We start from the raw sequence: 56,295 nt of genomic DNA, 5'->3' as shown, positions 1-56,295 counted from the left end.
GCTTGGAGCCGTCAATCAGTACTGGGTGCATTTCCGGCTGTTGGAAGACTGGGGATACGCCAAGCTGGCAAAGAAGGAACGCGCCGAATCGATCGAGGAGATGCACCATGCCGACCGGCTCGTGGCCCGCATCATCTTCCTGGAAGGGCACCCCAATCTGCAGTCCGTGGCGCCGCTCCGCATCGGGCAGAACGTCAAGGAAGTGCTCGAATCCGATCTTGCCGGCGAATATGACGCACGCACCGCCTACAAGCGGTCGCGCGAGATTTGCGAAGAAGCAGGCGACTACGTGTCGATGAAACTGTTCGAGGAATTGCTGTCCGACGAGGAAGGTCACATCGACTTCCTCGAGACGCAACTCGACCTGCTTGCCTCGATCGGCGAGGAAAAATACGGCCAGCTCAACGCCGCATCGGCGGACGAATCGGATTAAGGACATGCGGGAATGCGGCGCCACCTAGTATTCTTGCGCCGCTTGCGGCGGGCCGCGAATTACGGCCTGCCGTCCCTCCAAAGCCCGCGATATGGATTGCTTCGCGGGCTTTCGCTTGCCGTTCTGGCGTCGCTTGCCGCCTCGGCGCTGGCCGGCCCGCCTGAGCCGGCGGGCCTCGCCACCAGCCGCGCCGATCTGACGCCGAAGGATCTGACGCGCGTCATCGCCGTCACCAAGCCGACCACTGATTTTTCCAAGCCCGAGCAGTTCGAGCTGATGCAGGGCGGCGCCGGCACGTCGCGCAAGGACGTCAACCGCGACGCCTTCTCGCAATCCTCCGCCAACATCACCTTCGAGGAAGAAGGCACGTTCAAGCTCGGCAACGCCCTGTTCCGCAAGAACTGGGTGTCCTCGCCCTCCTCGACGCAGGCCTCGGACGGGCTTGGCCCGCTGTTCAACGAACGGGCCTGCCAGAATTGCCATCTGAAGGACGGTCGCGGCCGTCCGCCGGAAGGAGACGCGGGCACCACCTCGATGTTCCTGCGGCTGGCCCGCGATGCGAGCAATGAGGCGGAGAAAGCCGCGCTCGCCGACCGCAAGGTGCTCAATTTCCCCGATCCGGTCTACGGCTCGCAACTGCAGGAACTGGCGGTGCCGGGCCTCAAGGGCGAAGGCAGGATGCATGTCGACTACAGGGAACGCAAGGTGACGCTCGGCGACGGCAGCGTCGTTTCGCTGCGCAAACCCAGCTATTCGGTCGATGGCCTGGCATACGGGCCGCTCGATCCGCGCACAACATTGTCGCCGCGTCTCACGCCGCCGATGATCGGCCTCGGCCTGATCGAGCAGATAGCACCGGCCGACATCCTTGCCCATGCCGATCCGGACGACCGCAACAATGACGGCATTTCGGGCAAGCCCAACATCGTGCGTGACAGCCGGAGCAGCGAGCCGACGCTTGGCCGCTTTGGCTGGAAGGCGCAGAAGCCGTCGATCCGCGAGCAGGCGGCGGGCGCATTCTCGGGCGACATTGGCATCTCGACGTCCGAAATGCCGAAAAGCGAGGGCGACTGCACCACTGCCGAAAAGGCATGTCTTGCCATGCCGAACGGTGTGCAGAAGCGCCTGGGTCCGGTCGAGGCGGCGCCGCCGGTCATGGACCTCGTCACCTTCTACTCGCAAAACCTGGCCGTGCCGGCGCGGCGCGATCTCGACACAGGGCAAGTACTCGCCGGCAAGAAGCTGTTCTACGACATGGGCTGCATTTCCTGCCACACGCCGAAATTCGTCACCCGTCGCGACGCGCCGAACAAGGCGCAGGCTTTCCAGCTGATCTGGCCCTATTCCGACTTCCTGCTGCACGACATGGGGCCGGATTTGGCCGACGGACAGGCCGTGGGCGAGGCGACGGGCAGCGAATGGCGCACCCCGCCTCTATGGGGCATCGGCCTGACCAAAACGGTCAACGGCAACAATTTTTTCCTGCATGACGGTCGCGCGCGCACCTTGGCGGAGGCGATCCTCTGGCATGGCGGCGAGGCACGGAAGGCGCGCGATCGCTTTGCCGCCGCCGATGCGGCCGACCGCGATGCACTGGTCAAATTCCTGGAGTCGCTCTGATGGTGAAACGCTTTTTGCGTGCTCTTGTTCTACCGTTGGCTCTGCTCGGTGCCCACCCGGCGTCGGCGGCGGTGAAGGCTTCCGAAATCATCCAGCGATCGGTCGACGGCTTCGTTCGACCGGCCTATGCCAGCCTCCACCAGCACGCTGCTACCTTGACCAGATCGATGCGCAATCTGTGCGCCGCGCCCTCGCAAAAGGACCTCGATGCGGCGCGCGCCGAGTTCTCAGCCACGGTCGATGCCTGGTCGGTCGCCGAGATCATCGGTTTCGGGCCGATCAAGGAGAACAACCGGCTGGAACGCATGCTTTACTGGCCGGACCGCAAGAGCATCGGCCTGAAGCAGGTGCAGGCGGCATTGGCCGGGAAGGATCCGACCGCCACCGATCCGGTGCAACTGGCCGGCAAGAGCGTCGCCATGCAAGGGCTCGGCGCCCTGGAATTCGTGCTTTACGGCGACGGCGCGGAAACGCTCGCCGGCAAGGACGATCCCTATCGTTGCGCCTATGGCGCGGCTGTCGCCGGCAACATCGAAACGATTGCCGGCGATGTCAGCGACGCCTGGAACAAGCCGGACGGATTTGCAGCACTCTGGGCCAATCCCGGGCCGCAAAATGCGCTCTATCGCGACGGCACAGAGGCAGTGACCGAACTGGTCGGCGTCTTCATCAATGAGCTGGAAATGGTCCGCGACGTGCGGCTGAAAGGGTTTTTCGGCGGCAGCCCGGAAGCCGACAAGCCGAAACAGGCGATCTACTGGCGCTCCGGGAACACGACGCGTTCGCTGGCCGGAAATCTGTCGGGGATGGACGCGCTGTTCCAGGCCTCGCGGCTTGGCGACGCGTTGCCGCCCGAAGCGCGCTGGATGGCGGAATCGATCCACATCCAGCTCGTCAACGGGGCCGCCGACGCCACGGCCGTCAAAGGCCCGATCGCCGAGGCGCTTGCCGACCCTGCGCAACGCCAGAAGCTCGACCATTTTTCGCTGGTGACATCCAGCCTGACGACCCTGGTAGGCGCCAGGCTGACCGCCGAGTTCGGCTTGACGGCCGGCTTCTCCTCGCTGGACGGAGACTGAGCGATGCGCACGCCTTTGATCGACCGCCGCGATTTCCTCAAGGCCGCCGGCGCGGGTTTTATCGCGGCAATGGCGCCTAAGGCCTGGGCAAATACGCTTGGCACGGATGCAGTCTTTGCCACCGCCTTCGTCAAGCGCGACGGCAGCTATGGCGCGGCCATCCTGTCCGAAGCGGGCAAGCTGCTGCATGCGATCGACCTGCCCGACCGCGGCCATGATGTCACCTTCGATCCGGTGTCGAAGCGCTCGGTGGTTTTCGCCAGGCAGCCCGGCACCTTTGCCGTGGTCTTCGACCACGCCGGCCGTGCCGCGCCGCTGACCATTGCCAGCATCCCCGGCCGGCATTTCTTCGGCCATGGCGTGTTTTCGACCGACGGTGCGCTGCTCTATGCCACCGAGAACGATTTCGACAATGCCGCCGGCGTCGTCGGCATCTACGATGCGCGCGAAAAATTCAAGCGCATCAGTGAGTTCCCGACCTACGGCATGGGGCCGCACGAGCTTTTGCTGCTGGGCGATGGCCGCACCATCGCCGTCGCCAATGGCGGCATCGAGACCCATCCGGACTATGGCCGCGCCGAGCTCAACATCGCGACGATGAAGCCGTCCTATGTGCTGGTCGACAGGATCACCGGCGATCTCATCGAGAAGCACGAACTGCCGCCCGCATTGCACCAACTGTCGATCCGCCACATGGATGCCGACCAATCCGGCACGATCTGGTTCGGTTGCCAGTACCGGGGGCCGGGCACCGACCATCCGCTGCTGGTCGGGCGCGCCGCGCGCGGCAAGGAATTGCAATTGCTCGACATGCCGCAGGACGTGCTCTCGGGCTTCAGGAACTATATCGGCTCGGTCGCTGCGAACCCCGCCGCCGGCACCGTCGCCGTGTCCTCGCCTGAAGGCAATTCACTGACCGTCATCGACACAGCCAGCGGTCGCATCCTTGCCACCAGCGCATTGGTCGAGGTCTGTGGCGTGGCGCCGGATGGAAAGGGCTTCATGGCAACGACGGGCACGGGCGAAATCGTCGAGGCGGGCGGTGCGACACGCTCCGAACCGGACTATGTCTGGGACAACCACATGTTGCGCATCGAGCAGGTCGCATAGCGCTCCTGGTTTCCTGAAGGTTATGTTCGTCGAACGTTACCTTCAAGCGAGGTCGAAGCGAAGCCGTCAAACGATTTATGCATTATCCCCTTGCGGGGACGGGCCATGGCAGGCAGAGGGGAACCACTGTTTTTCGAACCCATGCTCCAACCGGCCGCTTCATGAAGTTGCTTGCCATCGACTGTGCCGCCAATCTTTGCGCCGCCTGCGTCTATGACGCGGCGGCCGGCAAAGAGCTTGGCCGTTCAGTGCTCGATCTCGGCAAGGGCCATGCCGAGCATCTGATGGCTGTCATCGACGAAGCCCTGAAAGCCGGTGGAACCAGCTATGCCGGCCTTGGCGCCATCGCGGTCTCGGTCGGCCCAGGTTCCTTCACCGGCCTGCGCGTCGGCGTGTCGGCAGCGCGCGGCCTGGCGCTGGCGCTGAAAATCCCGGCGATCGGGGTGACGACGCTGGAAGCGCTGGCGGCGGAGGCGGTGACGACATTTTCCGGCCGCGCGACGCTTGCCGCCCTTGATGCCGGGCGCGAGGAAATCCACGCGGCATTTTACGACGAAGGCTCGGTTCTGCGTTATGGTCCGGCGGTAACCACGCTTCCGCAGGCCGTCACCATGGCGGTTGACAGTTTGCCGGTTCTTGCCGGCACGGCGGCAACGCAGATCGCCGCATCGGCCGGCCGGGCCTTCGACATCGGCCCGACAAGCGCCACCGCCGACATCGCCGTCTATGCCCGGCTGGCTGCTACCAAGGGCGAAGGCGAAAAGCCGAAACCGCTCTATTTGCGCGGCGCCGACGCCAAGCCGCAAGCGGGCTTCATCCTATCAAGGCAGAAAAACTGATGCGCATTCCTTTCCTCCAGCCGCGCCGCAGGGACTACGCGCTTCAGCCGCTGACGATTGCCGACAGCCCGGCCGTTTCCGAACTGCATCGCGAGGATTTCGTGCGGCCCTGGACAGATGGTGAGTTCGCCGCGCTGCTCGAGCAGGACACGGTGTTCGGCTACGCTGCCCGCGAGACCGGACAGGGCGGCAAGCCGCCGGTCGGCTTCGTGCTGGCGCGGTTGGCGGCCGGCGAAGGCGAGATCCTCACTGTCGCGGTGGCGCGCTCCCACCGCCGCCAGGGGCTCGGCTGGCAATTGATGGATGCCGTACTGCGCGAGCTGCATGCGCAGCGCGCCGAAGCGTTGTTCCTCGAGGTCGACGAGACCAACGTCGCCGCCATCGCGCTCTACCGGCGGCTGGGCTTCCGCCAGGTCGGCAAGCGCGCCAATTACTACAGATCGCCGGAGCACGGCCCCACCGGCGCGCTTGTCATGCGCCGCGATCTTCGCTAGCGCAGGCCCGAAAGTGGACGCACGTCATTCTATCTAGAAGCCGGGGCAGGGCCAGGACCGCATGATCGGAAAAATCAGGATTTTCCTGGCGCTTGGCCTCGTCATCGCCGGCTCATTGATCCTCGTGCCATTGCAGATGCTGTCGATGAAAACCGGCTGGTGGCCGGAAACCTTCATCCTCAAGATCTGGCACAGAATGATCGTCAGGGCACTGGGTATGCGCATCCACGTCAGGGGTGCGCTGTCCGACAAGCGTCCGCTGCTGGTTGCGTCCAACCACATCTCCTGGACCGACATCATGGTGCTCGGCTCCATGGTCGACGTGAAGTTCATCGCCAGGGCTGACATGGAAGGGTGGCCGCTGATCGGCATGCTGTCCAAACTGCAGCGCACCGTCTTCATCGAGCGCGAGCGCAAGCGCTCGTCGGGCGACCAGGCGAGCGAGATCGCCAACCGCATGGCCAAGGGCGACGCCATGGTGCTGTTTGCCGAAGGCTCGACCGGCGACGGCAACGTGGTCCTGCCGTTCAAGAGCACGCTATTCGGCGCCGCTTCGATGGCGATCTCCGAGGGCGCGGCGGAACAGGTCTTCATCCAGCCGGTGGCGATCGTCTATACGCGCCTGCACGGCGTGCCGCTCGGCCGCCGGCACCGGCCGATCGCCGCCTGGATCGGCGATGAGGATCTGATGCCGCACCTCAAGATGCTGATGGCGCAAGGCGGTCTCGACGTCGAGGTGCATTTCGGCGATCCCGTTGCCTTTTCCAAGGGCTCCAACCGCAAGGAAACGGCAAGGCTGATGGAAAGTCAGGTGCGTGACATGATGCGGGCGGCGCTCGCCGATCCGCGCCCGAGCCGGTGAGCCCAAACAGTACCCAGCCAGAATCGTCTGTTTTTTGTCACGGAAAGGCGTTAGAAGCCGCCGGATGGACTTGAACACGATCACGATAGAGCGGGACGACGTCGGCATTGCGGCCGAGGTCGTAGAATCCGCCCCTGCCAAAAAGGTCTTCGTCAAGACCTATGGCTGCCAGATGAACGTCTACGATTCGCAGCGCATGACCGATGCGCTGGCGGTTGACGGCTATGTGGCGACCGATGCCATCGGCGAGGCCGATCTGGTGCTGCTCAACACGTGCCATATTCGTGAAAAGGCGGCGGAAAAGGTCTATTCCGAGCTCGGTCGCATCCGCGAGATGAAGGCCGAACGGGCTCAGGCCGGGCGCGAGATGCTGATCGGCGTTGCCGGCTGCGTGGCGCAGGCCGAGGGGGCCGAGATCATCCGCCGCTCGCCGGCCGTCGATCTGGTCATCGGTCCGCAGACCTACCACCGTCTACCCGATGTCCTGGCACGGGTGCGCGGCGGCGAAAAGATCGTCGAGACCGACTACGCCATCGAGGACAAATTCGATCATTTGCCGCAGCCCAGGCGCGCCGAGATCATCAAGCGCGGCGTCACCGCCTTCCTCACCGTGCAGGAGGGTTGCGACAAATTCTGCACCTTCTGTGTCGTGCCCTATACGCGCGGCTCGGAGGTTTCACGGCCGGTGGCGCAGATCGTCGCCGAGGCCGAACGGCTGGCGGCGGCCGGTGTGCGCGAGGTGACGCTGCTTGGTCAGAACGTCAATGCCTGGCATGGCCAGGGCGAAAATGGCGCTGAATGGGGCCTGGGCCGGCTGCTGTTCAGGCTGGCCGAGATTCCCGGCCTGGCGCGGCTGCGCTACACCACCAGCCATCCGCGCGACATGGACGACGAGTTGATCGAAGCTCACCGCGACCTGCCTGCGCTGATGCCCTATTTGCATCTGCCGGTGCAATCGGGCTCGGATCGCGTCCTCAAGGCAATGAACCGCCGGCATACGGCAAAGGACTATCTGGCGCTGCTCGACCGTATTCGTGCCGCGCGGCCGGATATCGCGCTTTCCGGCGATTTCATCGTCGGCTTCCCCGGCGAGACGGACGCGGATTTCGGGGCGACGATGGAACTGGTGCGCCAGGTGAATTATGCCTCGGCCTTCTCGTTCAAATATTCGCCGCGCCCCGGCACGCCGGGCGCCGAGATGGCCGACCATGTGCCGGAAGCGGTCAAGGACGAGCGCCTGCGGCGGCTGCAGGCGCTGCTCTTGAAGCAGCAGCAGGATTTCGGCTTGAGCCTGGTCGGCAGGGTCATTGACACGCTGATCGAGAAGCCGGGCCGCCAGGCGGGCCAGAAGGTCGGCCGCTCGCCTTGGTTGCAGCCGGTTATTGTTGATGAAAAGGCCGGCGAAATCGGTGACATTATCCAGGTACGAATCACGAAGACGGGCTACAATAGCCTGTTCGCCGAATTGGCCTGAGGGGTCTCGGCAGATGAGGAGAGACGGTTGAGCGCTGCGGAAGTGAAGAACCTGCCCCAGGATCCACCTTCAGGGGCCTCTGATATGGCGCACATCGTTCTGACTTTCGACAACAACAAGCTTGCCAGCGCCCTTTACGGCCAGTTCGACGAGAACCTGGCCAGGCTCGAGCAGAAGCTCGGCGTCGATATCCGCTCGCGCGGCAACCAGTTGACCATCAAGGGTTCCGCCTCGGCCGCCGAGCAGGCACGGCGCGCCCTGGACAATCTCTACGGCATTCTCCAGAAAGGCGTCGACATCGGCCAGTCGGATGTCGATGGCGCCGTGCGCATGGCGATCGCCGCTGACGATCAGCTGACGCTGCCGACCCTGGAGCGCAAGGGCAAGGTCTCCGCGGCCCAGATATCGACGCGCAAGAAGACGATCTACGCCCGTTCGCTCAACCAGGACGCCTATATGCGCGCGCTGGAGCGGTCCGAGCTTGTCTTCGGCATCGGCCCGGCCGGCACCGGCAAGACCTTCCTGGCGGTGGCGCATGCGGCGATGCTGCTCGAACGCGGCATGGTCGAACGCATCGTGCTGTCGCGTCCCGCGGTCGAGGCCGGCGAACGGCTTGGCTTCCTGCCTGGCGACATGAAAGAGAAGGTCGATCCGTATTTGCGGCCGCTCTATGACGCGCTTTACGACATGATGCCGGCTGACAAGGTCGAGCGCGCGATCGCCGCCGAGGTGATCGAGATCGCGCCGCTGGCCTTCATGCGTGGCCGCACGCTGGCGCACGCCGCCGTCATCCTCGACGAGGCGCAGAACACCACGCCGATGCAGATGAAGATGTTCCTGACCCGCCTCGGCGAGAATTCGCGCATGATCGTGACCGGCGATCCGACCCAGATCGACCTGCCCTCGAACACCAAATCGGGCCTGGTCGAAGCGTTGCGCATCCTCGACGGCGTGCCGGGCGCGGTAACCGTGCGCTTCGGCGACGGCGACGTCGTTCGCCATCCGCTGGTGGCGGAAATCGTCAGGGCCTATGACCGGGACGCCAAGCTGGCGCGTGGCCTGGGCGCCGAGAGCTGATGTGACGATGCGGCCTCATGGCTGAAGACAGAAAGTCCGGCGACGGGAATTTTTCGGTTCCCGTCGACATCGATATATCGATCGAAGCGGGAGACTGGCCCGGTGAGGCCGCGCTGACGCGGCTGGTCGATCGCGCCGTGCTGGCCGCCTTTGCCGAAACCGGCGCGGCCGGGCGTTCCGAACTCAGCATCGTTTTTTCCGACGACGCCCATATCCGCGGCCTCAACGCCAGTTGGCGCGGCAAGGACAAACCGACCAACGTGCTGTCTTTTCCGGCTTTTCCTTTCGTGAAGGGCGGTCCGCTGCCGCCGATGCTGGGCGACATCGTGCTGGCCGCCGAGACAGTCGCCCGCGAAGCGGCCCTGGAAGACAAGCCCCTGGACAACCATATCACCCATCTCGTCATCCACGGCCTGCTGCACTTGCTGGGCTACGATCACGAGGCCGATACCGAAGCCGAGGAGATGGAAGCAATCGAGCGCTCGGCACTTGCGAGGCTTGCCATTCCCGATCCCTACGCGTAACTAAAAAGACCAATTGACCGGACGACGATGAACGACAAACCAGAAACTGCCGCCCGCCCCGACGCCGGCAGTGCGACCAAGCCTTCCGAAACGGCGGAAGAGGGCTCGAGTCCGAGTACCACGACCGGCAGCATCGCCAGCGAGCCATCGCCTGCCGGTCCTTCCCTGTTCGATCGCATGCTCGGCCTGTTCAGGCAGCGCAACGGCACCAGCCTGCGCGAGGAAATTGCCGGCGCGCTCGCCGAAACGACGAGCGATGCGGAATCCTTCTCGCCCGGCGAGCGGGCTATGCTCAACAACATCCTGCGCTTGCGCGAAGTGCGCGTCGAGGATGTCATGGTGCCGCGCGCCGACATCGAGGCGGTCGAGATCACCACCACGCTCGGCGATCTTCTGGGGCTGTTCGAACAGTCCGGCCATTCCCGCATGCCGGTCTATTCCGAGACGCTCGACGATCCGCGCGGCATGGTCCATATCCGCGACGTGCTGGCCCATATCACCAAGATCGCCCGCGTCAAAAAGGGCAGGACGCCCAGAAAGACGCCGGTCGCGACGGTTCTCGATCTCGCCAAGGTCGATCTCGCGCGCACCATCGGCGATCTGAACCTGATCCGCCCCGTGCTGTTCGTGCCGCCGTCCATGCTCGCCTCCGATCTCATGGCGCGCATGCAGACGACGCGCACCCAGATGGCGCTGGTCATCGACGAATATGGCGGTACCGACGGCCTCGCTTCGCTGGAGGACATCGTCGAGATGGTCGTCGGCGACATCGAGGACGAGCATGATGACGACGAGCCGATGATCACCCAGACCGGTGAGGGCGTGTTCGTCGTCGATGGCAAGGCCGAGATCGATGAGGTCACCAAGATGATCGGCGAGGATTTTTCTGCCGGCGAGCATGGCGAATATGTCGACACCATCGGCGGCATGATCTTCAATACGCTTGGCCGCGTTCCGGCGCGCGGCGAGGTGGTGCAGGCCATATCCGGCTTCGAATTCCATGTGCTGGATGCCGATCCGCGCCGGGTCAAGCGCGTGCGCATCGTGGAGACCCAGAAGGGCGAGCGGCGCCGGCGCGCCGCCCGCGCCGAACAAGCCTAAGAATCGGCCGCCGTGACAGTTGATGACCCGTTCAGGCATTCGGTCCTTGGTTCGGGGATTTTCTACAAGGACCCGCGGGCTGCATTGGTCTGGCTTGAAATGGCCTTCGGCTTCGAGCCGAGCACGATTGTCAGCGACGCCGATGGCAGGCTCGTCCATTCGGAGATGCGGTTCGGCGATGGCTATATCGTCGTGGATTCCGAATGGGCCGACCACGTCGCCAGCCCGGCTTCGCTCGGCGGCAAGAACACGCAGTCGGTCTATGTACGCCTGAAGGACGAGATAGACGCCCATTGCGAGCATGCGCGAACGGTGGGAGCGGAGATCGTCCAGGAACCCACCGACCAGTTCTACGGCGAACGGCAATACCGGGCGCGCGACCCCGAAGGCCATGTCTGGACCTTCACGCAGACCATACGCTCCGTTCCACGCGAGGAGGCTGAGCGGTTGAGTGGCCTGCGGATCGAGGGCTGGCACCGATAGCGCAGCGATCAGGTCGTGCTTATCCGGGTTTGGTGACCAGGCCGCGGCCTGATAAATCTTGCTCCCTGATTCGCGCGACTCGGGAAAGTGTACATGGAGCGCCATGCCGGCCGGATAATTCTGCTTTGGGGTTGGCGGCGCGCACTGGTGGCGTTCCTTGCCGGGGCGCTGGCGGTTCTGGCCCAGGCGCCTTACGATTTCTTCGCCGTCTGTTTCGTTTCGTTTCCGCTGTTGGTCTGGCTGCTCGACGGCGCGACCGGCGAAGCTTCCGATGGCTGGCTGAGGCGTTTGCGGCCGGCTTTCGCCATCGGCTGGTGGTTCGGCTTCGGCTATTTCCTTGCTGGCCTGTGGTGGATCGGCCAGGCACTTCTGGTCGAGGCCGACAGCTTCGCCTGGGCGCTTCCCTTCGCCGTCGTCGGAATTCCGCTGGCGCTTGCCTTCTTCTACGGCTTCGCGACGGTGGTTGCCCGGTTGCTGTGGAGCAACGACATCGGCCGCATCGCCGCCCTTGCCTTCGGTTTTGCCCTGGCGGAGTGGCTGCGCGGCTTCCTGTTCACCGGTTTTCCCTGGAATGCAATCGGCTACGCCGCGATGCCGGTGCCCTTGCTGATGCAGAGCGTGTCGGTGACAGGCATGGTCGGCATGAACGCGCTGGCGGTCTTCGTCTTCGCACTGCCGGCCTTGCTTGCGGCGCGCCGGCATGTCCGCCTGGGTGCTGTGCTGCTCGTCCTTCTCGTCGCGGCTGATGTCGGCTTCGGCTATGTCAGGCTTGCCGCTCCGGAGAAGCCGGCCGAGCGGAGCCTTAATGTCCGTATCGTGCAACCGGCCGTCGACCTTTCGGAGAAGTGGGACGTTTCGGTGCGCGACCGCATCTTCGCCACCATGATGGGGCTCTCGGCCAAGACGCCCGAGCCTGGCCATGACAAGCCGCAATTGATCCTGTGGCCGGAAACCTCCGTGCCGTTTCTTTTCACCGAACGTCCCGATGCGCTGACGGCGCTGGGAGATATGCTCGGCGACGGCCAGTTGCTGATCGCCGGCATCGTCCGGGAGGAGGGCGGCTCGGCGTCCAATGCCGACGCGCGGTACTATAATTCGGTGGTGGCCATCGACGACAAGGGCGAAATCGCCGATGCCGTCGACAAGGTTCACCTGGTGCCGTTTGGGGAATATCTGCCGTTCGCCGGATTGCTCGGCCGCTTCGGGCTCGAGCAGCTGGTCGCAGGGCCGACGAATTTCGCGGCCGGCAACGAACGGCATCCGATTGCGCTCCCCGGCGGCATCCGTGCGCTTCCGTTCATTTGCTATGAAGTTATCTTTCCCGATCTGGTAGCGGTTGACGCTACGTCAGCCGAGCTTATTGTGAACCTCACGAACGATGCGTGGTTCGGGGACACGCCTGGCCCCTACCAGCATTTCAGACAGGCGCAGGTTCGTGCGGTGGAGAACGGGGTGCCCCTCTTGCGCGCAGCCAATACCGGCATTTCCGCGGTGGTCGATCCGCGTGGACGCATCGTCGACGCGCTGGCGATCGACGCCCGCGGGGCCATCGATGTCCGCGTACCGATTTCCAATCAAGCCATCATCTCCTCCGGCCAAAGACGCATTAACGGAATGCTGATCATGTTGCTGCTTGCCCTTGCGGCAGGCGCATTGAATGTAAGGCAAAGGCTACGGGTGAATTGACAGTCGACACATTAGAAACTCATACTGTAAGCGCCTGAAATTTCTCGAAGCCGGTAGGTCGTAGTGTTGGGGCACTGGCCGCCGGCCTCGTTTGGGCAGGAAAAAAATAGAAAAAGCCGGAAAAATTCGGCGAGGAAAAATAATGACAGAAGAGAACAAGAAGAAACCGAATCCTATCGACATCCATGTCGGAAGTCGTGTCAGGCTTCGGCGCAACATGTTGGGAATGAGTCAGGAGAAGCTGGGCGAGAACCTCGGCATTACCTTTCAGCAGATACAGAAATACGAAAAGGGGACCAATCGCGTCGGCGCCAGCCGCTTGCAGGCAATCGCCTCGATTCTCGGTGTGCCCGTCGCCTTCTTTTTCGAGGATGCGCCAGGCCAGGAGGTCGTGGGTAACCGCGGGTTTGCCGAAGACACATCGATGGCTTTTGCCGTCGAATTCTGCGGCAGCCCGGAAGGGCTCCAGCTCAACCGGGCCTTCGTCAAGATCGCCGACGTAAAGGTTCGCCGCAAGATCATCGAACTGGTGAAAGCCCTTTCCGTCGATGAAGTCGATTGATCTGGGAAGTCGATTGATCTGGCAGGCTGCTGAAAGGGTCGAAAAAGAAGGGGCGGCGTAGCCGGGCATGCAAATTCTCGTGGTCGCGTGCATTGTGGAATTGGCGTTCCATGGACACGGCGGGACGGGGATCGATTTTGCTCGACACGCGTCCCCAAAAGCCCTTTTTCTTGCAGCCTGCAAAAAGTAGGGACGATGGCGGCGCCTTGCCGCCATCTAGGGATACGGACATAAAGATAGTAGGATATGAAGATAATAGCATCGAAATTCACGCCGGAGCGGCGACGCCGCTTGACGAGCGGCTGCTGGCACCGCTAACACGTGGCGCGCCAGGATCGGCAGCCTGCCGATATTTTTTCGAGAGGGGACACCCGTGACGCGGCAGAACTACTTCTTTACCTCGGAATCTGTAGCCGAGGGTCATCCCGACAAGGTTTGTGATCGTATCTCCGACGAGATCGTCGATCTGGTCTATCGCGAGGCCAGGAAAACCGGCATGGATCCCTGGAAGGTCCGCGTCGCCTGCGAAACGCTGGCGACCACGAACCGCGTCGTGATCGCCGGCGAGGTGCGCGTCCCCGAGACGCTGCTGAAGAAGGACAAGGAAGGCAACATCCTGAAGGATGCCGCCGGCCATCCGATCGTCAATCCGGCGAAGTTCAAATCGGTCGCCCGCAAGGCCATCCGCGAAATCGGTTACGAACAGGCCGGCTTCCACTGGAAGACGGCAAAGATCGACGTTCTGCTGCACGGCCAGTCGCCGGATATCGGCCAGGGCGTCGACAATGCCTCCGACCGCCAGGGCGAGGAAGGGGCCGGCGACCAGGGCATCATGTTTGGCTATGCCTGCCGTGAGACGCCCGACCTGATGCCGGCGCCGATCTACTACAGCCACAGGATACTCGAACTGCTGGCCGCCGCGCGCCATGAGGGCAATGGCGAGGCCGGCCGGCTTGGCCCGGATGCCAAGAGCCAGGTCACGGTCCGCTATATCGACGGCAAGGCTGCCGAGGCAACGCAGATCGTGCTGTCGACCCAGCATCTCGATGCGACATGGGATTCCAAGAAGGTCCGCAAGGTCGTGGAACCCTATATCCGCGAGGCGCTTGGCGAGTTGAAGATCGCCGACAATTGCAACTGGTACATCAATCCGACGGGCAAGTTCGTCATCGGCGGGCCTGACGGCGACGCCGGTCTGACTGGCCGCAAGATCATCGTCGACACCTACGGCGGTGCCGCGCCCCATGGCGGCGGTGCTTTCTCCGGCAAGGACACCACCAAGGTCGACCGCTCCGCCGCCTATGCGGCGCGCTACCTCGCCAAGAACGTCGTGGCGGCCAAGCTCGCCGACCGCTGCACCATCCAGCTTTCCTACGCCATCGGTGTCGCCCAGCCGCTGTCGGTCTATGTCGACCTGCACGGCACCGGCAAGGTCGATGAGGCAAGGCTCGAACTGGCGCTGCGCAGCGTAATGGACCTGTCGCCGTCCGGCATCCGTCGCCACCTCGATCTCAACAAGCCGATTTACGCCAAGACGTCGTCCTACGGCCATTTCGGCCGCAAGGCCGGCCGTGACGGGTCGTTCTCCTGGGAGAAGACCGATCTGGCCAAGGCGCTCAAGGACGCAGTCGCCGACCCGGTCGCCGCCTAACCGCGGCGCCCATGGATCCGAAAGACCGGGATCCGAAAGACCGGCCAAGCCGTGCGACCGAAGCGTTTTTCGGCCGCCGGCGCGGCAAGACCATCCGCCCGCAGCAGCAGGCGGCACTGGAAACCGGTTTCAGGACATACAGGCTTGAGCTGACGGCGGCACCGCCGGCCGATTTGCGCAGCCTGTTCGTAGCCGATGTTGGCGCCATCCACCTCGAAATCGGTTTCGGCGGCGGCGAGCATCTGCTGCATCGCGCGACGGCGGCTCCGGCGACAGGCTTTATCGGCGTTGAGCCTTTCGTCAACGGCATGGCCAAGATGATGATGGCGGTCAGGGAACGGCCGCTCGCCAATCTTCGGGTCTACGACGACGACGCCACGCGCCTGCTCGACTGGCTGCCGCAAGCTTCGCTCGACGGCATCGATCTGCTCTATCCCGATCCTTGGCCGAAGAAGAAACACTGGAAGCGGCGCTTCGTCAGTCCGCTCAATCTCGACCGTTTCGCGCGCGTCCTGCAGCCAGGCGGAAAGTTCCGTTTTGCTTCCGATATCGATAGCTACGTGAACTGGACGCTGCTCAACTGCCGGGCGCATAATGCGTTCGCCTGGCAGGCCGGCGAGGCGGTCGACTGGCATCGGCCTTACGAGGGTTGGCCGGGGACGCGCTACGAGGCAAAAGCCATCCGCGAGCGCCGGCGGCCGGCCTATCTCACTTTCGTTCGAAAATAGCGCATTTTCGGAAGTATCACCGTCACGGCGTGACGCTCAGATAGGCCAAGGCACCACGCCAGCAGGCAAGCCGCTTTAGAAACGGCCGATCTTGTCGAAGGCGGCCGGATCCATGCCGAGCTTGCGCAGATCGTTGGCGCGCGGCTTGCGGCCAGCTTCGACGGCCCTCGACGCGGCAACGGCGCTGCCGAATGTGGTGAAGATGTCGCCAATGGCGGAAAACAGTTTACGGCTGCCCATGATATCAAACCTTTCGCGCGCCACCGCGCGCTCTTGTGCAATGCAACATAGATAGGCGTGACATGTCTTCAGTCACAGCCGTGTTACTGCATGGTGGCCATGCGTCAGGCGCAAGGCTGGCAGTCTCCTCCCCCGCCCCTATTCGCCAAAGATCAAACCGGACAACTCACGTGCTACCAAACCGGACAACTCATCTGCTTACGACACACACCGCACGGCAGACTTGAAACGCGGGCCGGGATCGTCTATATCAGCCTCAAATTCTTGGTCGGTATGACGAAGAGTGGGTCCACCCGGTCCCGCTCTTTTTTATTACCCGCCGGCCAGTCACGGAAAAGATAGCGACAGGATCGAATGACCGCAGCGGCAAGCCAGGCCGACGACCGTATCATCCGCGAAAGCGGCATCGATGCGCGTATCGCGCTGATCGTGCAGCCGGTGCTGCGCGGCATCGGTTTCCGCCTGGTGCGGGTGCATCTGTCGGGCCAGAACGGGCTCACACTGCAGATCATGGCCGAACGCGAGGACGGCACCATGACCGTCGAGGATTGCGAAGAGGTCAGCCGCGCCGTGTCGCCGGCGCTCGATGTCGATGATCCGATCGAAAAGGCGTATCATCTCGAAGTGTCGTCGCCCGGCATCGACCGGCCGCTGGTGCGCAAGTCGGATTTCGTCACCTGGACCGGTCATCTGGTGAAAATGGAGACCTCGGTCCTGGTCGCCGACCGCAAGCGCTTCAAGGGCAAGATCACCGAGGCCGGTGAAGACGACGTGCTGATCGAGCGCGATAAGGCCGCCTATGGCGAAGAGCCGACGGTGCGCGTGCCTTACGACGCGATTGCCGATGCGCGTTTGGTGCTGACCGACGATCTCATCCGCGATGCCCTGTCGAAGGACAACAGGGCGCGCAAGGAAGCCAGGAAACGCCGCGGCGAACCCGAAGATGACGCGCCAGACGGCGTGGAAGCGGACGCCACGGAAGAAACCGAACAGGAAATGTGATTGGGCTGCCGGCGCAAAGGCTCGGCAACAAGCTCGGGAGAAAAGAAATGGTTGTAAGCGCCAACAGGCTTGAACTGCTGCAGATCGCCGACGCGGTCGCGCGTGAAAAGTCGATCGACAAGTCGATCGTCATCGCCGCCATGGCCGATGCGATCCAGAAGGCGGCGCGTTCGCGCTACGGCCAGGAGACCAACATCCGCGCCGACATCAACGCCAACACCGGCGAGATGAAGCTGCAGCGGTTGATGGAAGTGGTCGAGAAGGTCGACGATTACGCCACCCAGATCGCCATTTCCTCGGCGCGTGAGCGCAATCCCGACGCCCAGCTCGGCGACTTCATCGCCGAACAGCTGCCGCCGATGGATTTCGGCCGCATCGCCGCCCAGTCGGCCAAGCAGGTCATCGTGCAGAAGGTGCGCGAGGCCGAGCGCGACCGCCAGTATGACGAATACAAGGACCGCATCGGCGAGATCGTCAACGGCACGGTCAAGCGCGTCGAATACGGCAACGTCATCGTCGATCTCGGCCGCGGCGAGGCGATCATCCGCCGCGACGAGCTGATCCCGCGCGAGAACTACAAATATGGCGACCGCGTCCGTGCCTATGTCTATGACGTGCGCCGTGAGCAGCGCGGTCCGCAGATATTCCTGTCGCGCACCCATCCGCAGTTCATGGCCAAGCTGTTCACCATGGAAGTGCCGGAGATCTACGACGGCATCATCGAGATCAAATCGGTGGCCCGCGATCCGGGTTCGCGCGCCAAGATCGCCGTCATCTCGCGTGACTCATCGATCGATCCGGTCGGCGCCTGCGTCGGCATGCGCGGTTCCCGTGTCCAGGCGGTGGTCGGCGAGTTGCAGGGCGAGAAGATCGATATCATTCCGTGGTCGCCTTCCGCTGCCTCCTTCATCGTCAACGCACTGCAGCCGGCCGAAGTCGCCAAGGTGGTGCTCGACGAGGACGCCGAGCGCATCGAGGTCGTGGTGCCAGACGACCAGCTGTCGCTGGCCATCGGCCGCCGCGGCCAGAACGTGCGGCTTGCCTCGCAGCTCACCGGCTGGGATATCGACATCCTGACCGAGCAGGAAGAGAGCGAGCGTCGCCAGAAGGAATTCGTCGAACGCTCGTCGCTGTTCATGGAAGCCCTCGACGTCGACGAGATGGTCGGCCAGGTGCTGGCCTCCGAAGGCTTCACCAGCGTCGAGGAAGTTGCCTATGTCGATGCCGGCGAGATCGCTTCGATCGACGGCTTCGATGAGGACACCGCTTCGGAAATCCAGACCCGCGCCCGCGAATATCTGGAAAAGATCGAGGCCGAGCACGACGACAAGCGCAAGGCGCTCGGTGTCGAGGACGAACTGCGCGAGATCCCCGGCGTCACCACCGCCATGATGGTGACGCTCGGCGAGGACGGCGTGAAGACAATCGAGGATTTCGCCGGCTATGCGGCCGACGACCTGACCGGCTGGAAGGAACGCAAGGACGGCGAGACGAAGGTGTTCCCCGGCGTGCTCGCCAATCACGGCGTGTCGCGGGCCGATGCCGAGCAGATGGTTCTGGCTGCCCGCCTCAAGGCTGGCTGGATCACCGAGGACGAGGTTGCGGCCCAGGAAGCGCCGGCTGACGAAGCCGTTGGTGCGTGAGGTGAAACCGCATCGCACACAACCCGCCCTTGGACGAGATGAACGATCGCACCTGCATCGTTACGCGCAGACAGGCCGAACCGGATGAACTGATCCGCTTCGTCGTCGGCCCGGATTCGGCCGTCGTTCCGGACATCAAGAAAAACCTGCCCGGCCGCGGTTGCTGGGTGACGGCCGACCGCCTACATATCGACAAGGCGGCTGCGAAAAACCTGTTTGCCCGCGCCTTCAAGGCGCAGGTGGCCGTGCCGGCCGACCTCGGTGGCATGGTTGACGGGCTGCTTTCCAGATCCGCTCTGGGTATGCTGGGCCTTGCTCGCAAGGCAGGCGCGATCGCGCTCGGTGCCACCAAGGTCGAGAGCGCGGTACGCGGCGGCCTGGCGCTTTTCGTGCTCCACGCAGCCGAGGCGTCCGACGATGGCGTGCGCAAGATCAGCCAGGCGCGGCGGGCAACCGTCCATCTCGGCGGTCCCGCCATCCTTGCCTACAAACTTTTCTCCGAGGCCGAGTTGAGCTTGGCATTGGGGGGCACAAATGTGATACATGCTGCCGTTCTCGCGGGAGACGCGGGCAGGGCGGTCCAGAAGCGCATGGTTGCGCTCGACCGGTATCGGGGCGGTTCCCCGGACGATCTGGCAATGCTTGCGGCCGTTGCTGACGAAGATGATGCCGCAGAGGATATGGAATGAGCGATACGAAATCGGGCGACGACAAGACGTTGAGTGTTACGCCGAAGAAGACTTTGACGCTGAAGCGCCCCGGTACTGAACAGGGCACAGTGCGCCAGAACTTCTCGCACGGCCGCACCAAGTCGGTCGTCGTCGAGACCAAGAAGCGCAAGTTCTCGCTGCCCGGCGACAAGCCGGAGCCGGCTGCTGCTCCTGTGTCCGTCTTCACGCCGAAGCCGCCGGTCGCGGCAGCGCCCGTCGTGCAGGAAGCGCCCAAGGCGCCGCCGCCTCCGCCGCCGGTCGAACGCAGCGGCATGGTGCTGAACGAATTGTCGCGCAACGAGATGGAAGCGCGCCGCCGGGCCCTGGAAGGGTCGAAGGTGCGTGACGTCGAGGATCGCCAGCGCGCTGTCGAAGAGGCCAAGCGCCGCGCCGAGGATGAAGAGCGCCGCAAGCGCGAGCGCGAGGAATCCGCGCGCCGTCAGGCTGAGGAAGAGGCGCGGTTGCAGACCGAGGCCGAGTCCCGTCGCCGTGCCGAGGAAGAGGCGCGCCGCCGCGCCCCGCTGGCCGCCGAACTGGCGACCGCCGACGACGACGAGGACGTCAAGCCGAAGCGCGCCGGCGCCGGTGCTCCGGTCCGCCGTCTGGTCACGCCCGAAGTGGCGCGTCCGGCCAAGCCGACCAAGGGCGAGGAAGACCGCCGCCGTGGCAAGCTGACGCTCAACACCGCGCTTTCCGACGAGGATGCGCGCGCCCGTTCGCTGTCGTCGATGCGTCGCCGTCAGGAGAAATTCAAGCGCGCGATGCACAACGAACCGCGCGAGAAAGTCATGCGCGAAGTGATCCTGCCCGAAACCATCACCATCCAGGAACTGGCGCAGCGCATGTCCGAGCGCGCCGTCGACGTGGTCAAGTTCTTCATGAAGCAGGGCCAGATCCTGAAGCCGGGCGACGTCATCGACGCCGACACGGCCGAACTGGTCGCCACTGAATTCGGCCATACGGTTCGCCGCGTCGCCGAGTCCGACATCGAGGAAGGCCTGTTCAACATCGCCGACCGTCCCGAAGACCTCGAGTCGCGTCCGCCGGTGGTGACGATCATGGGCCATGTCGACCACGGCAAGACCTCGTTGCTCGACGCCATCCGCAACGCAAATGTCGTGTCCGGCGAGGCCGGCGGCATCACCCAGCACATCGGCGCCTATCAGGTCGAGAAGAACGGTCACAAGATCACCTTCATCGACACGCCCGGCCACGCCGCCTTCACGGCGATGCGCGCCCGCGGCGCCCAGGCGACCGACATCGCCATCCTCGTGGTGGCGGCCGACGACAGCGTGATGCCGCAGACGATCGAATCGATCAGCCACGCCAAGGCGGCGGGTGTTCCGATCATCGTGGCGATCAACAAGATCGACAAGCCGCAGGCCGATGCGCAGAAGGTGCGTTCCGAACTGCTGCGCCACGAGGTCTTCGTCGAATCGATGGGCGGCGAGGTGCTGGACGTCGAAGTGTCGGCAACCAAGGGCACCAATCTCGACAAGCTGCTCGAGGCGATCCTGCTGCAGGCCGAAATCCTCGACCTCAAGGCCAATCCGGACCGTACCGCCGAAGGCGTCGTCATCGAGGCCCAGCTCGACAAGGGCCGTGGTCCCGTCGCCACCGTGCTGGTGCAGACCGGCACGCTGATGCCGGGCGACATTCTCGTCGCCGGCAACGAATGGGGCCGGGTGCGCGCGCTGGTCAACGATCGCGGCGAGCAGGTCAAGGAAGCGCCGCCGGCGATGCCGGTGGAAGTGCTCGGTCTGCAGGGAACTCCCTTGGCCGGCGACCGCTTCGCCGTGGTCAACAACGAGGCTCGTGCCCGCGAGATCACCGAATACCGCCAGCGTCTGGCGCGCGAGAAGGCGGTGGCCAAGCATGCTGGCCAGCGTGGCTCGCTCGAACAGATGATGTCGCAATTGCAGACGAGTGGCCTGAAGGAATTCCCGCTGGTCATCAAGGGTGACGTGCAGGGCTCGATCGAGGCGATCAACGCTGCGCTCGACAAGCTCGGCACCGACGAGGTGCGGGCGCGCATTGTCCATGCGGGCGCCGGTGGGATCACCGAAAGCGACGTGTCGCTGGCGGAGACCTCGGGCGCTGCGATCATCGGCTTCAACGTCCGCGCCAATGCGCAGGCGCGCGCCGCTGCCGCAGCGGCGGGCATCGAGATCCGCTACTACTCGATCATCTACAACCTCGTCGATGACGTGAAGGCGGCGCTTTCGGGCCTGCTCTCGCCGGAGCGTCGCGAGACCTTCATCGGCAATGCCGAGATCCTCGAGATATTCGACATCACCAAGGTCGGCAAGATCGCCGGCTGCCGTGTCACCGAAGGCAAGGTCGAGCGTGGCGCGGGCGTGCGCCTGATCCGCGACAACGTCGTCATCCACGAAGGCACCCTGAAGACCCTGAAGCGCTTCAAGGACGAGGTCTCGGAAGTCCCCGGCGGCCAGGAATGCGGCATGGCCTTCCAGAACTACGAGGACATGCGCGTCGGCGACGTCATCGAGTGCTTCCGAGTCGAGATGGTGACCCGGACACTCTGAGTTCGTATACTATCGAAATGACCGGGCGGTGGTCGAAAGGCCGCCGCCTGATGCCATGATCCCGAAAAGTGGAATCCGGTTTTCGGATAAGATTATGGTCAAACAAAAAGATGGAGCCTAGTCCATTCCGATTCTATCGGGATGGAGCAGGCTCTATGAGACATGTGGCCTGGTCCCATCCCGAGCCTCACGATTTCAGGACAAGAAGAAATGCCCCGTCCAACCACATCAGGCCCATCCCAGCGCATGCTGCGCGTTGGCGAACAGGTGCGCCATGCGCTGTCGGAAACCTTGCAGCGCGGCGAGATCATCGATCCGCTGATCGAGAATGCCGTGGTTTCGGTCTCCGAAGTGCGCATGTCGCCCGATCTGAAGATCGCCACCGCCTTCGTCTCGCCACTCGGCGCCGGCGATGCCGGTGCAGTGGTCGAGGCGCTCAATCGACACGCGAAATTCGTCCGCGGCCGGGTCTCAGGCGCATTGCGGCAAATGAAATACATGCCGGAATTCCGCTTCCGGCTCGACACGTCATTCGACAATTTCGCGAGGATCAACGATCTCTTGAAGTCACCGGAAGTGGCGCGCGATCTCGGCCCGGACGCCCAGATTGACGGCCAGAACCAAGACAACGACAAGGACGAAAAATAGTGGCGCGCCGCGGCAGGAAGAAAGGCCGGCCGGTCTCCGGCTGGCTGGTGCTGGACAAGCCGGTCGGCATGGGCTCGACCGAAGCCGTCTCCAAGATCAAATGGCTGTTCCAGGCGGAAAAGGCCGGCCATGCCGGCACGCTCGACCCGCTCGCCTCGGGCATGCTGCCGATCGCGCTCGGCGAGGCGACCAAGACGGTGCCCTACGTCCAGGATGGCGCCAAGATCTATCGCTTCACCGTTGCCTGGGGCGAGGAGCGTTCGACCGATGACCTCGAAGGTCCGGTGACGAAGACTTCCAAGCAACGTCCGCCGGAAGCCGATGTTCGCGCGCTCCTGCCGAAATACACCGGCATCATCATGCAGACGCCGCCGCAGTTCTCGGCCATCAAGATCGCTGGCGAGCGCGCCTACGACTTGGCTCGCGAGGGCGAGACGGTGGACATTCCGCCGCGCGAGATCGAGATCGGCCGTCTCGACCTGGTCGAGCACAATGCTGATCACACCATTTTCGAGGTCGAATGCGGCAAGGGCACCTACGTGCGCTCGCTGGCCCGCGACATGGGCCGCGATCTCGGCTGTTTTGGCCACATCGCCGAGCTGCGCCGGATCGAGGTCGAGCCGTTCACGCAGGACGATTTCGTCACCATCGCCGAGCTGGAGGCAGCGCGTTTCGGCGAACAGGGCGATGAGGATCCGGACACGGCCGATGATGCATCCGACGCTCCCGACCTGCCGGTCGACTTCACAGCCATCGACGCGCTTCTGGTCGACACGGCAGCGGCGCTCGATTGCCTGCCGCAGATTGCAATCAGCGACGATGCGGCGACAAAAATCCGCCTCGGCAATCCGGTCATCATTCGCGGCCGCGACGCGCCGGTGGAGGCGGAGGAAGCCTGCGCCACCGCGCGCGGCAAGCTGGTCGCCATCGGCGCCATCGAGCAAGGCATGTTCAAGCCCAAGCGGGTCTTTGCCGGGTGAGTCCCATCGTCTAGTCTTGGTCAGACGTTATACCCGAGGGGCACATGGCAAAGGTTGAGGCGATCAAGAAGCGGGCGCCGGCGAAAACGCGGCGGCCGCCGGTCGGCGCTTCGCCGGGCACGCTGATTGCAGATCCCGCGGCCCGCCGGTCCGAACTCAGGCTGACGCTGATGTCGCCCGACAAGTTCGAGACCATCGAAAATGCCAGTATCGACGACCTCAACACCCATTGCGACAACTGGCCGGTCATCTGGCTGGATTGCACTGGTCTTGCCAACATCCCGCTGATCGAGGAGATCGGCCGCATTTTCAGCCTGCATCCGTTGGCGCTGGAGGATGTCGTCAACACCGGCCAGCGGCCGAAGGTGGATTTCTTCGAGAACCATGCCTTCGTCGTCATAAGGATGATCGACGATGTCACGGCGCATCGCTACGAGCAGATCGCTGTCTTCTTCGGCAGGAACTTCGTCGTCACCTTCCAGGAGCGCGGGGGCGATCCGTTCGATCCCGTGCGCAAGCGCATCGAAAGCTCGGCGCCCAACCGCTTGCGCTCGCGCGGCGCCGATTACCTCGCCTATGCGCTGATCGACGCCATCGTCGACAGCTATTTCCCGCCGGTCGAGACCGCCGCCGAAATGGTCGACGACATCGAGGATCAGATGCTTAACACGCCGCACAAGCACCAGATGCGGCAGCTTCACGAGTTGCGGCGCGACGCCAATGTGCTGAAGGGCGTGCTTTGGCCGATGCGCGACGCCCTGGCGACGCTGATCCGCAACGACGTGCCCTATGTGAAGGCCGAGACCAAGGTCTTCCTGAACGACACGCTCGATCATTCGCTCCGGCTGATCGAACTGGTCGAAACCCAGCGTGACATGCTGACCGGCCTGATCGAGATGCATCTGTCGCTGAGCCAGGCGCGCACCAACGACGTCATCAGCTATCTCACCATCATCTCGGTCATCTTCATGCCGCTCACCTTCCTTGTCGGTGTGTGGGGAATGAATTTCGATCCTGAGAGCTCGCCCTGGAACATGCCGGAGCTGAAGGCTCAATATGGTTATCCGGCCGCGCTCGTCTTCATGTTGCTTGTCGCGATCGGGCTCGTCAGCTTCTTCAAATGGAAGAAATGGCTTTAGCGTAGCTTCAAAGTCTTCATTTCTCTCGCAAAAGCCGCGGCAAAGCCGGCTTGTGAATTGGGCTGGTGTTTTCCGGGGAATTGCACTATATGCGCCGCAGCATCGCGCACTGACGCCTTGCTTGCACCGGCCCCTGCTGGACGACATCCCGGCTGAGGGCGTCCCGTTTCCTCAAACAGATAAGGAAAAACACGATGTCGATTACCGCCGAGCGCAAGAAGGAATTGATGGGAGAATTCGCAACCGCCAAGGGCGATACCGGGTCTCCGGAAGTCCAGGTGGCCATCCTTTCCGAGCGCATCAAGAACCTGACCGATCATTTCAAGGACCACAAGAAGGATAACCATTCCCGCCGTGGTCTGCTCGCTCTCGTCTCCCAGCGCCGCAGCCTGCTTGATTATCTCAAGCGCAAGGATGACGCGCGCTATCAGACGCTGATCGAGAAGCTCGGTCTGCGCCGTTGACGAATTGGCCGGCGGGCTTTCCCAGGAGAGCCCGCCGGTCGCGTATTTGAGCCTCGGATCAATCCGCGGCTCAAATGATAGAGCGCCGCTCATCCGCAGGGATGCGAGAGAAAGACGCTCTGGAAATTTGAATTTGCGCATGACGCTTGCCGAAAGCCGTGGTTTTCGGGGTCACGCGCAAGGCCAGTCGGATCGATTGGCCAGACCGGTTTCGAGACAGCAGAGGGCCATTCGAAACCGCCCATGGACGGTCATGGGGCAGGATTGCAGGACGCTCGTCGCGGCCACAAAGCCGAACTGCCCGAGCTTCCCGTTGTCTTGCCCGTGGCTGCCCGAGAAAGGAAGCCAGGGAAAGGGCATTCGCGCACCGTGAAACGGCGCGGCCCTTTCCGCATATGAAGGACAAGACATGTTCAATCACCACAAAGTGGAAATCGAATGGGGCGGCCGTCCGCTCATCCTGGAAACCGGCAAGATCGCGCGCCAGGCTGACGGCGCGGTGCTCGCCACCTATGGCGAAACCAAGGTTCTCGCCACTGTCGTTTCGATGAAGGAGCCGAAGCCCGGCCTCGACTTCTTCCCGCTGACCGTCAACTACCAGGAAAAGACCTATGCCGCCGGCAAGATCCCGGGTGGCTATTTCAAGCGCGAAGGCCGTCCGAGCGAGAAGGAAACGCTGGTTTCCCGCCTGATCGACCGCCCGATCCGCCCGCTTTTCGCCGACGGCTACAAGAACGACACCCAGATCGTCGTCACCGTCGTCCAGCACGACCTCGAGAACGATCCGGACATCCTGTCGATCGTCGCCACTTCGGCGGCCCTGACGCTTTCCGGCGTCCCTTTCATGGGCCCGATCGGCGGCGCTCGCGTCGGCTACATCAACGGTGAATACGTTCTAAACCCGCATGTCGACGAGATGCAGGAATCCAAGCTTGACCTCGTCGTCGCCGGCACTGCCGACGCCGTGCTGATGGTCGAGTCCGAAGCCAAGGAACTCGGCGAGGATCTGATGCTCGGCGCCGTCATGTTCGGCCACAGGGGCTTTCAGCCGGTGATCGACGCGATCATCAAGCTGGCCGAAGTCGCCGCCAAGGACCCGCGCGACTTCACCGCGCCGGACTATTCCGCGCTCGAGGCCGAGATGCTGAAGATCGTCGGTGACGAGCTCCGCGACGCCTACAAGATCACCGACAAGCAGAAGCGCTATGCCGCCGTCGACGCCGTCAAGGCGAAGGTCAAGGCCACGTTCACGCCGGCCGAAGGCGAAGAGGCCAAGTACACGTCCGAGCAGATTGGCAGCGTGTTCAAGGAGCTTCAGGCCAAGGTCGTGCGCTGGAACATTCTCGACACCGGCTCGCGCATCGACGGCCGCGACCTGAAGACGGTCCGCAAGATCGTTTCCGAAGTCGGCGTCCTGCCACGCACCCATGGTTCGGCGCTGTTCACCCGCGGCGAGACCCAGGCGCTGGTCGTTGCCACGCTCGGCACCGGCGAGGACGAGCAGTATGTCGATTCGCTGACCGGCATGTACAAGGAGAAGTTCCTCCTGCACTACAACTTCCCTCCCTATTCCGTCGGTGAGACCGGCCGCATGGGTTCGCCGGGCCGCCGCGAAATCGGCCACGGCAAGCTCGCCTGGCGCGCCATTCGTCCGATGCTGCCGACCGCCGACCAGTTCCCCTACACGCTGCGCGTCGTCTCGGAGATCACCGAGTCCAACGGTTCGTCGTCGATGGCCACCGTCTGCGGCACCTCGCTGGCGCTGATGGATGCCGGCGTGCCGCTGGCCAAGCCGGTCGCCGGCATCGCCATGGGCCTGATCAAGGAAGGCGAACGCTTCGCGGTGCTCTCCGACATTCTCGGCGACGAGGATCACCTCGGCGACATGGACTTCAAGGTCGCCGGCACCGCCAACGGCATCACCTCGCTGCAGATGGACATCAAGATCGAGGGCATCACCGAAGAGATCATGAAGATCGCGCTCGACCAGGCCAAGGACGGCCGCCAGCATATCCTCGGCGAAATGTCCCATGCGCTCTCCGGCGCGCGTGCCGAACTCGGCGAGTTCGCGCCGCGCATCGAGGTCATGCACATCCCGACCGACAAGATCCGCGACGTCATCGGCTCGGGCGGCAAGGTCATCCGCGAGATCGTCGAAAAGACCGGCGCCAAGATCAACATCGAGGACGACGGCACGGTCAAGATCGCCTCATCCAACGCCAAGGAGATCGAGGCGGCGAAGAAGTGGATACACACCATCGTCGCCGAGCCGGAAGTCGGCGAGATCTACGAAGGCACGGTCGTCAAGACCGCCGACTTCGGCGCCTTCGTCAATTTCTTCGGTCCGCGTGACGGCCTCGTCCACATCTCGCAGCTCGCCAACGACCGCGTCGCCAAGACCTCGGACGTCGTCAAGGAAGGCGACAAGGTCTGGGTCAAGCTGATGGGCTTCGACGAGCGCGGCAAGGTCCGCCTGTCGATGAAGGTCGTCGACCAGGCCACCGGCAAGGAAATCGTTCGCGACAAGAAGGCCGAAGGCGAAGAAAACGCCGCCTGAACGGATTAGAGCGACGTGCGTCCCACTGGACGCACAAAGTACGCTCTAAAGCTTTGAATGTTCGCATCGTGCTTTCCGAAAATCGATTTCGATTTTCGGGCCGATGGGAAGCAATGAAATCGAAGCGGGCGCGCCGGGAGGTTGCGCCCGTTTTCTTTTGCAGAGGGCGAGAATGGCCGCAGAGCCGCTGAAGACATTGTTCCACCCCTTCGAGGCCGAGGCCATTGCCTTGCCGCGAAAGGGAGAGCGTGTGCTCTTTCTGGGCGCCGAACCCGGTTTTCGCCTGCCCGATGGCTTCGCCGCCGCGCTGCATCTCGTGCAGGGTTTCCGGCCGCATTTTCGCGCCCTGCAGGCTTCGGGCTTCAGCGTAACCCCGCAAGCCGAAGGCAGCGCATTTGACATGGCGCTGATCCTTGCCGGCCGTCATCGGGGACAAAACGAATTGCGCATCGCCGAGGCGCTGGAACGCGTGGTATCAGGCGGATCGATCGTCGTTGCCGGCGGCAAGGACGACGGCATTGCCAGCCTGCGCAAGCGTATCGGCGAGTTGGTGCCGCTCGAAGGCCATCTGCCGAAACATCACGGCATCGCCTTCTGGTTTCGTCGGACGGTCGCTGCGGAGGCCGCGGCACAGCTTCGCGCGGGCAATCCGGACCTTGTGCCCGAGGGCCGTTTCCACACTGCGCCGGGCATGTTCTCTTTCGACAAGGTCGATGCCGGTTCGAAATTGCTGGTGGACAATCTGCCCAACGACCTGCGTGGCAACATCGCCGATTTCTGCGCCGGCTGGGGCTATGTGGCGGCGGAGGTCGCAGCACGCTCGCCCGGCATATCAGGGCTCGATCTTTACGAGGCGGACTTCGCCTCGCTCGAAGCGGCGAAAGGCAATGTCGGCAAAGGCACCGTTGAGCCGCGCTTCTTCTGGATTGATCTGCTCGGCGAGCCGGTCGAGCGCCGCTATGACGCAATCGTCATGAACCCCCCCTTTCACCGCAGCCGGGCCGCCGAACCGGAGATCGGCGCCGGCATGATCCGCGCGGCGGGCAAGGCGCTGAAACCGGGCGGGCGGCTGTTCATGGTGGCGAACCGTCAACTCCCCTACGAGCCGGTGCTGGCAGCCGCCTTCTCCAGCCACGCCGAGATCGCCCGCGACGGCATGTTCAAGATATTCGCGGCACGCCGCTAAGGAAGGCAAAATTCAATGCAGATTGGCGACACGCCGTTCGCGGATATCATGGATCGCCTGCGTTTCGCCAAGCTCGAGCGGCGCGGGCCGGCCGTACAGAAAGCCTTGCACCACCTCGCAGCCGGCCGCCCGAAGCAGCGTCGCCTGGTTTTCGGTCTCGACGCTGAGAAACACCGGTTCGCCGGTTTTCATCGTCGCGGACGCGGCATCGGCAATCCTGCCGACCATTGCCGGGCGCGCCAGCAGGCCGGTCAGCTTGTCGAAATGGGTTTCCTTGAAGACATAGTCCGCCGATTCATCGACGCCGGCGAAGAAGGACAGCGCTGCTCCCGCCGAAGCGAGCGCGCAAAGTGCCGCTATGATGCCGATCATCGTTCCGGTCTGCATGCCGGCAAGGCCGTCGCCGAAACCGAATTTGAGACCCCACAGTCCGAGGATGAAACTGCCAATGCCCGAGCTGGCTATGGTGAGCAGCCGGAACATCGGTGTTCGCGTCGGATTGCTGGCAGCAGCCATTATCACAAAGTCCCAAGCTGCACGACTTTTAGCGGACATCTCCTTAAAATGAGTTGCGGCGAATATTAACAATTTTACTGGACGGCTAGTCCTTGCCACTGTCGGTCTGCTTCAACTCGTCGAGCGTCGGCATGGAGACGATGTGATAGCCGGAATCGACATAGTGGATTTCGCCGGTGACGCCCGACGACAGGTCGGACAAGAGATAGAGCGCGGAACCGCCGACTTCGTCGATGGTTACGGTGCGGCGCAGCGGCGAGTTGCGCTGCTGATAGGAAAACATGTGACGTGCGTCGGAAATCCCGGCGCCGGCCAGGGTCCGCACCGGTCCCGCCGATATGCCGTTCACCCTGATGCCGCGCGGGCCGTAGTCATTGGCCAGATAGCGGACGCTGGCCTCCAGCCCAGCCTTGGCGACGCCCATGACGTTGTAGTTCGGCATGACGCGGACGGAGCCCGCATAGGTCAGCGTGATCATCGAGCCGCTGTCCCCCATCAGCCTGGCGGCGTGGCGGGCGATCTCGGTGAAGGAGTAGCAGGAGATGACCATGGTGCGGACGAAATTGTCGCGGCTGGTGTCGGCGTAGAGACCCTTCAGCTCATTCTTGTCGGAAAAGCCGATGGCATGGACGACGAAATCCAGCCCGCCCCATTCCTTGCCTAAGGTCTCGAAGGTCGCGCTGACCGATGCGCTGTCCTCGACATCGCAAGGCACCACCAGGGATGCGCCAAGCCTGTCGGCGAGCGGCTTGACCCGGCGCCCGAAAGCGTCGCCCTGATAGGTGAAGGCGAGTTCCGCCCCATGTTCGGACAATTTCCTGGCGATGCCCCAGGCGATCGAATGATCGTTTGCGACACCCATGACAAGCCCGCGCTTGCCCTTCATCAATCCGTCCATGGCCGGCAAGATCCCTTATGCGGAATAGCGCTGGAAAACCAGCGTTGCGTTGGTGCCACCGAAACCGAACGAATTGGACAAAACAGTGTCGATCCTGGCGTTATCGATGCGCTTTCGCACGATCGGCATGCCCTCGAATTCCGGATCGAGCTGCTCGATATGGGCGCTTTCGCCGATGAAGCCGCCTTGCATCATCAGGATCGAATAGATCGATTCCTGCACGCCGGCGGCGCCCAGCGAATGGCCGGTCAGCGATTTCGTCGAGGTGATGAACGGCATCTTCTCGCCGAACACCTCGCGGATCGCGCCCATTTCCTTGGAATCGCCGACCGGCGTCGAGGTGCCGTGCGTGTTGATATAGTCGACCGGCGAAGAGACGGTCGCCAGCGCCTGCCGCATGCAGCGCACCGCACCTTCGCCCGAGGGCGCCACCATATCGTAGCCGTCGGAGGTCGCGCCGTAACCGACGATCTCGGCATAGATCTTGGCGCCACGCGCTTTGGCATGTTCGAGCTCTTCCAGAACCAGCACGCCTGCGCCGCCGGCAATGACGAAACCGTCACGATCGACATCGTAGGCGCGGGACGCGACCGATGCCCTGTCGTTGTATTTCGACGACATGGCGCCCATCGCGTCGAACAGGTCCGACATCGTCCAGTCGAGATCCTCATGGCCGCCGGCAAAGATCATATCCTGCTTGCCCCACTGGATCAGTTCGTAGCCATTGCCGATGCAGTGGGCCGACGTCGAACAGGCCGAGGAGATTGAATAGTTGACACCGTGGATCTTGAACCAGGTGGCAAGCGTCGCCGAGGCGCTCGACGACATCGCCTTCGGCACGGCGAACGGACCGATGCGCTTGGGGCTGCCGTTCTTGAGGGTGGTTTCGGCTGCCTCGGCGATGGTTCGGGTCGACGGTCCGCCCGATCCCATGACGATGCCGGTGCGTTCATTGGTGATGTCGTTCTCGCCAATTCCGGCATCCGCGATCGCCTGATCCATGGCGACATGGTTCCAGGCCGCACCTTGCGACAGGAAACGCATGGCCCGGCGATCGATCGTGGCTGAGGGGTCCAGCGTCGGCGCCCCCCAGACCTGGCAGCGGAAGCCGTGCTCGGCGAAGGAATCGGAGAAGCTGATGCCGGATTTGGCATCGTGGAGCGAGGCCTGCACCTCGTTGGCATTGTTGCCGATCGACGACACGATGCCGAGGCCTGTTACTACGACCCGTCTCATGGGCTGCTCCTTCCAGAGTGTCCGGTGACGGTCAGGCGACCGCCGATTGCTTTGACAGACCCACTTTGAGATCCGTTGCCGCGTATATGGGCTCGCCATCCGCCTTCAGCCAGCCATCGGCGATGCCAAGCACCAGTCGACCACGCATCACGCGCTTGAAGTCCACGCCATACTCCACCTTCTTGACCGACGGCGTGACCATGCCTTTGAACCTCACCTCGCCGGTCGACAGCGCCATTCCCTTGCCAGGCTCGCCGAGCCAGCCGAGGTAGAATCCCGTCAATTGCCACATGGCGTCGAGGCCGAGGCATCCCGGCATGATCGGATTGCCGATGAAATGACAGGCGAAGAACCACAGGTCCGGCTTGATGTCGAATTCGGCGCGGATGAAACCCTTGTCGAAGGCGCCGCCCGTCTCGCTGATCTCGGTGATGCGGTCGAACATCAGCATCGGCGGATAGGGGAGCTGGGCGTTTCCTGCTCCGAACAGCTCGCCGCGGGCGCAGGCAAGCAATTCCTCGTATTCGTAGCTGGATTTAGAACCCGCCATCAATCATCCCCGTAATCATCCCGGGCGGTAGGGCGCCCTTGTCGTTGGTTTCCTAACACAATCTGTTTCAGGCCGGAAACCGGCGTTTGCGCTTAACCTGCCTGTCTGCCCGGGTCAATGCGCGCGGTCGCATCGGCCCGGAAATCGGAATCGATTTCCGGAAAGCACGATGCGAGGCTAAAAAGTGATAGGGCGTACTTTTGTGCGTCCAACAGGACGCACGTCGCTCTATTGATCGTATTCGGCCGACAGAATATATGTCAGGAGGTGTCCAGTTTCGGCCGATATTGTTTTTTGCCATTCTGGGCACGTCTTGGGGCGGAACTGTGAGCTTCGACGCATAGATGGATTTGGGCTGCCGGAAGGAAAATGTCGCTGTGGACAAGCGGGTTCGCGAAGCCGGCCTGAGGCCGACGCGTCAGCGCATCGCGCTGGCCGATCTGCTTTTCGCCAAGGGCGACCGCCATCTGTCGGCGGAGGAACTGCATGAGGAGGCGATCGCCGCCGGCGTGCCGGTGTCGCTGGCCACCGTCTATAACGCCTTGCACCAATTCACCCAGGCGGGGCTTCTGCGCATCCTGGCCGTCGAAGGGTCGAAAACCTATTTCGACACCAACACCTCCGACCATCATCATTTCTATATCGAAGGCGAAAACAGGATCTTCGACATCGCCAGCGGTCCAGTCACGGTTTCCAACCTGCCGGAGCCGCCGGAAGGCATGGAGATCGCCAATGTCGACATTGTGGTGAGGCTGCGCCCCAAACGCTGCGATTGAGCACCGTTCGATGAAGCCTGTCGATCTGGCAGTTCGGCTCGAATGGGTTGCCGTTGCGGTCGGGGCTCTCTTCTTCAACGCGATGACCGGCGTTTCCTGGTGGCTGTTTGCACTGCTCATCCTGGTGCCAGATCTGTCGATGCTGGGGTATCTGGCCGGGCCGCGCGTCGGCGCCATCGCTTACAATGCCCTGCACATACTGATCGTCCCGCTGATCCTGGCGCTTGTCGGATACGTCTTCGCCAATTCGATGGAGACCGCGGTTGCACTGATCTGGATCGCCCATATTGCCGTCGACCGTGCCCTCGGCTATGGGTTAAAACTGCCCACCGGTTTTCAAGACACACATCTCGGCCGTATCGGCCGCTAGTGGGCGGCCGATGGGATCAATTCTTGACCCGCTCGCCCGGATAGGCGCCCCAGACGAGCGACTGGGCGAGCCAGCCGGTGTGGCCGTCGAAAGTCATCTCGCACCACTGGCCGTCGCAGGATTTGATCGTGCCCATCACCCCGGGCTCGACGATGGCGACGACGCTGGCACCCTTGTCCGGGTCGTTGAGCAGATTGATTCGGCCACCCTTGCCGCGCTGCCAGGGCGCCACGATCGCCGTGCGGCGGCCCGAAAGCAGCGACTGGTTGATCCAGCCCTCCGAGCCGTCGGCGTCGCGCACGCGACGCCACGTATCGAATTCCTGGATGATTTCCATCGGCAGGCCGGGTTTCATATACATCCAGTCGACGGAGTAGTTGACGCCCGGTCCGACGCGGGAGTTGACGCGGCCCGATTTCAGGCTGACGAAGCGCGGCAGCGGCAGGCCGCTCGGCCCGAGCGTGATCGTCTGGGCGGGCGCTGCCGCACTTTGCGCCGCCGCAACAGGGGCGTAAAGCAGAGCGCCGAGAAATGCCGCGCAAATGGTCAGGCGGAGCGACGCGAAACCAGACACTTTCGTTCCTTTCGGCGCTCGCCCATCGGCCCCGGCGCCCCTTTTTCTTTGTCTTCGGCGGCACCGCTTGTTACATGGATGACCGGCGCCGCGATCGGTTCTCAGTTTCGCCGGTCTTGGTTAAAGAGGTCTCAACGAGATCGGGATTCGAGGGAACAATGGCAGGCAAAAAAAAGCCTCTCGTCGTCATCACGCGCAAGCTGCCCGACCCGGTCGAGACCCGCATGCGTGAGCTGTTCGACGCCCGGCTGAATGTCGAGGACAGGCCGATGACGCAGCCGGAACTGGTCGCGGCGGTCAAGGAAGCCGACGTTCTGGTGCCGACCATAACCGACCATATCGATGCGGCACTGATCGCTCAGGCCGGCGACAACCTTAAGCTGATCGCCAATTTCGGCAATGGCGTCGACAAGATCGACGTGGAGGCAGCGGCCAGGAAGGGAATCACCGTCACCAACACGCCTAACGTGCTGACCGAGGATACGGCCGACATGACGATGGCGCTGATGCTGGCGGTGCCACGGCGGCTGGCGGAAGGCGCCAACGTGCTGACCGGCGACAAGAAATGGGCCGGCTGGTCGCCGACCTGGATGCTGGGCCGGCGTATCTGGGGCAAACGCCTCGGCATTCTCGGCATGGGCCGCATCGGCACAGCGGTTGCCAGGCGGGCCAAGGCTTTCGGTCTTTCGATCCACTACCACAACCGTCATCGCGTACTGCCGGCGGTCGAGGACGAACTGGAGGCGACCTACTGGGAAAGCCTCGACCAGATGCTTGCCCGCATGGACATCATTTCGGTCAACTGCCCATCGACGCCGGCAACCTTCCACCTGCTTTCGGCGCGGCGGCTGGCGCTTATGCAACCGTCCGCTTACATCGTCAACACGGCGCGCGGCGACATCATCGACGAAGAATCGCTGGTCAAGCTGATCCAGGACGGCAAGCTCGCCGGCGCCGGCCTCGATGTCTACGAACACGAGCCGGCGCTGAATTCGAAACTGCTGAAGCTCGCCGCCAAGGGCAAGGTCGTGCTTTTGCCGCATATGGGCTCGGCGACGCTCGAGGGCCGCATCGACATGGGCGAGAAGGTCATCATCAACATCCGCGCCTTTTTCGATGGTCACCGCCCGCCGGACCGCGTGCTGCCACTGCGGGCGTGACCGCGGCTCGCGCCGCAGCCCATGCACCTTATGTCGGTTAAGCCTTACGAAAGCGCCTTGCGCATAGTGATCGAAGTCGGTTGGCTGTAACCGTCATGAGCCGTCCGTTCCGTTTCGCGAAAGCCAAGGCGCGCAAAGGCTGCGTGATTTCCAGTCAGTTCGATCCGCGTCTGAAGCGCGATCGTGGGCTTGTTTCGGCCGTGGGCAAGAGCCTCGACAGCCTGCACCAGCCGCCTGCCAATGCCTTGACCCTGAAGCTCCGGCTCTACGGCGAGCTTTCCGACATACAAATCATCGGTCCGTTCCAGGACGAACGCACAGCCGACGATCCTGCCGTCCTTCAGCGCCGCGAAGACTGTCTCCCGCCCGGCCTTGTCCCGGAGATTTTCCGGGGAAAGCTGGTGCGCCGAGGATGGCGGATCGATGACGCCGTCCATCGCGGCGAACGCACGCGTGATCAGCGCCAGCACTTCGTCCCAACGGTCGCAATCAGCGGGAAGCTGCAGGATTGAAACGCCCATGGCTCGGTCCATGGCTCTAGTTCTTTTTGTAGCGGATCGTGTCGAAGCGCGCGGCCAGCGCATCGTAGAGCAGCAGCCGGCCGACGAGCGGTTCACCGATGCCGGCGATCAGCTTGATCGCCTCCATGGCTTGCAATGTGCCGATGACACCGGTCAGCACGCCGAGCACGCCGGCGACGGCGCAGGACGGCACCAGTCCTGGCGGCGGCGCGTCGGGGAAAAGATCGCGATAGCTCGGATTCGGGCTGCCATCCGTACCGGCCTCGAACGGTTTCAGCACCGTCACCGAGCCGTCGAAGCGGCCGACGGCGGCATGCACCAATGGCCGTTTTTCCGCCGCGCAGGCGTCGGCCACGGCATAACGCGTCTCGAAATTGTCGGAACCGTCGACGACGACATCATAGCGGGCGACGAGGGCAGGGGCGTTGTCCGACGTCAGCCTGAGATTGTACTCTTCCACGGCGACGTGGGGGTTGATGCGGGCGATCGCCGCCTTGGCGCTGCCGGTTTTCGCCATGCCGACTGTGTCGGTGCCATGGATCACCTGCCTTTGCAGGTTTGACAGCGAGACGGTGTCGTCGTCGACGATGCCGAGCGTGCCGACGCCAGCTGCCGCCAGATATTCGAGCACTGGCGCACCCAGCCCGCCGGCGCCGATGACCAGAACCCGCGCACGTTTCAATTTCTGCTGGCCGGGCCCGCCGATTTCGGGCAGTACGATGTGGCGGGCATAGCGTTCGAGTTCTTCGTCGGTCAGAGAGGTCATCTGCAAACCTTACTGCGGTGCAAAAAACTTGTCAGGCGTCTTCGGTTGGCCCAACCGTGCCGTGGTCGACCGTCAGGAACTGTGCCCGTCCCTTGAGGCTGGAAAACAGCGCCGCGTCGGTTCCCGTCATGAAGGCCTGGCAGTTCAGCTCTTCCAGGATCGAGAACAGCGCGGCGCGCCGGCCGCTGTCAAGATGGGCTGCAATCTCGTCGAGCAGCAGGATCGGCGTCATTCCGGACATCTCGCCGGTCAGCCTTGCATGCGACAGCACGATGCCGACCAGCAGTGCCTTCTGTTCGCCGGTCGAGCAGAGTTCGGCCGGCATCGCCTTTGGCCGGTGCCGCACCACGAGATCCGAACGGTGCGGACCGTCGAGCGTGCGCCCGGCGGCGCGGTCGCGATCGCGGCCTTCGGCAAGGGCACGGCGAAACCGTTCCTCGACATCGACAGCTGGCGAGTTGGCGACCTCGCCTTCCAGTTCGCCGAACAGGCCGATATCGGCTTGCGGAAACGGACTGTCCCCCGGCAGCCTGTCGATCATGGCGGCCAGCAGGCGCACCAATTCGGCGCGCGCCGCGGCAATCGCCACGCCGGTTTCGGCCATCTGCGTCTCGATCGCATCGAACCAGGCGCCGTCGCGGGAATTTTCCGTAAGCAGCCGGTTACGGCCGCGCATCGCCTTTTCATAGTCGAGCGCGCGCGCGCCATGACCGGGATCGATCGCCAGCACCAGCCGGTCGAGAAAGCGCCGCCGGTCGGCGGCCGGGCCTGGGAAAAGACCATCCATCGCCGGCGTCAGCCAGACGACGCGCAGCCATTCGAGCATGTCGTCGGCCGAGCGCGCCGCCGCGCCGTTGATCCGCACCCGCCGGCCGCCATCGCCGGCGTTGTCGCCGCCTGAAATCCCGGTGCCGATCTCGACCGGGCCATCCGGTCCATCGAGCCGGGCATGCAGCGCGAAGCCGCTGTCGCCGCCTTCGCGCGCGACATCGGCGTAAGGCGCGCGGCGCAGGCCACGCCCCGGCGTCAGCAGCGAAATCGCTTCCAGGAGATTGGTCTTGCCGGCGCCGTTGTCGCCGGAAAAAACCACGGCCCCGGACGCAAGTTCGATCGACAGCGCGGCATAGTTGCGGAAATTAGTAAGTCTAAGCTTACTTATGTAGGTTTGTTCCGGCAACCGCTATCCGCCTGTAATGCATGTTGCGCAAAAGCATGCCCACGGGCTTGACCCGAGGGTGTGCAGCGGTTTTGCGATAACGACATGCACAAAACAAGAATCTATCTAAAGCGCGTCGCATGAAGCCGGTCGAACGCGACGCGCTTTAGAAGTTGCCGCAATCATTGTCGTCGTGGCGCAGCCTGATCGGCGACGCCGCGCGGCTACACCCGCATCGGCATCAGCACATAGAGTGCGGTTTCGTCGGCCATGTCGTGGATCAGCGTCGGCGAACCGGCGTCCGCCAGCATGAATTTCGCCTCCGTGCCGGTCAGCTGGGCAGCGACGTCGAGCAGATATTTGGCGTTGAAACCGATCTCGATCGGGTCGGATGAATAGTCCGCGGACAGCTCCTCGGTGGCACTGCCCGAATCCGGATTGTTGACTGCTAGCGTGACCTGGCCCTCGGCGATCGAAAGCTTCACGGCTCGGCCGCGTTCGGAAGAAATGGTCGAGACGCGGTCGACGGCGGCGGCGAAAGCCTGGCGATCGATGATCAGCTTCTTGTCGTTGCCTGTCGGAATGACCCGCTGATAGTCAGGGAAGGTGCCGTCGATCAGCTTCGACGTCAAAACCACGCTGCCGATCGTGAAGCGGATCTTGGTGTCGGACAATTCGGTGGTGACGGCGACATCGGGGTCGTCGACCAGCTTTTGCAACTCGCTGACCGTTTTGCGCGGAATGATGATGCCCGGCATGCCTTCGGACCCTGCCGGCGCATCGATCTCGGCGCGCGCCAGACGATGGCCGTCGGTGGCGACCGAACGCAGCTTCAGCTTGCCGCCGGCCTCATGCGTGTGCAGATAGATGCCGTTCAGATAGTAGCGGGTCTCTTCGGTCGAGATGGCGAACTGGGTCTTCTCGATCAGCCCCCTCAGCGCAACCGAATCCAGCCGGAAGATATGCGAGAACGATCCGGCCGAAAGCTCCGGGAAGTCGGACTGCGGCAGGCATTGGAGACGGAAGCTCGAGCGGCCAGAGGTCACCGTCATGGCGTTGCCGTCCTCGTCGGTCTTCAGCATGACCTCCGCCCCGTCTGCCAGCTTGCGCACGATGTCGTAGAGCAGGTGCGCTGGAACCGTCGTTGCCCCGCCGCGCTCGACCTTGGCGGGCGTGGCTTCGGTCACCTCCAGATCGAGGTCGGTCGCCTTCATTTCGAGAGTGGCGCCTTCGGCGCTCAACAGCACGTTCGACAGGATCGGTATGGTGTTGCGCCGTTCGACCACGCGATGAACGTGATTGAGCGACTTCAGGAGATTTGACCGTTCCAGGATAACACGCATGACGAAACAGGCTCGCTTGAATGAATGAACGGGTCTCCGGCAAGCGGCGCCCCTCGAAAGGTCTGAACAGGCTCAGAATCTGCACAAACTGACAGGAAAAACCCCGCAAACGCAAGCCCGCGCCACCGGTTCGTGCCGGTTACGCCGGCTTTCTGGGGATAAAGCCTGCCAATGCATGTCGCGCAAAAGTGTGGAGCGGTTTTGCGACGGCGACATGCATAAAACAAATGCATGTCGCGCAAAAGTGTGGAGCGGTTTTGCGACAACGACATGCATAAAAACAAATGCATGTCGCGCAAAAGTGTGGAGCGGTTTTGCGACAACGACATGCATAAAAACAAATGCATGTCGCGCAAAAGTGTGGAGCGGTTTTGCGACGGCGACATGCGTAAGAACAGAGATTTCCAGCGCGTCGCATGAACCATCCACGCGACGCGCTTTCATTTTTCGGGCCGATCAGGCTTGATCGTTGATCAGCCTTCTCAGCAATTCAAGCTCCTGCGCCAGTGTGTTGTCGACGCCCGAGAGATCCTCGATCTTGCGCACGGCATGCAGCACCGTCGTGTGATCGCGGCCGCCGAAACGCCGGCCGATCTCCGGCAAGGAGCGTGGCGTCATCACTTTCGACAGATACATGGCGACTTGGCGTGGCTTGACGATGGTGCGCGTACGTCGATTGGACAAGAGTTCGGTCTTCGACACATTGTAGTGGCGAGCCACGATGCGCTGGATGTCCTCGATGCGCACACGCTTGGGTTCGCCCGAACGATAGATGTGGCCAAGAATCTCATCGATGCGGTCGATGGTGATCTGCGGTTCGAAGGACTGGCGGAACAGAAGCTGGTTGAACGCGCCTTCGAGTTCGCGGCCGCTGCCGGTCACCGTGCGGGCGACATGGTTGAGGATCTCCTCGGAAATGTCGAGCGACGTATCATCAGCCTTGGCGGTGGCAAGACGCAGCTTGAGCATGCCGATGCGCATGGTGAAATCCGGCGCCGACATTTCGAGCGCGACGCCGCCATTGAGGCGCGAGCGGACGCGGGGCTCCAGCGATTCCAGCTCCGACGGCGGCCGGTCCGCGGCAACCACCACCTGTTTGGCGCTGTCAAGCAACATATTGATAAGATGGCAGAATTCGTGCTGGATCGATTTCCCCTGCAGGAACTGCATGTCATCGATGATGAGGAGATCGATGTCGCGCAACTGTTCCTTCAGCGTCAGCGCATTGTTGTCGCGGATCGCGGTGGCGAATCGCCACATGAAATATTCGGCTGTGAGATAGACGACGCGCGATTTCGGATTCTGCTTCAACGATTCCGCCGCGATCGCCTGCAAAAGGTGCGTCTTGCCGAGGCCGACCGTCGCATGGAGAAAGAGCGGATTGAAGCGCACCGCGCTCGATTGCGATTCCGCCACTGCTTTGGCGGCCGCGAAGGCCACCCGGTTCGACGGTCCCTCGATGAACGAGCCGAACGTGTAGCGCGGGTCCAGTGGCGAACCGAGTACATTGTGCCTGAACTCGGTCTCTGCAGGCATTCCCGGGCGAGGTGCCGGTGTACGCTCCACCCTGCCTGGACCTGCCGTTCCCGCGGCCAGCGCCGTCTGCGCCTGCCTTGTCATCTTGCGCGCCGGGGCCGCTTCAGGCTCGACGCCATTGCGACCCGGACGGGTAGCGTTGCGCACGACGATCTCGATCTTGAGGATTTCGGGATCTTCGTGTTTCCACAACTCGGCAATGAGGTCGAGATAATGGCCGTTGATCCATGAGCGCAGGAAGGCGGTGGGAACGGAGATGCGGACAATGCCCCGGGAGGCCTCGGCGACCTTCATGCGTCCGAACCAGCTCGAATAGACCTCGGTTCCCAGACGCGCCTTCAACTGGGCCTTCACCCGGTCGAACTTTTGTTCCGCGTCGTTGGAAGCCGACATGTCGTCCCCTCCGATCAAGGTTCTAGGAAATGGGAGGTCGCCCGTAAGCTCCCTTTCGATGCCGCTCTGCATGATAGAGTTCCTTGTCCTTTTGTACCTTTATTTCCGCCGGGGATACGCCTCCTGCATCCATGTTTCCGGCGACCGTGTCTTCGCTGCGACATCATCGCCGCCGCCGGCAATGAATGTCGCCTCGTTGTCAAAGGACCGGCGCCGACCTCTGAGAGCCAGCCCGCTTTGGTTATGCCAGGGCAAAGCAACCCCACCCGGCGAAAACGCCGGCGCGTCGTTGACCTGCCATGTACAGTTACGCCAGTCCCCTACCGCATCGAAAGACAAACCAAACCCGTGCGCGGAAATGATCCACGTCATGAATTCCGCCATTTTCAGCTGGCCGATTCAGGCTGGGTTTAAGGGCCAATGGCCCGTCCCTCTCGATAGAGAGACATTAACGAAATCGTTGTGGATAGGGCAAGGCCACGACTAACGGATTTTTAAGGAATCTGGTTAGCGGAGGCGGGTTGGCACGCTTTGCTGCAACGGCACATTTTGACAAAGCCATTGTGATTCAAACCCTTTTCCGGCGAATATGAAAAAGGCCGCACCGCGCGAAATTTTCTGAAATAATTTTCTTGACAGCCAATTGTCCACGATCCCCCGCGCCCGATGTGAACAAGCTGTGGACGACCGTCTGTAACTATTTGAAAATAATAGATAATTTATGATAGCCTATATTTTATAGGTAGGCCTTTTCGGGGACTTCGAATATCAGCGGACATGTATATGCCGGCAAAGCATTCGGGACTTTGAAATCCATTCACAGTGTCGTTGGCGGGCTTTCTTTTTTAAGTACTTGCCGGCAAACGAAAAAACCCGGCGCGATCGGCCGGGCTTGAAGAAGACCAGTTCAGGAAAGGTATATTACGCCGACAGCACTTTAAGCCGCTGGGCGAGTCGCGATACCTTGCGGGATGCCGTGTTCTTGTGCACCACGCCCTTGGTCGCGGCGCGCATCAGTTCCGGCTCCGCTATTTTGAAGGCGGCCTGCGCGGCGGCCTTGTCGCCCGAGGCGAGCGCCTCTTCGACCTGACGGACATAGGTCCGCACGCGCGAGCGGCGGTTCTTGTTGATCGCCGCGCGGCGGGCGATCTTGCGCGTTGCCTTTTTGGCCGAGGAGGTGTTGGCCATGATGCCTCTCTTCTGATCTGGTGGGCGCACGCGGGATGCCGCAGGGCGCAAAAAACAAACGGGCAGCCACGCGGCCGCCTCGGTTGGAGCGGCTTATAGTTCAGCTTTTCCGGCGCGTCAACGCCGCTTCGCCCTCTTTTTGGCCGGTACTGCCGAGGCCCTAGCGGTTGGTGAAATTCGGCTTCCGCTTTTCGGCAAAGGCCGCCATGCCTTCCTTCTGGTCGTCGAGCGCAAAGAGGGAGTGAAACAGGCGCCGTTCGAACCGCAGCCCTTCGGCCAGTGTCGTTTCATAGGCCCGGTTGACGGCCTCCTTGGCCATCATCACCGACGGCAACGAAAAATCCGCGATCTTGGCTGCCGCCATCAGCGCCTCCTCGAGCAACTCGCCGGCAGGCACGACGCGCGACACCAGGCCGCAACGCTCGGCCTCCGCCGCATCCATCATCCGTCCGGTCAGACACATGTCCATGGCCTTCGACTTGCCGACGAAGCGGGTCAGGCGCTGCGATCCGCCCATGCCCGGCATGACGCCAAGGGTGATTTCGGGCTGTCCGAACTTGGCGTTGTCGGCGGCGATGATGAAATCGCACATCATCGCCAGTTCGCAGCCGCCGCCGAGCGCATAGCCGGCGACCGCCGCGATGATGGGCTTTCGCGTCCGGGCGAATTCTTCCCAACCGACGAAGAAGTCCTGCACATAGGCGTCGACAAAGGAGATCGCCTGCATTTCCTTGATGTCGGCGCCAGCGGCAAAAGCCTTCTCGGAACCGGTGATGACCATGGCGCCGATATCGGGGTTCGCGCCGAACCCGTTCACGGCCGCCACCACCTCCTTCAGAACCTCGGAGTTCAGCGCGTTGAGCGCCTTCGGCCGGTTCAGCGTGATTAGCCCGACCTTGCCGCGCGTTTCCACAATGATGGTTTCATAGGCCATGGCTTCGCCTCCTCGTTCCAGGCAATCGATGAATGTCGATCGGTCCTAAAGCGCGTCGCGTTCGACCGGCCTCATGCGACGCGCTTTAGGTTCTTGTTTTTATGCATGTCGTTATCGCAAAACCGCTGCACACTTTTGCGCGACATGCATTAGCTTACCCCTGGCAGGTCCGGCAATAGAAGGTCGAGCGCCCGCTTTGCACGATGCGCTCGATATGGCCGCCGCAACCAGGCTTGGAGCAGGGTTCGCCTTCCCGATCGTAAACCGCGAACGAATGCTGGAAATAACCCAGTGAGCCATCGGTCTGCATATAGTCGCGCAGCGACGATCCGCCGGCGGCGATTGCATCGGCGATAACCGAACGGATCGCCGCGGCGAGGCGTTCAGCCTGCTCGCCAGCCTTCTTCCCGGCCTTGGCGACGGTGCCCGCCTCGCGCAGCGGCGACAGGCCGGCGCGCCACAGCGCTTCCGACACATATATATTGCCCAATCCCGCGATCAGCCGCTGGTCGAGCAGTGCCGCCTTCAACGGTGATCTGCGACCTTTGAGCAGCGAGGCGAGCAGCGCGCCGTCCAGCGCATTGCCTGTCGGCTCGACGCCGAGCCCGGTCAGCATCGGATGCGTGTCGGGCGCCCCTTCCGAAAACAGCATGAAACCGAAGCGGCGCGGGTCGTTGAAGATCACGCGCGATCGGCCGCCTTCCGGCGAGACGACATCGAACACGACATGATCGTGCGCGGCACTTTTCGAGCGCTCGTGATAGAACACGCCCGGCAGGTCGCTGCTGTCGGCCGTTTCGATGCGGAACGAACCCGACATGCCGAGATGGCAGATCAGCACCGGACCGCCGTCCAGATGCATCGTCAGGTATTTGGCCCGGCGGCCGAGCGCCGTGATCGTCTTGCCGGTCAGCCGCTCCGAAAATCTTTCCGGAAACGGAAATCTGAGGTCTGGCCGGCGCGCCTCGACGCGGGCGATGCGTGCGCCTTCCAGCACCGGCTGCAGGCCACGCCGCACCGTTTCGACTTCCGGCAGCTCAGGCATGGGCGCCTATCGTTGCATGGAAGGAGGTGCCGTGACGGCCGCGCGCCAGCCCGAGATGCTCGGCGACGGTTTCACCGATGTCGGCGAAGGTTGCTCGCGGCCCGATATCGCCGCCCTTCAACCCCGGTCCGGTGCCGATCACCGGAATGCATTCGCGCGTGTGGTCGGTGCCGCGCCAGGTCGGATCGTTGCCGTGGTCCGCCGTGAGGATGAGCAGGTCGCCCTGCTTCAATTTGGCCAGTGCTTCGGGCAGGCGTCGGTCGAAGGCCTCGAGTGCCGCCGCATAGCCGGCGACGTCGCGGCGATGGCCGAACTCGGTGTCGAAATCGACGAAATTGGCAAAGACGAGATCGCCGTCGCCCGCGTCGTCCATCGCGCCCAGTGCCTGGTCGAACATCGCCATATTGCCGGCAGCCTTGCGCACCTCCGAGATGCCGCGATGGGCGAAGATGTCGCCGATCTTGCCGACAGCGATGACTTGGCTGCCGCGCGCCGTCAGCCTGTCGAGCAAGGTCGGTTCCGGCGGCGGCACGGCGTAGTCGCGGCGGTTGTGCGTCCGTTCGAAGCCGCCCGCGTTTTCCCCGATGAAGGGCCGTGCGATGACGCGGCCGATGTTCAGCGGATCGACCAGCCTGCGCACCACCTTGCAGAATTCGTAGAGCCGCTGCAGGCCGAAGTGAGTTTCATGGGCGGCGATCTGCAGCACCGAATCGACGGAGGTGTAGCAGATCGGCTTGCCGGTGCGGATGTGCTCCTCGCCGAACCGCTCGATGATCTCGGTGCCCGGGGCGTGGCAATTGCCGAGAATGCCCGGCACCTTTCCTTCCCGGATGATTGCTTCGGTCAGTTCGGCTGGAAAGGCAGGAACCGTGTCCGGGAAATAGCCCCAGTCGAAGCGAACCGGCAGGGCGGCGATTTCCCAGTGGCCCGACGGCGTGTCCTTGCCGCTGGAGACTTCCTGCGCCGCCCCATGAAAGGCTGCCGCCTGCGGCAACTCGCCGTTGCCGAGTTTCAGCCCTGTCGCGGTCTCGGCCGCACGGGCAAGCCCGAGCGAGAACATGTTGGGTACGGCGAGCGGTCCTTTGCGCAAGCCCGCGCGATCCCCGCGGCCTTCGGCGCAGGCCATGGCGATGTGGCCGAATGTATTGGCGCCGGCGTCGCCATAGCGCTCGGCGTCGGCTGCGCCGCCGATGCCGAAGGAATCGAGAACGAAAAGGAAGGCGCGCGCCATTGTCGGGAATTCATTATTCTCTGTCTGTTGGCCCAGACATAGGGGGCCGCGCTGCCATTGGCAATTCGGAAACCAAACGGCAACGGCATGGCGCGATAGTGAGGCACAGCGATTGCCGAAATGGCATGGCTCGATGAAACCGGCGAGGGGAACGCATGAAACATGCCTTGAAGGCCTCCGCTGCCATCCTGGCGTTGCTTGGCGCGTCCTGGCTCGGCCCGGCGCGCGCCGATTGGCGGGACGACATCGGTACGTTCCGCATCGGCATCGTCGCAGAACCCGGCGCCGGCAACACCGTTCCGGGTCTGGCGCTGCTGACGGACGCCTACACCAAGGCGCTTGGCATGAAGGTGGAGTTCGTCGTTGCCCGCGATTATGCGGCGTTGATCGAGGCACAGGCCGATGCCCGCATCGAATATGCGGTCTATTCGGCGACCGCCTACGCCACCGCGTCCGAACGCTGCGGCTGCATCGAACCTCTCGTGGCGCCGGTCGATTCCGACGGCGGAATCGGCATCCGATCGGTTCTGCTGACGCGGGACGGCAAGGTCCCCGGTCTGGCGGCGATGGAAGCGCACAGCATCGTCATGGCGCCGTCGGACAGCGTCGGCGGCTCGCTCTTGCCGCTTGCCGGATTGGCCGCCGAAGGCGTCAAGGTCGCCGAGGACGCGCCGTTTCTGACGCACGCCAGTTCGGCCGCGGCGGCTGAAGCAATGCTGGTCGACGGCGAGGCCGATGCGCTGTTCGGCTGGATGCCGTCGGCAGCCGACGGCCAGCCGGATATTGCGGGCGGCACCGTGGCCAGGCTGGAAGCGGCAGGACTTTCGAAGACGGCACTTCAGGTCGTGTGGAGGTCCGGGTTGCTGCGGTATAGGCCCCATGCGGTGCGCAGCGATCTCGACCCCGAGGCCAAGCGGCGGCTCACCGTGTTCCTCACCAACCTCGGATCGATGTCGCCGGACATCTACGATCTTCTGGAAACGAAACATTCCGGCGGGTTCACCGTTGCCCGTCCGCAGGATTACGCGATGGCCGCGGCCGTCGTGCGCTGGGTGTCAGGCATCGCGACCATCAACGATAGATAGCGGCCAAATCGTTTCAGCAGTCGCCGCAGGGGATCGTCGGGCTCCTGCGTGCCCTGAGATAGTAGGTTTCACCCATGGAGATGTTAGCGAAGGCGGTGCTCAACCCAAGCCGATTTTCGCTGTCCGCCGACCAGGTGATGATCGGCTGGTAAGAGAGATTGCTTTCGACCCGAACGAGGAAAGTGCCCTTGATCTTGAGCGTATCCGGGATCGTGGTGATGGAGTTCTTCGCGGCATCGGCACTGAAGGCGCCATTGACCATCTTGCGCGACCAGGCGACTTGCACCTTTGGCGTCGTCTCGTCGGTGACCTGGATTGCGGTGATGATGATTTTGGGGGTCGAGCGGTTATAGGGCCGAAGGGTGGAGTTGCCGATCTGCATGATCGCATCGAGATCGGCGGTCTTGACGGACTGCTGCTGGGTGACGAGATCGGCCACCATGCTGCCGATGCGGCTGACCTTTTTGCTGGTCTCGATTGCCTGCGACGCTTCCATGGTCACGAAATACATGACCAGCAGGACAGGCACGATCAAGGCAAACTCGATGGCCGCGACGCCGCGGCGATCGCGGCAGAACCGGTTTGCTCTCGAATAGATCCCGGCGATTCCCACAAGTGCCCCCGCACGAACCATGCCCCTGTCCTTTTCCCACTGCATCGGTGAAGCTTCAGTTGTCGAACGGCTCGTTCTGCCAGGTGACCGATGCGAAATGCAGGGTGTTGCCGTCTTTCAGATTGGCCATCGACTTCGCCATGAAATCGGTCATGACAGGCCATTTGTAGAAGACCCGCAGCATATTTTTTGATTCAGCCAGCCCCGGAGCCACCGTAAAGGTCGTGGGGCTCGTGCCCGTCAGCTCAATGTCGCCGGCCGTTGTGATCTTGAAGCCTGCGGTGGCCGCGTCGGCAAAGCTCTGGAATTCGCGCAGGTCCACCAGCAAGCCCGGGCAGTTCTTGGCCACCATGACCTCCAGCCGGCCGCAGATCATCTGCTTTATCGAGGCGTCGGTCACATTGGCCTTTCTTATCTGGCCGGTCCGCAGCTGACGGGCGACGTCGTCGGCGGCATTTGCCATCACCTCTTGCGCGGCAAATGAAATGCAGCTCTCCAGGATGGCGAAGACAAGGAGGGCGAACGGAAGGGCAAGCATCGCGAATTCCAGCGCCGTGCTGCCGCGCCGGTCCTGGGCGAAGCGCCCGAAAAAGCCTGTTCGTCCTGCTTTGCCCATACCCTGTTCCTGCCGATCCTGACGCGGTGTCGGCAGGATCATTAGCGGAAATCCATTGAGGTCCAGTTTGGATGGCCGATAAATTCTTCGGAAGGATTTTAACCGGCCGATAACCGCGGCGGCATTTCGGCGAAATCGAAATAATGAAGAAGAGAACAGTCCGATCGCCTACCGGCTGGCGTTCATCTCGGCTTCGGAGGTCTTCTCCGCTTCGCTCTTGTACGAGCTTTCGCAATAGGGCGCGCAGGACATAGTCTGCACCTCGGCACGCCGATAGATGCGTACCGACGCAGCGGCTTGCCGCACGACGGTGATCTGCTCGTCGACGATCGGGCTGCCCTCCTGATCGAGGACGACGAGGTTGGTGACGCCGAAGCCCTTGCCCGTCAGCACGATCGTCGAGGCGTCCTGCACGGACGCGTCGGCGATCGCCGGATTGCCGACGACGACGGTGTCCGCGGGGCGTGACAATTTGACGATCTTGGCCTGGTTCATCGTGACCTCGATGCCGGCGCCGGCCTTGGCCGGCACGACAAAGGCCGTGGCGGCCAGAAACGCGGCAATCGAAAATGACGATTTCGGCCCGATCATTGAAGCGCTCCCCGGCGTCAAACTGTTCAACGGAATATGAAGGAGATTGGTGAACCAACGGTTAAGCGAATGGGAACTCCCGAAGGGTGACGGGAGAACCTTGTGATCGGCTTGCGCGGCCGGCCCCCCCGAGCTCTAATCCCGGAACCCGGTCTTTTAGGGCCGTTGATCCGCGTCTCAGGCTCTTGGCGTTACTTTAGCCGATGGTTAACCACACAATGCCCTTGAAGCGGGAAAGGAATCGGTAAGGCTGTTTATTAAGCCGATCGAAAGAGCTTCTCCATAGATTGGCAGCATCCGATCAGCCGCCAAGAGAAGTTGACGGAATTGCTGTAACACGTGGAGTAGGAGTTCTCGATGTCTAATCTCATTGCACGTTTTGTGAAGGACGAATCCGGCGCGACCGCTATCGAATATGGTCTGATCGCCGCCCTCATCGCGCTTGCCATCATGGTCGGCGCTGGCCAGCTGGGCACTGCCTTGAACACCAAGTTCAACGAGATCGCCAAGAAGGTCGACGACGCTTCGTAACAGATCACGACATCTGGTCGTTTTCCGGAAAGGGCCGCCCCACTGGCGGCCCTTTTTCGTCGTACCGGTCCGTTTTTTAGCTCACGGCCTCATCAATCGTTAATCGAACATATCTAGGCTGGGCCAGGTACAGTTGACCATAGGCCCGCGCCGATGCTTGAAGCCCTGATCTTCGTCGTTTTTCCGTTCTGCATGCTTTTCGCCGCGATTTCCGACATGCTGTCGATGACGATCGCCAATCGCGTGCCTGTGCTGCTTGTGGTTGTCTTCGCTTTGGTCGCGCCGCTGACGGGCATGGACTGGGCAACCTATGGCTGGCATTTCGCCGCCGGCGGCCTCGTTCTCGCCGTGACGTTCGGTCTGTTTGCGCTCGGTGGCATGGGCGGCGGCGACGCCAAGCTGCTGGCCGCCACCGCCATCTGGATGGGGTTGAACATCCATCTCGTCGAATATCTCGTGACCTCGACAGTCATCGGCGGCCTGCTGACGCTTGCCATCCTCGTCTATCGGAAATCGCCGCTCGCGGCCGTTACGAGCCACAACCCATTTTTGCGCCACTTCGCCGACGACGCGACCGGCGTGCCCTATGGGATCGCACTTGGCATTGGCGGGCTGCTCACCTTTCCGGATTCGCCGCTGATGGCTTGGGCCCTCGCAAGACTGACAACCTGATCCTCGCCTCACTCCAGCATCGGATTTTGAGCAGGCGGCTTAGCCCCTTTTTGTGTGCCCGGGCTCGATCCGTCCAATTTGTGTAAACGTTAAATTAATCACGATCGTAAGCATTATATTAACCTTGTTTTGACGATTGCCGCTGCAAGGTCCGGCTTGGCTACATGGTTTGCCAAGGGCGAGGTTCGGACAGATGCCAGCATCCCGACTGATTATTCTAGGCGTGGCTGTGGCTGCGGCGGGTGGCGCTGGCTATGTTGCGAAAAACATGGTGGCGGCTCCGCCGCCGCAAATCGTCGAGGCCGGGCCCCAGGCGCCGGCGATCGCGCTGCAGGACGTCCTTGTCCTGTCCGGCGATGTTACGATGGGAAGCCAGCTTGAGAACAACATCAGTTGGCAGTCCTGGCCGGCTGACGGCATCAACGCGAATTTCATCACCCGCGCCGCCGAGCCCGAAGCGCTGGAGAAGCTGAAAGGCGCCGTCGCCCGTGTGGCGATGTATGCCGGTGAGCCGCTGCGGCGCTCCAAGTTGATCGGCGAGGGACAAAGTTTCATGTCGTCGATCCTGCCTTCCGGCATGCGGGCCGTCGCCACAACCATAGCGGCCGACACTTCGGCCGGCGGCTTCATCCTCCCCAACGATTTCGTCGACGTCATCATGACCCGCAGATCCGAGGCCGCCAACGGCGCGCCCGCCGGCTTCACCACCGAAACCATCCTCAAGAACATCCGCGTCCTGGCGATCGACCAGACCATCCAGGAGGACGAGGAAGGCAAGAAGACCAGGGTCGGCCAGACCGCCACGCTGGAACTGACGGCGCAACAGGCGGAGATCATCACCGTCGCGCAGCAGATGGCGGATCGCCTGACCTTGGCGCTGCGGTCGATCACCGACACCCAGGAGAAGAATCTGGGCGAGGCCGATTATCTTGTTTCCGGCAACGGGCGGCGCGGGACGGTACGATTGATCAAATCGGGCGAAGTTTCCGAAGTGGGGACAAGGAAATGAGGCTAAACGACAAACTACCGGTCAATCTGGCTACGGCAATCGGCCTGTTTCTCCTTGCAACGAATACGCATGGCCTCGTCGAAGCGAATGCGGCGGGCAGGAATGCCGAGGTGACGGCTTCGACCGCCACCCAGCGCGTCAAGCTCGGATTGAACAAATCGGTGGTCATCGACCTGCCGAGCGACGCCTACGACATTCTCGTCGCCAACCCGACGGTCGCCGATGCCGTGACCCGCACCGCCAGGCGCATCTATCTGTTCGGCAAGCAGGTTGGCGAGACCAATATCTTCGTCTTCGGTCCCAATGGCGAACAGATCGCCAGCCTGGATCTGGCGGTCGAACGCGATGTCGCCGGACTGGAAGACTATATCAAGCGCTTCATCCCGTCGTCTCAGGTCAAGGTCGAGTTGCTGAACGACAACGTCGTTCTGACCGGGACCGTTGACACCCCGCTGGATGCCAAGCGTGCCGCCGATTTGGCCAACATATTCGTGTCCGGCGGCGAAGCGACCACGGGCCAGTATTCACAGACCGCTGCCGGCGGCTCGGCCGACGCTGGCGTCGCCATAGACAATCCGGATGCCGAGCGCCGGGTCAGCAAGATCGTCAACCTGCTGCAGATCATCGGCGACGACCAGGTGACGCTTAAGGTGACGGTTGCGGAAGTCAGCCGCTCGGTGATGAAGCAGCTCGGCGTCAATATGGTCGGCAATGGCGGCAGCAACGGCATCAGCTGGGGCGCGATAAGCGACAATTTCACCGGTTTAGGCAAGTCGCTGTCGAACTCGGGCCTCGCAATCGGCAGCTCGACGCTGCAGGCCTACATCAACGCCATGGAACAGTCAGGCGTTATGAAAACGCTCGCCGAGCCAACATTGACGGCCGTATCCGGCGAGAAGGCGACCTTCAAAGTCGGCGGCGAATATAATATGGTGAACAGCGTTTCCCAAGCCGTATCCACCGATAACCAGACCGGTTTGAAGACGTATACAGTCGAGAAGATCGAATACGGCATTGGCCTGGAGTTCCAGCCCGTGGTGCTGTCTCCCGGCCGCATCAGCCTGAAGGTCAGGACGTCGGTCTCCGAGCCGACAACGGAGGGATCCGTATCTTTGTCCGAGGGCGTAACAAGCCCCGGCATGAACGCCCTCTCGCTCCGCAAACGCTTGGCCGATACGACGGTGGAACTTCCTTCGGGCGGCTCGATGATGATTGCCGGCCTTGTCCGCGACGATCTTAGGCAGGCCGTCAACGGCCTGCCTGGTCTGACCAAGATTCCAGTACTTGGCGCTCTCTTCCGCAGCAGGGACTTCGTCCGTAACGAAACCGAGCTCGTGATCATCATAACGCCATATCTGGTGAAGCCGGTGGCGCGTAACGACCTTGCCAAGCCGGACGACAATTTCAACGCCGCCAGCGATGGCGCCGGCATGTTTCTTGGCCGCGTCAATCGCGTCTACGGCACCATGCAGACCGACAGGCCCAATGGCCGTTATCACGGCGTTGTCGGCTTCATCTACAAGTAAGCGGGGAAGCGGACATGTCTCAGTCAGCATCGAAGGCAAGGACGATCACTGCAGCAGTGCGGTCCGGCCGTTCGCGACTCTATCGGCAAGCCATCCCGGTCCTGGCGGTCGCGGTCGCGGCATTGCTGACCGGCTGCGCCGACCTCAGGCGCGACAGCGTCACGGTAGGCGCCATTCCGGACGATTATCGCACCAACCATCCGATCGTGATCGCGGAGAAGAACGAGAAGATCGACCTCCCGGTCGGTGCCGGCGATCGCGGCATGACCCGCTCGCAGCGCGACACGCTGCTGGGCTTCCTCGACGGCTACGACAAGAGCGCCGCTCCGACCCTGACCATCGCGATCCCGAGCGGCTCGGCCAACGAGATCGCCGCGACAGCGGCCGGTCGCGATTTCGCCAGGCTTGCGATTGCCAGCGGCATCAGCCGCAACCGGATCGTCATGACCACCTACCAGTCGGCTTCGGCCGAAGCGTCGGCGCCGATCCGTGTCGCTTATGTCTCGGTGAAGGCCCAGACCGACAAATGCGGACGCTGGCCCGAAGACCTGCTGCAGACGTCGGAAAACAAGCACTATGCCGATTTCGGCTGCTCCTATCAGAACAATCTTGCCGCCCAGATGGCCAATCCGGCCGATCTGATCGGACCGCGCAAGCAGACGCCCATCGATGCGGAAAATCGGAGCGCGGTGATCGACGTCTACCGCGACAGAGGTATTTCGGACGAGTTCCTCGGCAATTCGGAAGTGGACTACTAGGGACTTGGACACTCGACGGACCTTAAGCCGCAGAAGTCACGGAAAGAGACGACAATGAGCAATCTTGCTTACGACACCGCGGTGGATGGCGGCGAAACCTCGCAGCAGGATATCGCCGCGATGCAGGCCTTGCGGCCGATCCCGCGCATCTCGATCCAGGCGTTCTGCGAGACCGATGGTGTTGCCAATCCGGTCGAACGCGCCGGCGAGGACCGCCGCATGGCCAAGGCCCATCTGAAGGTCCATATGGGGGGCATCCCCACCGCCATCGAATTCTACCAATCGGCGCCGACGCCGAACCTGATCCTGCTGGAATCGCGCAGCGAGCCGAAGCAGTTGCTGGAGCAACTCACGCAGCTCTCGGAATATTGCGATCCGACCTCGAAGGTCGTCGTCATCGGCCACTACAACGATGTCGGCCTCTACCGCGAGCTCATCCGTTCCGGTATTTCGGAATACGTCATTGCGCCGGTGTCGATGGCCGATATCGTCAGCGTGATATCGTCGATCTTCGTTGACCCGGAAGCCGAGCCGATCGGCCGCTCGATTGCCTTCATCGGCGCCAAGGGGGGCGTCGGTTCCTCGACCATCGCTCACAATGTAGCCTGGGCGATGTCATCCCTGTTCAAGTCGGAAGTGGTCGTCGCCGATCTCGATCTTGCTTTCGGCACGGCCAACATCAATTTCGATCAGGATCCGGCCCAGGGCATTGCCGAGGCGGTCTTTTCACCGGAACGTATCGACGAGGTCTATCTCGACCGGCTGCTTGCCCAGTGCGCCGAGCATCTGTCGCTGCTTGCAGCGCCCTCGACGCTCGACCGGGTTTACGATTTCGATCCCGATGCCTTCACGCAGCTTGTCGACACCGCCCAGCGCAGCGTGCCGCTTCTGGTGCTCGATATCCCGCATGTCTGGACGGGCTGGACCAAGAACACGCTGACCAAGGCCGACGAGATCGTTATCACGGCGACGCCGGAACTGGCCAATCTGCGCAACACCAAGAACCTGGTCGACATGTTCAAAAGGCTTCGCCCGAACGATCCGCCGCCGAAGCTGATCATCAATCAGGCCGGCGTGCCGAAGCGCCCGGAGATCGCGTCGTCCGACTTCGCCGACTCGCTCGGCATCTCGCCGATGTCGGTCATTCCCTTCGAGCCGCTGCTGTTCGGAAACGCCGCCAACAACGGGCGGATGCTCGGTGAAATGGATGCCAAGAACCCGGTGGTCGGCATGGTCAACGAGATTGCGCATGTGCTGACCGGGCGCAGCGAAATCAAGGTGAAAAAGAAAGCCGGCCTTGGCAATCTCCTCGGCAAGCTCTCGCGTAACAAGAAGTGATGCTTCCGTGGCGGAATTGGTAGTCGATCATGTTTGGTAAGAGAGGCAGTGACGACGGCAGCCGGTTTACGCCGGAATTCCGTCAGCCGGCACCTGCGCCTGCCGCTTCGGCGCCGGCAACCCCAGCGGATACGGCGGTTCTTGCCAAGCCAGCGCCGCCGCCATCGGGCACGCCTGCGCCGCCCGCGCGGCGCGCTGTCGAGGCACCGCCATTGGCGCCGGAGCCGAGAAAGGTCCAGCGCGAAAAGAGCGAAACCTATTACGACACCAAGAGCCAGGTCTTCTCAGCGCTCATCGACACGATCGACCTGTCGCAACTCGCCAAGCTTGACCCCGAAAGCGCGCGCGAGGAAATCCGCGATATCGTCAACGACATCATCGCGATCAAGAATTTCGCGATGTCGATTTCCGAGCAGGAAGAGCTGCTCGAGGATATCTGCAACGACGTGCTGGGCTATGGGCCGCTGGAGCCACTGCTCGCCCGTGACGACATTGCCGACATCATGGTCAACGGCTCCAGGAACGTCTACATCGAGGTCAACGGCAAGGTCGAGCAGACCGGCATTCGTTTCCGCGACAACCAGCAACTCCTCAACATCTGTCAGCGCATCGTCAGCCAGGTCGGCCGCCGTGTCGATGAATCGAGCCCGATCTGCGACGCGCGTCTTCCCGACGGCTCCCGCGTCAACGTCATCGCACCGCCGCTCGCTATCGACGGCACCGCGCTCACCATCCGCAAATTCAAGAAGGACAAGCTGACGCTCGATCAGCTGGTCAAGTTCGGGGCCATTTCGCAGCAAGGCGCCGAGATCCTCAAGATCATCGGCCGCGTGCGCTGCAACATCGTCATTTCGGGCGGCACCGGCTCGGGCAAGACGACACTGCTCAATTGCCTGACCAACTATATCGACCGCGAGGAGCGCGTCATCACCTGCGAGGATTCGGCCGAGCTGCAACTGCAGCAGCCGCATGTCGTGCGTCTGGAAACCCGTCCGCCCAATCTCGAAGGCGAGGGTGAGGTGACCATGCGCGATCTGGTCAAGAACTGCCTGCGCATGCGGCCCGAGCGCATCATCGTCGGCGAGGTGCGCGGACCGGAAGTGTTCGACCTTCTGCAGGCGATGAACACCGGCCATGACGGCTCGATGGGAACGATCCACTCGAACAGTCCGCGCGAATGCCTGAACCGTATCGAATCGATGATCGCGATGGGTGGCTACACGCTGCCGCAGAAAACCGTGCGCGAAATCGTGGTCGGTTCCATTGACGTGATAATACAGGCCGCTCGCCTGCGCGACGGATCGCGACGTATCACCCACATCACCGAGGTGATCGGAATGGAAGGCGACGTCGTCATTACGCAGGACCTCGTCCTTTATAATATCAAGGGCGAGGACGCGAACGGCAGGCTGTTGGGCGAGCATGTGTCGACAGGCATCGGTCGTCCGCATTTCTGGGACCGCGCCCGCTACTATGGCGAGGAACAGCGCCTCGCCAATGCGCTCGAGGCGATGGAGAAACGCGCTGACTGACGCATCCGCAGGCGCAGGGGCCAGGGTCGATGTTCGGAATTGACGCCACCGTATTGGCATTCATCGTGCTCGCCGGCTTCAGCGCCGGCGGGGTCGCCTACGCTTTTCTGTTCAACCAGATCAGCGAGGAGAAGCAGGTCGGCAGGCGGCTGGAGACGATCAAGACCGCTGAAACCGATCGTGCCGTCGTGAAGGCTTCGCGCGATCGCGTGGCGGAAGCCGCCAAGCGGCGCAAATCGGTGCAGGATTCGCTGAAGGAACTCGAACAGAAGCAGAAATCCACCCAGCGCGTCGTCAAGAAACCGCCGCTGAAGGCCCAGATCCGCCAGGCGGGCATGAAGGTCTCGCTTGAGCGCTTCTATATCTACTCGGCTGTTTGCGGCGTCGTCCTGACCTTTCTCGCCTATTTCATCGGAGCGCCGCTGCTTGCATTGCCGGGTGTGCTGCTGGTCGGCGCTCTCGGCCTGCCGCGTTGGTTCGTCTCGTTTACCCGCGCTCGCCGGGTCAAGGCCTTCCTCAACGAATTCCCGAACGCGCTCGACATCATCGTGCGTGCGGTCAAATCAGGCCTGCCGTTGAACGACGCCATCCGCCTGATCGCCAACGAATCTCCCGAACCGGTCAAGACCGAGTTCCGCCGCATCGTCGATTCGCAGCAGATGGGCCTGTCGATCCCCGACGCCTCGATGCGCATGGCCGAAACCATGCCATGCACGGAGGCGAGCTTCTTCGGCATCGTCATCCAGATCCAGTCCCAGGCAGGCGGCAACCTTTCGGAGGCGCTTGGCAATCTTTCGCGCGTGCTTCGCGACCGCAAGAAAATGAAGGCCAAGGTCCAGGCGCTGTCCATGGAAGCGAAGGCGTCCGCCATGATCATCGGCGCATTGCCGTTCATCGTCGCCTGTCTCGTCTACCTGACAAGCCCGAACTACATCATGCCGCTGTTCACCACCAGCGTCGGCAATCTGATCCTTGGCTGTTCAGCGGTCTGGA

General features: G+C 62.6%; 56 protein-coding genes and 1 pseudogene (2 of these 57 running past the window's edge). 38 read left to right on the top strand and 19 right to left on the bottom strand.

The window, feature by feature from the left end:
• The 16 genes from bfr to trmB form a co-directional block, all read left to right on the top strand.
• On the top strand, positions 1-433 hold the 3' portion of the coding sequence (gene bfr, locus MESS2_RS01440) for a bacterioferritin (protein ID WP_008872249.1). 53 nt of this gene lie to the left of the window's left edge; only the last 433 of its 486 coding nucleotides appear in the window; its start codon lies beyond the left edge, outside the window; it ends in the stop codon at positions 431-433.
• A 12-nt stretch (positions 434-445) separates the two neighbouring features.
• Positions 446-2,053, top strand: a complete 1,608-nt coding sequence (locus MESS2_RS01435) for a di-heme oxidoreductase family protein (protein WP_040591773.1) — start codon at positions 446-448, stop codon at positions 2,051-2,053.
• Positions 2,053-3,132 (top strand): imelysin family protein, encoded by a 1,080-nt coding sequence (locus MESS2_RS01430; protein WP_008872247.1) that lies wholly within the window; start codon positions 2,053-2,055, stop codon positions 3,130-3,132. The genes MESS2_RS01435 and MESS2_RS01430 overlap by 1 nt, the downstream gene beginning before the upstream one ends.
• A gap of 3 nt (positions 3,133-3,135) precedes the next feature.
• A complete protein-coding gene (locus MESS2_RS01425; RefSeq protein ID WP_008872246.1) occupies positions 3,136-4,242 on the top strand; it encodes a DUF1513 domain-containing protein in 1,107 nt (368 codons plus the stop codon).
• Between the two features lie 161 nt (positions 4,243-4,403).
• Positions 4,404-5,081 (top strand): tRNA (adenosine(37)-N6)-threonylcarbamoyltransferase complex dimerization subunit type 1 TsaB, encoded by a 678-nt coding sequence (gene tsaB / locus MESS2_RS01420; protein WP_008872245.1) that lies wholly within the window; start codon positions 4,404-4,406, stop codon positions 5,079-5,081.
• Positions 5,081-5,575 (top strand): ribosomal protein S18-alanine N-acetyltransferase, encoded by a 495-nt coding sequence (gene rimI / locus MESS2_RS01415; protein ID WP_008872244.1) that lies wholly within the window; start codon positions 5,081-5,083, stop codon positions 5,573-5,575. Before tsaB ends, rimI begins: the two co-directional genes overlap by 1 nt.
• Positions 5,576-5,636: 61 nt before the next feature.
• Positions 5,637-6,437, top strand: a complete 801-nt coding sequence (gene olsA / locus MESS2_RS01410; RefSeq protein WP_008872243.1) for a lyso-ornithine lipid O-acyltransferase — start codon at positions 5,637-5,639, stop codon at positions 6,435-6,437.
• 64 nt (positions 6,438-6,501) lie between these two features.
• Positions 6,502-7,911 carry a tRNA (N6-isopentenyl adenosine(37)-C2)-methylthiotransferase MiaB gene (gene miaB, locus MESS2_RS31900; protein ID WP_008872242.1) on the top strand — a complete coding sequence of 470 codons (1,410 nt, stop codon included), beginning with the start codon at positions 6,502-6,504 and terminating at the stop codon, positions 7,909-7,911.
• A gap of 84 nt (positions 7,912-7,995) precedes the next feature.
• Complete coding sequence (locus MESS2_RS31895; RefSeq protein WP_244439837.1) at positions 7,996-8,988, top strand: PhoH family protein; 993 nt, start codon at positions 7,996-7,998, stop codon at positions 8,986-8,988.
• A gap of 17 nt (positions 8,989-9,005) precedes the next feature.
• Positions 9,006-9,512, top strand: coding sequence for an rRNA maturation RNase YbeY (gene ybeY, locus MESS2_RS01395; protein ID WP_008872240.1), 507 nt, complete (start codon positions 9,006-9,008; stop codon positions 9,510-9,512).
• Between the two features lie 27 nt (positions 9,513-9,539).
• Positions 9,540-10,613 carry a hemolysin family protein gene (locus MESS2_RS01390; protein ID WP_008872239.1) on the top strand — a complete coding sequence of 358 codons (1,074 nt, stop codon included), beginning with the start codon at positions 9,540-9,542 and terminating at the stop codon, positions 10,611-10,613.
• Positions 10,614-10,625: 12 nt separating this feature from the next.
• Complete coding sequence (locus MESS2_RS01385; protein ID WP_040591769.1) at positions 10,626-11,096, top strand: VOC family protein; 471 nt, start codon at positions 10,626-10,628, stop codon at positions 11,094-11,096.
• A 93-nt stretch (positions 11,097-11,189) separates the two neighbouring features.
• The gene (lnt, locus tag MESS2_RS01380) at positions 11,190-12,782 is read left to right on the top strand and encodes an apolipoprotein N-acyltransferase (protein WP_008872237.1); all 1,593 of its coding nucleotides are present in this window, start codon (positions 11,190-11,192) and stop codon (positions 12,780-12,782) included.
• 142 nt (positions 12,783-12,924) lie between these two features.
• Entirely contained in the window at positions 12,925-13,344 is a 420-nt protein-coding gene (locus MESS2_RS01375; RefSeq protein ID WP_008872236.1) for a helix-turn-helix domain-containing protein, read from the top strand.
• A 373-nt stretch (positions 13,345-13,717) separates the two neighbouring features.
• Positions 13,718-14,995, top strand: a complete 1,278-nt coding sequence (gene metK / locus MESS2_RS01370; protein ID WP_008872235.1) for a methionine adenosyltransferase — start codon at positions 13,718-13,720, stop codon at positions 14,993-14,995.
• An 11-nt stretch (positions 14,996-15,006) separates the two neighbouring features.
• A complete protein-coding gene (trmB, locus tag MESS2_RS01365) occupies positions 15,007-15,723 on the top strand; it encodes a tRNA (guanine(46)-N(7))-methyltransferase TrmB (protein ID WP_008872234.1) in 717 nt (238 codons plus the stop codon).
• Between the two features lie 75 nt (positions 15,724-15,798).
• Here the strand turns inward: trmB and MESS2_RS01360 are convergent, their stop codons facing one another.
• Entirely contained in the window at positions 15,799-15,963 is a 165-nt protein-coding gene (locus MESS2_RS01360) for a hypothetical protein (protein ID WP_083918324.1), read from the bottom strand.
• A 354-nt stretch (positions 15,964-16,317) separates the two neighbouring features.
• Between MESS2_RS01360 and rimP the strand changes: the two genes are divergently transcribed.
• From rimP to MESS2_RS01310, 10 genes are all read left to right on the top strand, one after another.
• The gene (gene rimP / locus MESS2_RS01355; RefSeq protein WP_008872231.1) at positions 16,318-16,965 is read left to right on the top strand and encodes a ribosome maturation factor RimP; all 648 of its coding nucleotides are present in this window, start codon (positions 16,318-16,320) and stop codon (positions 16,963-16,965) included.
• A gap of 47 nt (positions 16,966-17,012) precedes the next feature.
• Positions 17,013-18,608, top strand: a complete 1,596-nt coding sequence (gene nusA, locus MESS2_RS01350) for a transcription termination factor NusA (RefSeq protein WP_008872230.1) — start codon at positions 17,013-17,015, stop codon at positions 18,606-18,608.
• 38 nt (positions 18,609-18,646) lie between these two features.
• Positions 18,647-19,297, top strand: coding sequence for an RNA-binding protein (locus tag MESS2_RS01345; RefSeq protein ID WP_083918323.1), 651 nt, complete (start codon positions 18,647-18,649; stop codon positions 19,295-19,297).
• Positions 19,294-21,864: a translation initiation factor IF-2 gene (gene infB, locus MESS2_RS01340; RefSeq protein WP_008872228.1), complete on the top strand. Its 2,571-nt coding sequence runs from the start codon at positions 19,294-19,296 to the stop codon at positions 21,862-21,864. The genes MESS2_RS01345 and infB overlap by 4 nt, the downstream gene beginning before the upstream one ends.
• A 210-nt stretch (positions 21,865-22,074) precedes the next feature.
• Positions 22,075-22,512: a 30S ribosome-binding factor RbfA gene (gene rbfA, locus MESS2_RS01335; protein ID WP_040591767.1), complete on the top strand. Its 438-nt coding sequence runs from the start codon at positions 22,075-22,077 to the stop codon at positions 22,510-22,512.
• Positions 22,512-23,492, top strand: coding sequence for a tRNA pseudouridine(55) synthase TruB (truB, locus tag MESS2_RS01330; protein ID WP_008872226.1), 981 nt, complete (start codon positions 22,512-22,514; stop codon positions 23,490-23,492). The genes rbfA and truB overlap by 1 nt, the downstream gene beginning before the upstream one ends.
• Positions 23,493-23,536: 44 nt before the next feature.
• Positions 23,537-24,631, top strand: a complete 1,095-nt coding sequence (gene corA, locus MESS2_RS01325; RefSeq protein ID WP_008872225.1) for a magnesium/cobalt transporter CorA — start codon at positions 23,537-23,539, stop codon at positions 24,629-24,631.
• Positions 24,632-24,783: 152 nt separating this feature from the next.
• The gene (rpsO, locus tag MESS2_RS01320) at positions 24,784-25,095 is read left to right on the top strand and encodes a 30S ribosomal protein S15 (protein ID WP_280953385.1); all 312 of its coding nucleotides are present in this window, start codon (positions 24,784-24,786) and stop codon (positions 25,093-25,095) included.
• A 409-nt stretch (positions 25,096-25,504) separates the two neighbouring features.
• Positions 25,505-27,652, top strand: coding sequence for a polyribonucleotide nucleotidyltransferase (gene pnp, locus MESS2_RS01315; protein WP_008872223.1), 2,148 nt, complete (start codon positions 25,505-25,507; stop codon positions 27,650-27,652).
• Between the two features lie 172 nt (positions 27,653-27,824).
• Complete coding sequence (locus MESS2_RS01310) at positions 27,825-28,838, top strand: class I SAM-dependent methyltransferase (protein ID WP_008872222.1); 1,014 nt, start codon at positions 27,825-27,827, stop codon at positions 28,836-28,838.
• Positions 28,839-29,003: 165 nt separating this feature from the next.
• Here MESS2_RS01310 and MESS2_RS01305 read toward each other — a convergent pair.
• The 4 genes and pseudogenes from MESS2_RS01305 to fabA form a co-directional block, all read right to left on the bottom strand.
• A pseudogene (locus MESS2_RS01305) lies at positions 29,004-29,354 on the bottom strand (putative bifunctional diguanylate cyclase/phosphodiesterase); the annotation flags it as partial.
• An 85-nt stretch (positions 29,355-29,439) separates the two neighbouring features.
• Positions 29,440-30,252, bottom strand: coding sequence for an enoyl-ACP reductase FabI (gene fabI, locus MESS2_RS01300; RefSeq protein ID WP_008872220.1), 813 nt, complete (start codon positions 30,250-30,252; stop codon positions 29,440-29,442).
• Positions 30,253-30,267: 15 nt separating this feature from the next.
• Positions 30,268-31,488: a beta-ketoacyl-ACP synthase I gene (gene fabB, locus MESS2_RS01295; protein ID WP_008872219.1), complete on the bottom strand. Its 1,221-nt coding sequence runs from the start codon at positions 31,486-31,488 to the stop codon at positions 30,268-30,270.
• A 31-nt stretch (positions 31,489-31,519) separates the two neighbouring features.
• The gene (fabA, locus tag MESS2_RS01290) at positions 31,520-32,038 is read right to left on the bottom strand and encodes a 3-hydroxyacyl-[acyl-carrier-protein] dehydratase FabA (protein ID WP_006337950.1); all 519 of its coding nucleotides are present in this window, start codon (positions 32,036-32,038) and stop codon (positions 31,520-31,522) included.
• Positions 32,039-32,382: 344 nt separating this feature from the next.
• Here fabA and irrA point away from each other — a divergent pair, with 344 nt between their 5' ends.
• Both irrA and MESS2_RS01280 read left to right on the top strand, forming a co-directional pair.
• The gene (gene irrA, locus MESS2_RS01285) at positions 32,383-32,814 is read left to right on the top strand and encodes an iron response transcriptional regulator IrrA (RefSeq protein ID WP_006337949.1); all 432 of its coding nucleotides are present in this window, start codon (positions 32,383-32,385) and stop codon (positions 32,812-32,814) included.
• Between the two features lie 10 nt (positions 32,815-32,824).
• Positions 32,825-33,184, top strand: a complete 360-nt coding sequence (locus MESS2_RS01280; RefSeq protein WP_008872217.1) for a DUF4260 domain-containing protein — start codon at positions 32,825-32,827, stop codon at positions 33,182-33,184.
• 16 nt (positions 33,185-33,200) lie between these two features.
• Here the strand turns inward: MESS2_RS01280 and MESS2_RS01275 are convergent, their stop codons facing one another.
• A complete protein-coding gene (locus MESS2_RS01275) occupies positions 33,201-33,758 on the bottom strand; it encodes an SH3 domain-containing protein (protein ID WP_008872216.1) in 558 nt (185 codons plus the stop codon).
• Between the two features lie 158 nt (positions 33,759-33,916).
• Here MESS2_RS01275 and MESS2_RS01270 point away from each other — a divergent pair, with 158 nt between their 5' ends.
• Positions 33,917-34,918: a 2-hydroxyacid dehydrogenase gene (locus tag MESS2_RS01270; RefSeq protein ID WP_008872215.1), complete on the top strand. Its 1,002-nt coding sequence runs from the start codon at positions 33,917-33,919 to the stop codon at positions 34,916-34,918.
• A gap of 44 nt (positions 34,919-34,962) precedes the next feature.
• On the opposite strand, the gene MESS2_RS01265 is transcribed toward MESS2_RS01270, so the two are convergent.
• From MESS2_RS01265 to MESS2_RS01215, 10 genes are all read right to left on the bottom strand, one after another.
• Complete coding sequence (locus tag MESS2_RS01265) at positions 34,963-35,451, bottom strand: GNAT family N-acetyltransferase (RefSeq protein WP_008872214.1); 489 nt, start codon at positions 35,449-35,451, stop codon at positions 34,963-34,965.
• A gap of 4 nt (positions 35,452-35,455) precedes the next feature.
• Positions 35,456-36,205 carry a molybdopterin-synthase adenylyltransferase MoeB gene (locus MESS2_RS01260; RefSeq protein WP_008872213.1) on the bottom strand — a complete coding sequence of 250 codons (750 nt, stop codon included), beginning with the start codon at positions 36,203-36,205 and terminating at the stop codon, positions 35,456-35,458.
• 31 nt (positions 36,206-36,236) lie between these two features.
• A complete protein-coding gene (recF, locus tag MESS2_RS01255) occupies positions 36,237-37,382 on the bottom strand; it encodes a DNA replication/repair protein RecF (protein WP_008872212.1) in 1,146 nt (381 codons plus the stop codon).
• 203 nt (positions 37,383-37,585) lie between these two features.
• Positions 37,586-38,704, bottom strand: coding sequence for a DNA polymerase III subunit beta (gene dnaN, locus MESS2_RS01250; protein WP_008872211.1), 1,119 nt, complete (start codon positions 38,702-38,704; stop codon positions 37,586-37,588).
• A 456-nt stretch (positions 38,705-39,160) separates the two neighbouring features.
• Entirely contained in the window at positions 39,161-40,705 is a 1,545-nt protein-coding gene (gene dnaA, locus MESS2_RS01240) for a chromosomal replication initiator protein DnaA (protein ID WP_008872208.1), read from the bottom strand.
• Between the two features lie 27 nt (positions 40,706-40,732).
• A complete protein-coding gene (locus MESS2_RS01235) occupies positions 40,733-41,017 on the bottom strand; it encodes a hypothetical protein (RefSeq protein WP_008872207.1) in 285 nt (94 codons plus the stop codon).
• Between the two features lie 537 nt (positions 41,018-41,554).
• A complete protein-coding gene (rpsT, locus tag MESS2_RS01230; protein WP_008872206.1) occupies positions 41,555-41,821 on the bottom strand; it encodes a 30S ribosomal protein S20 in 267 nt (88 codons plus the stop codon).
• Positions 41,822-41,981: 160 nt separating this feature from the next.
• Positions 41,982-42,755, bottom strand: coding sequence for an enoyl-CoA hydratase (locus MESS2_RS01225; RefSeq protein ID WP_008872205.1), 774 nt, complete (start codon positions 42,753-42,755; stop codon positions 41,982-41,984).
• A gap of 154 nt (positions 42,756-42,909) precedes the next feature.
• Positions 42,910-43,800, bottom strand: a complete 891-nt coding sequence (mutM, locus tag MESS2_RS01220) for a bifunctional DNA-formamidopyrimidine glycosylase/DNA-(apurinic or apyrimidinic site) lyase (protein ID WP_008872204.1) — start codon at positions 43,798-43,800, stop codon at positions 42,910-42,912.
• The gene (locus MESS2_RS01215; protein ID WP_008872203.1) at positions 43,793-45,031 is read right to left on the bottom strand and encodes a phosphopentomutase; all 1,239 of its coding nucleotides are present in this window, start codon (positions 45,029-45,031) and stop codon (positions 43,793-43,795) included. The genes mutM and MESS2_RS01215 overlap by 8 nt, the downstream gene beginning before the upstream one ends.
• 155 nt (positions 45,032-45,186) lie before the next feature.
• Between MESS2_RS01215 and MESS2_RS01210 the strand changes: the two genes are divergently transcribed.
• Complete coding sequence (locus MESS2_RS01210) at positions 45,187-46,116, top strand: phosphate/phosphite/phosphonate ABC transporter substrate-binding protein (protein ID WP_008872202.1); 930 nt, start codon at positions 45,187-45,189, stop codon at positions 46,114-46,116.
• 13 nt (positions 46,117-46,129) lie between these two features.
• On the opposite strand, the gene MESS2_RS01205 is transcribed toward MESS2_RS01210, so the two are convergent.
• The 3 genes from MESS2_RS01205 to MESS2_RS01195 all read right to left on the bottom strand — a co-directional run bounded on the left by MESS2_RS01205 (position 46,130) and on the right by MESS2_RS01195 (position 47,936).
• Positions 46,130-46,750, bottom strand: a complete 621-nt coding sequence (locus MESS2_RS01205) for a TadE/TadG family type IV pilus assembly protein (protein WP_008872201.1) — start codon at positions 46,748-46,750, stop codon at positions 46,130-46,132.
• A 34-nt stretch (positions 46,751-46,784) separates the two neighbouring features.
• Positions 46,785-47,387, bottom strand: a complete 603-nt coding sequence (locus MESS2_RS01200; RefSeq protein WP_008872200.1) for a TadE/TadG family type IV pilus assembly protein — start codon at positions 47,385-47,387, stop codon at positions 46,785-46,787.
• Between the two features lie 126 nt (positions 47,388-47,513).
• Entirely contained in the window at positions 47,514-47,936 is a 423-nt protein-coding gene (locus MESS2_RS01195) for a pilus assembly protein N-terminal domain-containing protein (protein ID WP_008872199.1), read from the bottom strand.
• A 357-nt stretch (positions 47,937-48,293) separates the two neighbouring features.
• Between MESS2_RS01195 and MESS2_RS01190 the strand changes: the two genes are divergently transcribed.
• From MESS2_RS01190 to MESS2_RS01155, 8 genes are all read left to right on the top strand, one after another.
• On the top strand, positions 48,294-48,467 hold the full coding sequence (locus tag MESS2_RS01190; RefSeq protein WP_008872198.1) for a Flp family type IVb pilin: 174 nt from the start codon (positions 48,294-48,296) through the stop codon (positions 48,465-48,467).
• Between the two features lie 153 nt (positions 48,468-48,620).
• Entirely contained in the window at positions 48,621-49,139 is a 519-nt protein-coding gene (locus tag MESS2_RS01185; protein ID WP_008872197.1) for an A24 family peptidase, read from the top strand.
• A 193-nt stretch (positions 49,140-49,332) separates the two neighbouring features.
• On the top strand, positions 49,333-50,148 hold the full coding sequence (gene cpaB, locus MESS2_RS01180) for a Flp pilus assembly protein CpaB (RefSeq protein WP_008872196.1): 816 nt from the start codon (positions 49,333-49,335) through the stop codon (positions 50,146-50,148).
• Positions 50,145-51,674, top strand: coding sequence for a type II and III secretion system protein family protein (locus MESS2_RS01175; RefSeq protein ID WP_008872195.1), 1,530 nt, complete (start codon positions 50,145-50,147; stop codon positions 51,672-51,674). Before cpaB ends, MESS2_RS01175 begins: the two co-directional genes overlap by 4 nt.
• A gap of 14 nt (positions 51,675-51,688) precedes the next feature.
• Positions 51,689-52,432 (top strand): CpaD family pilus assembly protein, encoded by a 744-nt coding sequence (locus tag MESS2_RS01170; protein ID WP_008872194.1) that lies wholly within the window; start codon positions 51,689-51,691, stop codon positions 52,430-52,432.
• 54 nt (positions 52,433-52,486) lie between these two features.
• Positions 52,487-53,770, top strand: coding sequence for a CpaE/TadZ family protein (locus MESS2_RS01165; RefSeq protein ID WP_008872193.1), 1,284 nt, complete (start codon positions 52,487-52,489; stop codon positions 53,768-53,770).
• A 29-nt stretch (positions 53,771-53,799) separates the two neighbouring features.
• Complete coding sequence (locus tag MESS2_RS01160) at positions 53,800-55,302, top strand: TadA family conjugal transfer-associated ATPase (protein WP_008872192.1); 1,503 nt, start codon at positions 53,800-53,802, stop codon at positions 55,300-55,302.
• Positions 55,303-55,331: 29 nt separating this feature from the next.
• Positions 55,332-56,295: the 5' portion of a type II secretion system F family protein gene (locus MESS2_RS01155; RefSeq protein ID WP_008872191.1), read on the top strand. Its footprint extends 50 nt past the window's final position; 964 of the gene's 1,014 nt are visible here — the first part of the coding sequence; its start codon is at positions 55,332-55,334; its stop codon lies beyond the right edge, outside the window.

The sequence above is a fragment of the Mesorhizobium metallidurans STM 2683 genome (assembly GCF_000350085.1).
GTDB classification, from domain to species: domain Bacteria; phylum Pseudomonadota; class Alphaproteobacteria; order Rhizobiales; family Rhizobiaceae; genus Mesorhizobium; species Mesorhizobium metallidurans.
This window is presented reverse-complemented; position numbering and strand designations above follow the sequence as displayed.

Excerpts from the sequence above, each read along its gene's own strand:
- MESS2_RS01435 (WP_040591773.1), top strand. The coding sequence starts at position 446 with ATGCGGCGCCACCTAGTATTCTTGCGCCGCTTGCGGCGGGCCGCGAAT.
- MESS2_RS01430 (WP_008872247.1), top strand. The coding sequence starts at position 2,053 with ATGGTGAAACGCTTTTTGCGTGCTCTTGTTCTACCGTTGGCTCTGCTC.
- MESS2_RS01425 (WP_008872246.1), top strand. The coding sequence starts at position 3,136 with ATGCGCACGCCTTTGATCGACCGCCGCGATTTCCTCAAGGCCGCCGGC.
- tsaB (WP_008872245.1), top strand. The coding sequence starts at position 4,404 with ATGAAGTTGCTTGCCATCGACTGTGCCGCCAATCTTTGCGCCGCCTGC.
- rimI (WP_008872244.1), top strand. The coding sequence starts at position 5,081 with ATGCGCATTCCTTTCCTCCAGCCGCGCCGCAGGGACTACGCGCTTCAG.
- olsA (WP_008872243.1), top strand. The coding sequence starts at position 5,637 with ATGATCGGAAAAATCAGGATTTTCCTGGCGCTTGGCCTCGTCATCGCC.
- miaB (WP_008872242.1), top strand. The coding sequence starts at position 6,502 with ATGGACTTGAACACGATCACGATAGAGCGGGACGACGTCGGCATTGCG.
- MESS2_RS31895 (WP_244439837.1), top strand. The coding sequence starts at position 7,996 with ATGGCGCACATCGTTCTGACTTTCGACAACAACAAGCTTGCCAGCGCC.
- ybeY (WP_008872240.1), top strand. The coding sequence starts at position 9,006 with ATGGCTGAAGACAGAAAGTCCGGCGACGGGAATTTTTCGGTTCCCGTC.
- MESS2_RS01390 (WP_008872239.1), top strand. The coding sequence starts at position 9,540 with ATGAACGACAAACCAGAAACTGCCGCCCGCCCCGACGCCGGCAGTGCG.
- lnt (WP_008872237.1), top strand. The coding sequence starts at position 11,190 with ATGGAGCGCCATGCCGGCCGGATAATTCTGCTTTGGGGTTGGCGGCGC.
- MESS2_RS01375 (WP_008872236.1), top strand. The coding sequence starts at position 12,925 with ATGACAGAAGAGAACAAGAAGAAACCGAATCCTATCGACATCCATGTC.
- trmB (WP_008872234.1), top strand. The coding sequence starts at position 15,007 with ATGGATCCGAAAGACCGGGATCCGAAAGACCGGCCAAGCCGTGCGACC.
- MESS2_RS01360 (WP_083918324.1), bottom strand. The coding sequence starts at position 15,963 with ATGGGCAGCCGTAAACTGTTTTCCGCCATTGGCGACATCTTCACCACA.
- rimP (WP_008872231.1), top strand. The coding sequence starts at position 16,318 with ATGACCGCAGCGGCAAGCCAGGCCGACGACCGTATCATCCGCGAAAGC.
- nusA (WP_008872230.1), top strand. The coding sequence starts at position 17,013 with ATGGTTGTAAGCGCCAACAGGCTTGAACTGCTGCAGATCGCCGACGCG.
- MESS2_RS01345 (WP_083918323.1), top strand. The coding sequence starts at position 18,647 with ATGAACGATCGCACCTGCATCGTTACGCGCAGACAGGCCGAACCGGAT.
- infB (WP_008872228.1), top strand. The coding sequence starts at position 19,294 with ATGAGCGATACGAAATCGGGCGACGACAAGACGTTGAGTGTTACGCCG.
- rbfA (WP_040591767.1), top strand. The coding sequence starts at position 22,075 with ATGCCCCGTCCAACCACATCAGGCCCATCCCAGCGCATGCTGCGCGTT.
- corA (WP_008872225.1), top strand. The coding sequence starts at position 23,537 with ATGGCAAAGGTTGAGGCGATCAAGAAGCGGGCGCCGGCGAAAACGCGG.
- pnp (WP_008872223.1), top strand. The coding sequence starts at position 25,505 with ATGTTCAATCACCACAAAGTGGAAATCGAATGGGGCGGCCGTCCGCTC.
- MESS2_RS01310 (WP_008872222.1), top strand. The coding sequence starts at position 27,825 with ATGGCCGCAGAGCCGCTGAAGACATTGTTCCACCCCTTCGAGGCCGAG.
- fabI (WP_008872220.1), bottom strand. The coding sequence starts at position 30,252 with ATGGACGGATTGATGAAGGGCAAGCGCGGGCTTGTCATGGGTGTCGCA.
- fabB (WP_008872219.1), bottom strand. The coding sequence starts at position 31,488 with ATGAGACGGGTCGTAGTAACAGGCCTCGGCATCGTGTCGTCGATCGGC.
- fabA (WP_006337950.1), bottom strand. The coding sequence starts at position 32,038 with ATGGCGGGTTCTAAATCCAGCTACGAATACGAGGAATTGCTTGCCTGC.
- irrA (WP_006337949.1), top strand. The coding sequence starts at position 32,383 with ATGGATTTGGGCTGCCGGAAGGAAAATGTCGCTGTGGACAAGCGGGTT.
- MESS2_RS01280 (WP_008872217.1), top strand. The coding sequence starts at position 32,825 with ATGAAGCCTGTCGATCTGGCAGTTCGGCTCGAATGGGTTGCCGTTGCG.
- MESS2_RS01270 (WP_008872215.1), top strand. The coding sequence starts at position 33,917 with ATGGCAGGCAAAAAAAAGCCTCTCGTCGTCATCACGCGCAAGCTGCCC.
- MESS2_RS01265 (WP_008872214.1), bottom strand. The coding sequence starts at position 35,451 with ATGGACCGAGCCATGGGCGTTTCAATCCTGCAGCTTCCCGCTGATTGC.
- MESS2_RS01260 (WP_008872213.1), bottom strand. The coding sequence starts at position 36,205 with ATGACCTCTCTGACCGACGAAGAACTCGAACGCTATGCCCGCCACATC.
- dnaN (WP_008872211.1), bottom strand. The coding sequence starts at position 38,704 with ATGCGTGTTATCCTGGAACGGTCAAATCTCCTGAAGTCGCTCAATCAC.
- dnaA (WP_008872208.1), bottom strand. The coding sequence starts at position 40,705 with ATGCAGAGCGGCATCGAAAGGGAGCTTACGGGCGACCTCCCATTTCCT.
- MESS2_RS01235 (WP_008872207.1), bottom strand. The coding sequence starts at position 41,017 with ATGGCGGAATTCATGACGTGGATCATTTCCGCGCACGGGTTTGGTTTG.
- rpsT (WP_008872206.1), bottom strand. The coding sequence starts at position 41,821 with ATGGCCAACACCTCCTCGGCCAAAAAGGCAACGCGCAAGATCGCCCGC.
- MESS2_RS01225 (WP_008872205.1), bottom strand. The coding sequence starts at position 42,755 with ATGGCCTATGAAACCATCATTGTGGAAACGCGCGGCAAGGTCGGGCTA.
- mutM (WP_008872204.1), bottom strand. The coding sequence starts at position 43,800 with ATGCCTGAGCTGCCGGAAGTCGAAACGGTGCGGCGTGGCCTGCAGCCG.
- MESS2_RS01215 (WP_008872203.1), bottom strand. The coding sequence starts at position 45,031 with ATGGCGCGCGCCTTCCTTTTCGTTCTCGATTCCTTCGGCATCGGCGGC.
- MESS2_RS01210 (WP_008872202.1), top strand. The coding sequence starts at position 45,187 with ATGAAACATGCCTTGAAGGCCTCCGCTGCCATCCTGGCGTTGCTTGGC.
- MESS2_RS01205 (WP_008872201.1), bottom strand. The coding sequence starts at position 46,750 with ATGGTTCGTGCGGGGGCACTTGTGGGAATCGCCGGGATCTATTCGAGA.
- MESS2_RS01200 (WP_008872200.1), bottom strand. The coding sequence starts at position 47,387 with ATGATCCTGCCGACACCGCGTCAGGATCGGCAGGAACAGGGTATGGGC.
- MESS2_RS01195 (WP_008872199.1), bottom strand. The coding sequence starts at position 47,936 with ATGATCGGGCCGAAATCGTCATTTTCGATTGCCGCGTTTCTGGCCGCC.
- MESS2_RS01190 (WP_008872198.1), top strand. The coding sequence starts at position 48,294 with ATGTCTAATCTCATTGCACGTTTTGTGAAGGACGAATCCGGCGCGACC.
- MESS2_RS01185 (WP_008872197.1), top strand. The coding sequence starts at position 48,621 with ATGCTTGAAGCCCTGATCTTCGTCGTTTTTCCGTTCTGCATGCTTTTC.
- cpaB (WP_008872196.1), top strand. The coding sequence starts at position 49,333 with ATGCCAGCATCCCGACTGATTATTCTAGGCGTGGCTGTGGCTGCGGCG.
- MESS2_RS01175 (WP_008872195.1), top strand. The coding sequence starts at position 50,145 with ATGAGGCTAAACGACAAACTACCGGTCAATCTGGCTACGGCAATCGGC.
- MESS2_RS01170 (WP_008872194.1), top strand. The coding sequence starts at position 51,689 with ATGTCTCAGTCAGCATCGAAGGCAAGGACGATCACTGCAGCAGTGCGG.
- MESS2_RS01165 (WP_008872193.1), top strand. The coding sequence starts at position 52,487 with ATGAGCAATCTTGCTTACGACACCGCGGTGGATGGCGGCGAAACCTCG.
- MESS2_RS01160 (WP_008872192.1), top strand. The coding sequence starts at position 53,800 with ATGTTTGGTAAGAGAGGCAGTGACGACGGCAGCCGGTTTACGCCGGAA.